Raw genomic sequence first — 43615 nt, forward strand, 5'->3', positions numbered from 1 at the left:
CGGATGAGTTGCCCAGCGTTGAGTTTGAAAGCATCGCGATTAACACCTTCAGGCTTTCACACCGGGCGCCGTCCTACGCTTATGGATTTACGGAGACAAAGGTCGACGCTGCCTTGAACGTGGATAAGCTAGCGCAAAAGGGCATTCCGAGAGGGCCGCTGTGGGGGCAGTTGAAGCAAGGGTTTGATGTTGTGTTTGAGGGTGAGCTTTTAAAAAGCCATGACTACCTGATCTTTAAGCACAAGCCGAGCAAAGTCGTGATCGCTGGGGACAATGACCAGCCTGACTTGTTGTTCGAGGCGTGTGCGGGGGCGCAGGTGCTGGTGCATGAAGCCACCTACACCGAAGAGATGGCCCAGAAGGCCGGTGATGTAGGGCATAGTTACGCCAAGCTTGTCGCCGCGTTTGCCGAAACGGTAAAGCTTCCCAACCTGGTGCTGACGCATTTTAGCCCCCGTTACCAGCTCCACCCTCTTGCCTCGCCTTCCATTGAGGAGATCCGCCAAGAGGCCCTCCGCACCTATTCGGGTTCGCTTTATCTGGCGCGGGATTTTAGCGAATACACCCTGGATAAAGCGGGCCGCTTTTCTGAGATAGAGAGCGAGTAGATTTTTAGTTACTTGTCATGAGCGATTAGATGCCTCAGAGAGGGGGCATGTTGAAAAAATGCTCGGCCATACTTGAGCAACGCCTTGTCTTTGATACCTGATACGTTGCAGGGTACATTTTAGAGATGAGCCGGAGCTTCTAGCACAAAGGTTTGGCAAAGCTCTTCAAGTCCGGTAGCACTGCAGGTATTCAGGCCGCGCATACAAAGAGGCTTCGGCTTATTCTTGGTCGACTCAATGCCGCGTCAGATGCCAAAGATATGGACTTACCAGGGCTTCGGTTGCACGAACTCTCAGGTAATCGCTCTGGAACCTGGTCAGTCACAGTTAGTGGTAACTGGCGAGTGACGTTTCGGTTCGAGGACGGAGATGCCGAGATAGTGAATTATGAAGATTACCACTGAGGTAGCCCCAATGTTGATGCACAATCCTCCCCACCCTGGTGAAGTATTACGCGAGCTTTGCTTGGAGCCCCTGGGTCTGACTGTGACAGCCGCTGCAGAAGCGCTCGGAGTAAGCCGTAAAACGCTCAGTGCTGTGCTGAACGGCAAGGCCGGTATTAGCCCTGAAATGGCGGTGCGGCTCTCTATCGCGTTTGATACCTCTGCGGAAAGCTGGCTGAACCAGCAGTCCCAATACGAACTCTGGCACGCCGAACAGCACCGTAAAGAGCTTAAAGTAAAAAGGCTGGTTGCCGCTTAAAGCAGCGGTGGTTTAAGTACACCCTGGATAAAGCGGGCCGCTTTTCTGAACTGGCGGGCGAATAGCCGATTTCATCCCGCCGTTCCTTGAGTGCTTTCCGTTCAGGTCAGTCGCGCAGATCAGTCGCGGCAATAGCCTTCACCTGTTGCGACTATTAAGCAATCTTCCTTTTCCAACAGCCACTTCATGCCGGTGGCTTCGCCGTCGCCAGCGCGAAGCAGGTGTTGACCGTCCTCGCGGCTGAAGCTAATACCCTCGGCTGTGGCTTGGCCTTCAAATGTTCCACTTTGATCGGCATCCAGGCCGTACTGCATTTCAAGCAGATAGTGGCCGGGGCCTGCAGGCTCGTTCTTGCTGATGTCCAGAAATAGCCCTTCTACGCCTGTCCAATGGCCAATCCATTGATCGGTCACCTGATGGTGGGGCTGGTTTTGCTCGGTTGCCGTATCCGGAGCAGGCGCGTTAGATGAAGTGGCGTTGCTGTTGCTGCATCCGCTTATCAGCAGCATGACGATTAGTGCTAATGCTGTTTTGATCATGGGCAGTGGCATCTCTTATGGATGAATGACGTACTAAATCCAATCTTCTACTCTAAGCCCAGGTACGCGACTGAACTCACGTAGGTTGTTGGTTACCAGAATCAGCCCTTTTGAGCGAGCATGCCCAGCTATCATCTGATCATATGGCCCGATGGGTGTCCCCGATTTTGCCAGCTCGCTACGTAGCTGGCCACTGTGATAGGCGGCGCTGGGGTCGTAATCGAGAACTTCCAGCCGCGCTGCAAATCCTTCTATCACACTCAAGTTTTTCTCGGGAGAAGCGGACTTCTCAGCACCATACACCAACTCCATGAGTGTCACGGTGCTGATGCAGAGCTGGTCGCTATGCTGGTTAAAGGTCTCACGAACATGGGGAGGTTTATGTTTGATGGTGAAAATGCAGATATTGGTATCAAGCATGTACTTAAGCATCAAAACGCCTCGCGCTCCTGTTCGTTTGGCTGTTCACGTTCACTCATAAAGTCTGCAGTGACACTTTGGCCATCAAACCAGCTATCCCACGCTTCACCTACGGGGGTAATTAAGCGCGCGCGACCCAAGGCAATAACATCAACACGTGTAACGTTCTCAGGCAGCGCGAGGGATTTCGGCATACGCACCGCTTGACTGCGGTTACTTTTAAACACTGCTGCTTTTTCCATGGCGGTCTCCTTATCAGTACTGCCGTTACTCACTATATGCACGTAATATACCTTGTTTAGTGTGATCGAATTTTGGGATATGTCAATGGGATATACAAAATGCAAAAGGTAAGAATCGACCTAGTGTCCGATGTAGCCTGCCCGTGGTGCGCGATCGGCTATCGGCGCTTGGAACAAGCGCTAGAAATCCTTGATGGCGAGATCGATGTTGAGCTCTTCTGGCAGCCCTTTGAGCTGAACCGCGATATGCCGCCCGAGGGCGAGCCGATTTTGGAGCACTTATGCCGCAAGTACGGCAAGGACGCGGCCAGCATGGAGCAGTCCCAGCGGGAGATTATGGCCGCCGCCGAAGCGCTTGGGCTGAATTTCCGGGGTGCCCTGGAGCGCCGGGCGAACAATACCTTCGCTGCCCACCGCGTGCTGGCGTGGGCCGGAACGCAAAACCAAGAGACAGCCCTGCAGTTGGCACTCTTCGAGGCCTACTTCGGTGAGGCGAAAAACCCCGCCGACCCAGAGGTTTTGCGGGAGAAGGCCATTGAGGTTGGGCTGGACGGCGACGCCGCCGAGGCCATCGCCCGGTCGGATCAGTATGCAGATGAAGTGCGAGCGGCAGAACAGCGGTTTATGGAGGCAGGAGTAAACGCTGTACCGGCATTTATTCTCGATGGACGTTACCTAATTTCTGGCGCTCAGCCTGCCGATGTGCTGGTCGATGCACTTCGTCAGGTGGCTGAGGAAAATGCCAACCGGTAACGTCCTATACCGATATTGCTGCTGTTGACGAGAGGCATCAATCAGATGCTTATCAGCAACTTATTCCGCTGCGCACCCAGGCAGCGGATGTCGATTTGATCAGCTATGAATCCGCTCCTTAGGAGCTGCCCCACGCTTCACTATGTCTGCGTTTTAACACTGTAGTGTTTACTTTTATGCGTTCCTGCCATGCAAATCGTGTGATGATGAGCTGACACGCGTCACGTGACGAAATACATTTTAAAGCATGATCAAATCTTTCGCTGACAAACGAACCCAAGCGCTTTATGCCAAAGGGACGTCGAAGAAATTCCCTGCGGATGTTGCTTCAAGAGCGGCTTGAAAACTGGAATACGTGAATCTAGCTGGACAGTTGGAGGATTTGAAAGTGCCGCCGGGTAATCGCCTGCATCCACTTTCTGGAAACAGGCAAGGTTAGCACTCGATTTCAATAAATGATCAGTGGCGTATCTGTTTTCGTTTTGAAGATGGCGATGCGTATGACGTTGAAGTTTGTGACTACCACTGAATGAGGTGATGACAATGGCTATTCTTAACACAACGGGTATGCAGCGCAAGCCGACCCATCCTGGTGAAATGTTGAGAGAGGATTTTATACCGGACTATGGTCTGACGGTGGCAGGACTGGCTGAAGCGTTGGGCGTTTCTCGTCAGTCGGTCAATGAGCTGTTGCGTGAGCGGCGTGCTGTCAGCCCTGAAATGGCTCTTCGGCTTGCTCGTTTGTTTGGCAACTCTCCAGAGTTTTGGCTGAATGCACAACGCGCTGTTGATCTATGGACGGCAGCTCAATCGATCAAAGAGGAAGTGGATCGAATTAAACCGCTGAACGCTGCATAGCCAAGCTCAGTAATGGCCTAACCATTTAAAGGAGAGAGACATTGGGGCCTTTTATGGAGTCGGAGGATGAGGTTTTTCTGAAAACAATCATTCCGAGCCGGAAAGCAACCAAAGCCTATTTGGGGGCAAAATGAGTAGGTTAAATAAAGAAGAGCAAGATATTCTGGATGCCTTTGATGCGGGAGAGTTGCGGCGAGCGACAGATATTGAGGACAGAAATGCGAGGCATCAGCAGTATGCTGATGCGATGTTCAAGAAAGATGCACGCATCAATATCAGGCTTTCTTCCAAAGATCTTCGCGGTCTACAGAAAAAAGCCCTGGCGGAAGGCATTCCCTACCAAACGTTTGTTGCCAGCATCCTGCATAAATATGTAGAAGGTCGCTTAAATGAGAATCGGTAGCTAATCCGCCGATCTCTTGAGTGAGCGCGCTGGCTCCCAGAGAGGCCAGCGCTTCCACTCTTACTGCAAAAATGCCCGCAACGTATCACTCGCTTGGTCGATAGAAACAACGCCATCCAAGTGGCCTCGATTGCCATCCAGGGTTTCAAGCGTCACTTCAGTGCCGTCTGCTTCAATCAACTCCGCAGTGCGGCGAACACCTTCGGGGGCGAAGACGAGATCGTTTTCGCTGTAGAGCATTAGCGTGGGCGCCTCGATAGCGGCAAGTCCTTCCTCTAACGAATCACCGTGGCCCGTCATAAATGTCTGGTTGGCGCGCACCAGGTAGAGCAGATGGTTGGCATCGGAGGTGGCGGCGCGTGCGGCGGCGATATCATCTAGCGTTTGCTCGATCGCGTAACGAGCGTTGATATCCTGAGCGGGATCGCGCTCTTCATCGGCCCAATCGCGATTAAAAGTCTCGTTGGCCCACTGCCAGTGGTTGGCGTTGAGGGTGACCAGCTTAAGTGCTTCTTTTAAACCATCGGTGGGTGGTTCGCCGTCGTAGTAGTTACCCTCGTTCCAGTTGGCATCCAATCGAATTGGCGCTGCCCAAGCGCTGAGCGTCGCTAGCAGCCAGGGGTCGGCAACGCCGCTGCCGATAACGGGGATCAGGCGCTCGACTCGGTCAGGGTAGGCGCTGGCCCACTCAATGGCTTGTAGCGCGCCCATAGAGGCGCCCATCACTGCATGCAGCGTTTCAATGCCTTGGCTTTCAAGTAGCTCGCGCTGTACCTCGACAAAGTCACGGATAGTCACCACAGGAAAGTCCATTCCCCAGGGTTCGCCGGTGTCAGGGTTGATAGAAGCAGGCCCGGTGGTGGTGACGTTGGGATCATTGGCACCCAGGTTGACCAGGGTGTCCGAGGAGATGATGTAGTACTCATCGGTATCGAGTGGTTTGCCGGGGCCAATAATCGCGTCCCAGTAGCCGGTGGGCTGCCCCTCTGCTTCATAGCGGCCCGCCGCATGGCTGGTGCCGGAGAAAAAGTGGGTAATTAAAATAACGTTATCACGGGCGTCGTTGAGTTCTCCGTAGGCTTCCCAGCCCACCGTCACGTTGGGAATGGTCTCGCCGCCCTGGGTAGTGAAGCTGTCCATTTCGAAGGTTTGTTTCTCGACGACGCCATCCCACGCCCAGAGAGGAGTGGCCAAGAGCAGGCCAAGGCTGGAACATAGCGTCGCCGTGATCACCATTTGTCGTGTGAAGGTCATAGAGTCGCCTTATACGAGGGTTAATTGTGGTTGTTATTGGCCACAGCCAGTGGCCTCCCTCTCAGCATAGTCAGTTCTTGAATCTAGTCAGTTTTTGAACATAGTCAGCCCTAGCGCATTTTAAACGGATTCAACCCATTGGCTTGCTGCATCATCATGCGCTTGGCGAACGGAAAGCGCTCGGCGAGCTGCAGGCTTAAATCGCCTAACTGGCGAAGCGGTTTGGCGCCGGTAAACAGATGGTGGAAGCTGTCGGTGGCGGCAATCATCGCCTGGTTAGCCGCGCGGCGCTGACACTCAAAGCGCAGTAGGTTGAGGTAGTCGCCGGGGTCGCGGCCTTGAATGATAATCTCGGCCAGGGTGTCGGCGTCGTGTAGGCCGATATTTAATCCCTGGCCAGCCAGCGGGTGCACCACATGGGCAGCATCACCAATCAGCGCCAGACGTTTGCCGATATAGCGCTGGGCGTGCTGGCGTTTGATGGGGAAGCTGGCCCGGGCGACGATGCGGATGAGGTTACCCAGGCGTTTGGGGAAGGCCATTTCAATCGCTGCTTTCAGTGCTTCATCGTCCAGCTGTTCACGGTCTTGGGTGGCTTGCTCGGTGTCGTACCACACCAGGGAAGCGCGGTGGCCAGGCAGGGGCAGCATGGCGATGGGGCCCGTGGGGGTGAAAACCTGCCAACTGACATCCTGCTGGGGCAGTTCGGTTTCCACATTAATGATCATCGCCCGCTGGTGGTAGTCGTAGCTGCTAACGCTGATACCCGCTAGCTCACGCAGGGTCGATTTTGCGCCGTCGGCGCCGACGATTAAGCGAGCACTGAGGGTTTTGCCGTTATCCAGCTCCAGCAGGCGGCCAGTGCTCGAGGTGATCGTGCTTAATGGCGCGCACTGGGTGTAGCAGGTGACGCTGGGCAGCTGTTCCAAGCGCTGCCATAGCGCATACTGCAGCGTGCGGTTTTCAATAAAGATGCCGAAATCCTCCATGCCGCTTTCTTCAGCGGAAAACAGCGAGTGGCCGGTGCCGTCCTGGTTGGAGACATCAATATGCCGAAACGGGCAGCTACGCTCTTCCGGCAGCGCTGTGCCGCTGGCTTTAACAAAGGCTAACGAGCGCGCGTTCAGCGATGAAATGCGCAGGTCATAGTCACCGCTAGGTTCAGCAGGGGCGTCGCCTTGCTCCACCAGCCCGACGGAGAAGCCCGCATGACCCACGCGAGCCGCCAGGGCGGCGCCCACCATGCCGCCGCCGACAATAATAATGTCATGATCGTGCTGCATAAGAGTATCTCCTGGGTGCACAATAAGCGTTGAAGGGCGCGTTGTTTGGCCCGCTGTTGCACTACAGTATCGTTGAGTTTGAACCACATTGCCTAGAGGTGAACGATTGACGCAGGCCGTGGAAATTGCAAATAGCGTTGCCCAGGCGGGTGAGGAGCTGGCAGCGTTTATTCAGCAGCACCCCAAACTGTGGGTGATTACCGGCGCCGGTGTGAGTACCGACAGCGGTATTCCGGACTATCGCGATGCAGATGGTCAATGGAAGCGGCCGCCCCCTGTTCAGCATGGCGACTTTATGAGCTCTCACCACGTTCGCCAGCGCTACTGGGCGCGGGCACTGATCGGCTTTAGCGCCATGCGCGAAGCCCAGACGGGCGGCGCGCACCGGGCGTTAGCCGCGTTGGAGTCCCAGGGCTATATCCAGCAGTTGGTGACTCAGAACGTTGACCGTTTACATCAGCGCGCCGGTTCGCGCCGGGTGATCGACCTGCATGGCCGAGCGGACATGGTGAAGTGCATGGTGTGCGACTATCAAATGATGCGCCACGCCATGCATGCCGAAATGGCGCGTATGAATCCGAGCTTTGCAGGTTTGCAGGCGGGGCACGCCCCAGATGGCGACGCCGACCTGGAAACCGACTTCAGCTCCTTTCGCATTTTCGACTGCCCGCGCTGTAGCGGCATTTTAAAACCCGATGTAGTGTTTTACGGCGATGTGGTGCCCGCCGAACGGCGTTTGGCAGCCCAGGTAGCGCTGGCTGAGTCGGATGCAGTGCTCGCAGTAGGCACTTCATTAATGGTGTTTTCCGGCTACCGCTTCTGCCGCGCCGCCCATGATCGGGGCATACCGCTAGCATCGCTCTCCCTCGGCGTGACTCGGGCCGATGCGCTGTTAACCCACCAGTGGCGGGCGCCGTTAACACCGGTGCTGGAGCAGGCTGTTCGTAGCTTAAAGGGCGCTGAGCCAATTCTTCCGCGCTAGCGGGCTTTGGATACCCACGGATTATCTTCTAGCCAGAGTCGCCATGGCGCGTCGCGGTGCTCTGGCTGGGCGTAATCGATACCCACGCGTGGGCCACTGGCGATCTTGGCGTCGTGCGTTGCTGTGCTAATCCACAGCTTGTCGGCCTGGGTCATATCATGGCCATACAGCGCTTTATCAATGGTTAAAGCACGCGTGAGCTTGCCGGGGCCATTGCTGAGTTGTTTCCCCGCGGCTTGACGGGTGGCGCGCATGGCGGCTTCGTTGGCGGTGGGCTCAACCGCACGAATCAGCACCGCGCAGGGCGAATCCTCTGGCTCGGTGACTACGTTCAAGAGCCAGTGCATGCCGTAAACGAGATAGACATAGGCGTGGCCCGCAGGCACGAACATTGCTTCTGTTCGCGGAGAGCGGCGGCGGTGGGCATGGCAAGCGGAGTCCTCAGCGCCGCAATAGGCCTCTGTCTCAACAATCCTTGCCGCCATCTGCTCGCCGTTATGGTCGCGCACCAGCCAGCAGCCGAGCATGTCTCTAGCTACCTTAAGGGTGTCGCGATTATAAAAATCCCGTGAGAGGGGAGGTAGCATGCTGTCTTTAACATTTGGCATGTTTGGTAACATCGCCTCGGCGTTTAGTTGAGTAGAATGCTAGGGTATTAGATAGTCATTGCCACTAAAAGCGGAGCCTATCGTGCTGCAATTTGAACATCGCTACTCCACATTGCCGGAACCCCTTTGGGTCGCCACCCAAGCAACGCCCGTGGCGCAGCCCGAGCTGATTGCCTTTAATGCCACGCTTGCCGAAGAGCTGGGCGCCAAAGAGATACCTGACTCAACAACGCTGGCCGAGTGGTTTAGCGGCAACCAGCCCATGCCGGATGCCAAGCCGGGCGCATTAGGTTATGCAGGCCACCAGTTCGGCAACTTTGTACCGCAGTTGGGCGACGGCCGGGCGCTGCTGCTGGGTGAAGTGATCGACCAGAACGGCGTGCGCCGCGATGTGCAGCTAAAGGGCAGCGGCCGCACGCCGTTCTCCCGCGGTGGCGATGGCCGCTCGCCACTTGGGCCGGTGCTGCGTGAATATTTGGTCAGTGAGTTTATGGCCGCCATGGGCATTCCCACTACCCGCGCTCTGGCAGCGGTGTCTAGCGGCGAGCGAGTGGTACGCCAAATGGCAGAACCTGGCGCAGTGTTTACCCGCGTGGCTAGCAGCCATATCCGCGTTGGCACGTTCCAGTTCGCCGCCGCACGCCGAGATGAGGCACTGCTAAAAGCGCTGGCGGATCATGTCATTGAGCGCCACTATCCCGATGCCGCCAACGCCGAAGATCCTTACTTAGCGCTGCTGGAGGCGGTTGTGGCCCGCCAGGCAGTGCTGATTGCCCGCTGGATGAGCACTGGCTTTATCCATGGCGTGATGAATACCGATAACTGCAGCATTGCCGGGGAAACCATTGATTACGGCCCCTGTGCCTTTATGGAGCAGTTTGATCCCCAGAAGGTGTACAGCTCCATCGACCAGGGCAAGCGCTACGCGTTTGATAACCAACCGGCGATTGCCCAGTGGAACCTGGCGCGCTTTGCCGAAACGCTGCTGCCGTTAATGAATAAAGAGGGAGAGGCGTTGGTGGAGCAGGCCACCGATGTCATTCGCCGCTTTGAGCCATTGTTCAGCGCCGAACAGCGTCGCCTGCACGCCGATAAACTCGGCCTGGCAACAGAAAGCGACCAAGCCGTGCCACTGATGGAAGCGTTGGAAAGTCAGATGCATCAGGGCCGGATGGACATGACCGCGACCTTTGATGCGCTCACCCAATACGCCTTTTCGCTGAGTGATGAGCATCGCGAGGCGCTGCTGGCGCTGACGACACAGCCCGATGAATTATCAACTTGGCTGGATACCTGGCAGCAAGAGCAAGTGGCCAGTCAAGATGGCGAACGGTTCACGGCCATGCGTCACGCCAACCCAGTGATTATTCCCCGCAACCACCGGGTTCAGGATGTCATTGATGCCGCTTACGACGGTGATTTTTCGCCTTTCCATACCCTTCTAGCCGTGGTGACCAAGCCGTTCGATGAGTCGGTTGAAGCGCGCCGTTTGGCAGCGCCTGCCACGGAAAATGAGCAGGTGCTAAGAACCTTCTGTGGTACATAGCGCCTATGCTAGACTGTGTTTTTTTACAGTTGGGCGGGTAGCCGGTGCGCAAAATCATTCACTGCGACTGTGACTGCTTTTATGCAGCCGTGGAAATGCGCGATAACCCCGCGTTGCGAGATATACCGATTGCCATTGGCGGTAGCGTTGAGCAGCGCGGGGTGGTCGCCACCTGTAACTATCCTGCCCGCGAGTTTGGCATCCATTCGGCGATGCCCATGGGCCAAGCGCTCAAGCGCTGCCCACATCTCACCGTGATTCGCGGTGAGATGGCCAAATATAAAGAGGTCGCCCGCCAGGTCTTTGCCATTTATCGTGATGTGACTGAGCTGATCGAGCCGCTCTCCCTGGATGAAGCCTTTTTGGATGTTTCTGAGGTGACGCTGCATCACGGCAGCGCGACACTCATGGCCGAAGCAATCCGTGAGCGGGTGAGTCGCGAAGTGGGGATTACCGTTTCAGCAGGCGTGGCGCCCAATAAGTTTTTGGCCAAAATCGCCAGCGACTGGAATAAGCCCAACGGCCTCTGTGTGATTACGCCGGACAAAGTCGACAGCTTTGTGCAGCAGCTACCGGTGAAAAAAATCCATGGCGTTGGCCCGCGCACCGCTGAAAAGTTGGCGGGATTGGATATCCACACCTGCGCCGATTTGCGTAGCCGCCAGCTAACGGAACTGGTCGAACATTTTGGCCGCTTTGGGCGGCGGCTGCACGAGCTAAGCTGGGGCCGCGATGAGCGCCCGGTGAAAACCCACCGTGAGCGTAAGTCGATTAGCACCGAGCAAACCTATTCTCAGGATTTACCCAACCTGGATGCCTGCCGTAATGAGCTACCGGCGCTGATCGAGGATTTAGAGCGCCGCTATGCCCGGCTAGACCCACCCCTGGCAGTGCGCGGGCTGATCGTCAAAGTGAAATTTAATGACTTCACCCAAACCACCGTCGAACACGCCGACCCAGCGCCCAACCTTGAACAGTTTGAAAGCCTGCTGAAGGTTGGCTGGGCCAGAGGCGAACGGCCCGTGCGTCTGCTGGGTGTGGGCTACCGGCTGGCGGAAAACAGCCAAGAGCATCAGCTGTCGCTGTTTTAATTAGCCTGTTAACACTTCTAGTCATTGACGCTCATACAGGAGCGCGTTAAAACAGATGTATGATAGGCGGCGTAAATAAATAAGTTTCACATGAGCCGTCTTCCTGCCTTTTTTAACGCGCGAGCCTTGCCATGTCTGCTAATGCTGCCCAACGCCCCCGTTTAGTGTTTGCCCACGCCAATGGTTTTCCAGGGCTAAGCTATCGCAGCCTGCTGAATCCACTGGCTGAAACCTTTGACCTGCACCCTTTGGATCGCTTGGGTCACCATCCTGATTACCCGGTTAATCACAACTGGGGCAATCTGGTCGATGAGTTGCTGAGCTACCTACCCGAAAGCGATACGCCGTTGCTGGGGGTAGGGCATTCGCTGGGTGGCACATTGATGGCCATGGCCGCCGATAAGCAGCCTGAGCGCTTCTGCGGGGTGATCATGCTCGACCCGCCGTTGATGCTGGGCACCGATGCCTGGGCGATGAAAGCCGCCAAGCGGTTTGGTTTTGTTGATCGGGTCACACCTGCGGGTAAAACCTTGGGGCGGCGCACTGTTTGGCCGAGCCGCGAAGCGATGGCGAGTTCGCTGGGAAGGAGGGGGTTATTTCGCCGCTTTACCCCCGAGGCGCTCAACGACTACATTGAAGCAGGGACGCGCTTGTTAGATGACGGTAGTGCTGAACTGACCTTTGATCCAGGTGTAGAGGTGGAAATTTTCCGTCATTTACCCGATCACCTCTCGCGTTTGCCTCAGAGGTTGGGCGTGCCCTTAGAACTAGTGGCAGGCAAAGAGTCCCACTTACTGACCGCTTCGCGCATCAAGCGTTTGAAGCGAAAGGGCCTAACGGTAAGCGAAGTTCCGGGCACGCATATGTTCCCAATGGAGCATCCGGATGAAACCCGTGCCGCTATTATGGCTGCCTGGCTGCGCTTAGAAAGCAGTAACAGGCCATCAAACACAGCGTAAGGAGGCGTTATGTATCTTTCCGTACAGCTTAGCTATTACCCGCTGGCTGATGACTTCAAGCCGGTAGTCAAAGAGGTGGTGAAACGTCTTGAAGCGACGGGGTTGGAAGTACACCCCAACCGTATGAGCACCCAGGTTTTTGGTGAGTTCAACGCCGTGATGGCGGCGTTAAGCGAGGTGATGAAGTGGTCGTTTGAAACCCATGGCAAAGCGGTATTTACGGCCAACTTTCTGGAAGGCGACCGTAGGCCTCGTTAAACCAAAACGCCGCCCGATTGGGCGGCGTTTTACTCACATATGCACTAACGTCAGTTAGCTTGGCGTTACACCAGCGAGTCTAAGCAGGACTCAATAATATCCAAGCCTTCATTGAGCACGTCGTCTTGAATGGTGACGGGCATCAAAAAGCGGATGGTGTTGCCGTACATGCCGCAGGAGAGCAGGATCAAGCCCTCTTCGCGTGCTTTCTTGCACAGCGCAGCCGCGAGCTCAGGGTTAGGCGTGTGGTCGGCTTTGTTCGACACCAGCTCAAACGCCGCCATGGCGCCCATGTTGCGCACGTGGTCGATGCAATCAAACTTGTCGGCCCACACATTGAAGCGCTTGGCCAGTTTGTCGCCCAGGGCCTGGCTTTTCTCCAGAATATTCTCTTCTTCAAATACGTCCATCACCGCCAACGCTGCGGCACAGGCGGTGGGGCTGCCGGTGTAGGTGCCGCCCAGTGAGTTGGGGCCAGAGGCATCCATCACCTTGTCAGTGCCTACGATGGCAGAGATCGGCATGCCGTCGGCCATACTCTTGGCCATGGTCATAATGTCCGGCTCAACGCCGCTATGCTCGATGGCAAACATTTTGCCGGTACGACCAAAGCCCGACTGCACTTCATCGATGATCATCAAAATACCGTGTTCATCGCAGATCTCGCGGATCTTGGTCAGGAAGCTAGTAGAGGCTGGGTAGAAACCGCCTTCACCCAGTACCGGTTCAAGCACAATGGCTGCGGTATCTTTGGGGTTGGCATCAGTTTTAAGCGTCATCTTCAGGCCGCGAATGGCTTCGTCTTCGCTAACGCCATGGTAGGGCACCGGGTAGGGCGCACGGAACACGGTGCCCGGCATCGGGCCGAAGTCGCTCTGGTAAGGCGCCACCTTGCCGTTCATCGCCATGGTGAAGAAGGTACGGCCGTGGTAACCACCATCAAAGCAGATCACATTGGAACGGCCGGTGGCGGCGCGGGCAATCTTGACCGCGTTTTCCAGCGCTTCAGCGCCAGAGTTGGCCAGCATTACCTTGGCGTGACCACGCACCGGTACGATCTGGCTGAGCTTTTCAGCGACTTTTACGTAGCCCTCGTAAGGCATGACCGTTTGGCAGGTGTGCATCAGCTTATCGAGCTGGGCTTTGACCGCGGCGACCACTTTGGGGTGGCGGTGACCTACGTTGAGTACGCCAATGCCGCCCGCGAAGTCGATAAAGCGGTTGCCGTCCGCGTCCCAGATTTCAGCGTTTTCAGCGTGGTCGGCGAAGGCCGTCGCGGGGCTAGCAGCGCCAGCAGCGACGTATTTATGTTTGAGCTCGTTCAGTTCGGCATTGCTGCTCATGGCTTACTTCCTAATTGATGATGGATGTTCTTTCAGCATGGTACTTATCAGCACAGTACCTATCAGCATAGTGCTTAATAGCGTTGCTTACATGGATGACGAGGCAATGACAACACGATTACGCCCCGTCTGTTTAGCTTGATACATAGCTTTGTCGGCACGATCAAGTAGCCGTGTGCCCGAAGCTTCAACGTAGCTGGCAATTCCCGATGAGAGCGTCACCGTTAATTGATGCTCGCTAAAGGTTTGTTGCGCGACGCTTTTGCGCACACGTTCCATACCCTGATAGGCCTCTTCGGCGTTCACGCCGGGCATAATGATCAAAAACTCTTCACCGCCCAGGCGGATGTGTAAATCGGTGTCGCGCAGTACGCTGCTCACTAAGGTAGTGATCTGCTGTAGAACGCTATCGCCCGTGCTGTGTCCATAGGTATCGTTAATCGCTTTAAAGTCGTCCAGATCATACATGGCGATGCTGAAGGTGGTGCTATATCGCTCGCAGCGCTTGATCTCTTCATCCAAACGCTGCAAACCCGCACGACGATTGTACAATTCAGTGAGTTCATCGTGGTGGGCAAGATGATCCAGGCGCTCATTGGCCAGCTTCAGCCGCTCTTCGAGCTGCTTGCGCTGGGTAATGTCGATAATAAAAGTGACTTTACGCGGTTCGCCATCGTCAGCTTCAATGCGTGCTGCTTCGGCAATAATAGTGCGTAATTCGCCGTTTCTGTTGACCACATCCCACTCTTGGCGCAGCTCGTGGTTTTCATGGCCTCGAATAAAGTCTTCGTGTAATGCCGACAAAATAGCCCGGTTCGCTTCTGGCACCATCATGGTGAAGTGCTGGCCCAATAGCTCATCGGGCCGATAACCATAGAACTCACAGTAGGCGGGGTTGACCATTTCAAAGTGGCCAGAGGGCGTAGTGATACAGATGCCTATGGGGGAAGCTTTGATAACGTTTTCAGTATTGCGCTTTGAGCGGTTAAAAAGCTGGTAGAGCTTATCGGGACTAATCTCTTTCATTCACCGCTCCTGAACTGCTTTCTGCTTCACGTTTTAAATCCACTAATAGCGGAGTAATGTCGGCGCCCAAAGAGTTAATCGCGGGTTTGGCGAAATAGAAACCCTGCTGACGAACTATCCCCGCGCGGGCCAGCCATAACGCTTCGGCGCGGGTTTCTACCCCTTCGGCGATAAGGGTCATTTTGAGCTCTTGGGCGAGTGAAATGATCGCGTTTAATAGCGCCTGGCGGCGAAAATCGCTGTCGCAATGCATCACCAGTTCACGGTCGATTTTAAGCTTATCAGGGGTCAATTCGGTAAGTAAGTCCAGGTTGGCGTACCCATTACCAAAGTCGTCAAGCGCTGTTTTGAAGCCCATGGAGCGGTACGCATCAATAATATTGCATAGATGTTGCCGGTCGCGGACGCGCTCGGTTTCGGTGATTTCAAAAATAAGCCGATGGGTGGGCCAGCCCACGCGTTTGGAAACGTCTAACGTTGCCTGGATACACGCTTCTGGCTCATAAACGGCGTTGGGCAGGAAGTTGATCGAGAGATCGGTTGGCATATCCAGTGCGCTGGCCATCTCTATTGCCTTCACCCGGCAGGCCTGATCAAAACGGTAGAGCAGCTCGTCGGTGACTTGGGCAATCACACTCCCGGCGGATTCGCCTTGCGTCCCACGCACCAATGCTTCGTAGGTGACGATTCGAGCCAACGATAAATCCACTATTGGCTGAAAGGCCATGGTGAACTCAAAGGGCAAATCGCCTTCACAGCGTTTGCAGTGGCCATTGACGCGTGCGCACTGGCTCATAGCGGCTCCTACGGGGTGGGTGGGATGAGGTTGTTAATGCCATAAGCTTAAAAAGCTTAATGCCTACAGCCTACACTGAAGCATTCAACGGTACTCAGTTTAGAGCGTAATATATGCTTTGTATAGGTTTTGTATAGCTGTCTATTATGAACCACTAGCCGGTCGCTCTCTGCCTTTTGGTTCGCAATGTCCTGCGGTTCTGATGGTTCAAAAAAAAGCGCCAGGTGAGGCGCCTAAGAGGGGAAAACATAAACCGTCGGTGCTAATTAAATGATGCCCGCTGTGCGAAGCGCAGCGCGCTGTTCTGCACTGATACCGAGCTCATCCAACACACTTTCCGTATGCTGGCCTAAGTGGGGTGGCGCCGTGGTGGCACTCATCTGGGCGCCGTTAAGACGGATGGGATTAGCGACCAGATCCACTTGGCCCGCTTGATCATGGGGAAGGGTCTGCTTAAGTCCGCGGGCTTTCACATGGGGGTCGTCGAATACCCGATCCAGCGTATTGATCGGCCCACAGGGCACACCAACCGCCTCAAAGGCTGCCAGCCAATGGTCGGTGCTGCGCTGCGCCAATGCCGCTTCCAGCTGCGGTACCAGCAGGGCGCGGTGGTTGACCCGGGCACCGTTGGTGGCAAAGCGGGGGTCTTCAGCCAAGGTTGGCAATGAAAGTACCGTGCAAAAACGCTTGAACTGCTCGTCGTTACCAACGGCCATAATCATATGGCCATCTTGGGTGGCAAACGCCTGGTAAGGTACGATATTAGGATGAGCGTTACCTAACCGCTGGGGCACATTGCCGGAGGTTAGGTAGTTGAGCGCCTGATTGGCGAGCACGCCCACCTGAACATCCATTAGCGCCATATCAATATGGCAGCCCTCACCGCTATCACGGCGCTGATAAAGCGCGGCTAACACCGCATTGGCGGCATACAGGCCGGTGAATATATCGGTAAACGCGACGCCGCTTTTTACCGGGCCGCCGCCGGGCTCGTCGTCAGGCTTGCCGGTCAAACTCATGATCCCACCCATGGCTTGGATCATAAAGTCGTAACCAGCGCGATGGGCGTAGGGGCTCTCCTGGCCAAAGCCGGTGATGGAGCAGTAAATCAGCCTGGGGTTTAACGCCTTTAAACTGGCGTAATCCAGGCCGTAGCGCTTCAGGCCACCGACTTTAAAGTTCTCTATCAGCACGTCTGATTGAGCGACCAACTGTTTAATCAACGCCTGGCCTTCGGGCTTGGCCATATCGACGGTGACCGAGCGTTTGCCCCGATTAGCGCACAGGTAATACGCTGATTCTTCGCTGCCCGCGAGCCACGGAGGCCCCCAGTGGCGAGTGTCATCGCCACTACCGGGGCGCTCGACCTTAATCACATCCGCCCCCATGTCCGCAAGCATTTGTCCGCACCAAGGCCCGGCCAGCACCCGGGAAATATCGAGTACTTTAATACCGGCCAGTGGTTTGGTTAGCTCGCTCATAGAGGCTCCGTTAATAAGTGACAAGTGGTCAAGATGCGGTGATTAAAAGAACGACTGAATACCGGTCTGCGCGCGACCCAGAATCAGCGCGTGCACGTCGTGGGTGCCTTCGTAGGTATTCACCGACTCCAGATTGACCATATGGCGAATCACGCCGTACTCGTCGGATACACCGTTTCCGCCGTGCATGTCGCGAGACTGACGGGCGACATCCAGCGCTTTACCGCAGTTGTTGCGCTTGATCAGCGAAACCATTTCCGGTGCCCAGTTGCCGCTATCCATCAGGCGGCCCACCTGCAATGCGGCCTGCAGGCCAAGGGTGATCTCGGTCTGCATATCGGCAAGCTTTTTCTGGATCAACTGATTGGCAGCCAGAGGACGGCCAAACTGCTTGCGGTCCAGGGTGTATTGACGCGCCGCGTGCCAGCAGAACTCCGCGGTGCCCATCACGCCCCAGGCGATGCCGTAGCGCGCCTTATTTAAGCAGCCAAACGGGCCTTTCAGACCGCTGACGTTGGGCAGCAGGTTCTCTTCGGGAACGAAGGCGTTGTCCAGCACGATTTCGCCGGTAATCGACGCGCGTAGCGAGACCTTGCCTTCGATTTTTGGCGTGGTGAAGCCTTCAGTGCCGCGCTCAACAATAAAGCCTTTGATCTGGTTGTCGTGGGCCGCTGACTTCGCCCAAACTACCGCGATATCGGCAATCGGACTGTTGGTGATCCACATCTTGGCGCCGGTCAGGCGGTAGCCGCCGTCGACTTTTTCCGCCCGGGTAATCATGTTGCCGGGGTCTGAGCCGTGATCCGGCTCGGTCAAACCGAAGCAGCCGACCATTTCGCCGCTAGCAAGCTTGGGCAGGAATTTCTGCTTCTGCTCTTCAGAACCGTAGGTCTCGATGGGGTACATCACCAGCGACGACTGTACGCTCATGGCCGAACGGTAGCCGGAGTCAACGCGCTCTACTTCGCGGGCAATCAATCCGTAGGCTACGTGGTTAACGCCTGCGCCGCCGTACTCGGGGGAAACGGTGGCGCCGAGCAGGCCAAGCTCACCCATTTCGGTCATGATCTCGCGGTCAAAGCGCTCTTCGCGGAAGGCGGTTAGCACGCGGGGCTGAAGGTTTTCCTGGCAGTAGTCGTAGGCCGCATCGCGAATCTGGCGCTCTTCATCGGTGAGTTGCTGTTCCAGCAGTAGCGGGTCGTCCCAGTTAAAGTGTGTCATGGCGTGGAGTCCTCGATTTATTTGTTCGATCGGTTGTATAGAGAACCGATAGCAATGGATTGGTTGCAAAGTAGCCTACGGCCAATGTATCGCCGTTTTTTTAAAATATCTACATTTTTTTAAAACGCAGAATTTAATTTGCGCGACGCAGCGCTTAACTGATGCCACGATCCTTAAGGACGCGGGTAATAATCGGCACCGGGGTCATCAAGTGGTCGCGCATCAGCGTGTCGGCTTCAGCGGTGTCGCGAGCCAGAATGACATCGACCAGCGCGGCGTGCTCCTGACGCTTGAGCTCCAACGCCTGGGGCGACATTACGGTTTCCTGCAGCCATAGGTGGCGGTAACGCTCTACCTGATCAAACAGGGTGTTGCGCATTTGTAGCAGGTGAGGGGAGTTGCAGCCGCTGGCGATGGCGGTATGGAAGGCTTTATGGCGCTGATCCCAAAGGTCGAGCAGGTCGTCCGGGGTGTTGATGTCGGTCACTTTGGCTAGCCGATGGGCAGTGGCCAGCACCGTGGCTTCCCAGTCGTCATCGCCGCGCTCTATGGCAAGGCGCAGAATCAACCCTTCAAGCTGGGCACGGGCATCGTAAATGTCGTTGAGCTCTGCCAGTGACATGGGAGCTACACGGTAGCCACGCTGGCTGATCGCCACGACTAAACGGTCAGCGACCAGCTGTGAGAGCGCTTCCCGGAGCGGCCCGGTGCTGGCGCCGTACTGCTCTTTCAGGTGGCTCATTAGCAGCTTTTGTTCAGGGGCGTAGCGGCCACGAATAATGTCATGTTTGAGTTGGCGGTAAGCGCTGATGGCGAGATTTTGCCGCGGTGCGTCTTTCTCCCTACTGTTTTCCTCTTTAAAACCGGGCTCCATAGCAGTGTGGCTCCTATCCTGAATCAATAATAAAGGTGGGGTGGGGGGAAATTAACGGCCATTATCAATAAATATTAACAATTTGGCATAGAGTAAGACATTTATGTGGGGTTTCGTTATTTTAAACCGCTTAGGAAGCTAGCTCGGCCTTACCGGTTATACCGCTAAAGTTGAACACACACAGGGGCCGCTGCGCTGATAACGCCTATTAGCATCTAACGCATTAGCCGTGCTAACTTCTCTTCCACCGCTTCTGGTTGCCTGTTGATGGCAAGCAGAAGCTGGGGACTCAACACTTCCGTTATCGTCAACCATACCTATAAGTCCAAGCAGGACGGAGGAAACGCTCATGCGAACTCTACGCTCTCTATACGCCACAGCCGCTGCTGCATCTATGCTCGCGGTTGCGCTCCCCGCAAGCGCCCAACAGCTCTCTATCGCCACCGGTGGTACTGGCGGCGTTTACTATCCGATCGGCGGCGGTTTTGCCGAAATGATCAACAACCATATCGAAGGCGCCCAGGCGACCGCCGAAGTCACCGGTGCCTCAGTTGAGAACATGGGCCTGATCATGCGCGGCGACGCGGATCTTGCCCTGGCACTGGCCGACACGGTCTATCAAGCCTACAACGGCACCGATGATTTTGAAGGTCGTCAGGTTGAAAACATCCGCGCACTCGCCTCGGTTTATCCCAACGCGGTCCAGCTGGTAACGTTGGCCGAGTCGGATATTGAATCGATTGCTGACTTGGCAGGTAAGCGGGTCTCTGTTGGTGCACCGGGTAGCGGTACCGAGCTCAACGTCCGTGCCTTACTGGAAGCCAATGGCGTCAGCTATGAGGACTTCACTCCCCAGCGCCTTAACTTCAACGAAACCGCCGATGCGATTCGCGATGGCGATATCGACGCCGGGTTCTGGAGCGTTGGGCCGCCAACCAGTTCGATTCTCAACCTGGCCGCGACCCGCGATATTCGCCTGATCGGCTTGTCTGATGAAGAAGTGGCCAATGCTCGGGCAGAAGAGGAAGTCTTCGCCCCCTACGAGCTTGCTGCTGGCATGTATGAGGGTATGGACGAAGCCGTACAGACTATTGGTATTCCCAACGTTCTCGTCGTTAACTCTGAGATGGACGAAGATCTGGCTTACCAGTTGACTCAACTGCTATTCGAAAACACTGACGAGCTGATTGCGGTTCACCCGGCGGCGAACGACACTACCGTGAAGTTCACCATGGACTCTACTCCGGTACCGTTACACCCCGGCGCACTGCGTTATTTTGAAGAAGTCGGTGCTGATATCCCGGATCGTCTACGTCCGTAACCGCTAAAGAACATTGAAGGATATTGCCATGCAGTGGCAGCTACGACTGATGGTGCTGCTGATTGCATGTTGTCCATTCGCCGAAGTGGGGGCTTCCCCCGCTTCGGCGTCGGCGTTTATGCGCTTAGCCGTGGTGACCGAACAGGGCGACACCCTGGTGGATGAAGCGGTGCCCGAGGGTGGTCGCTGGTGTATTAAGTGGCAGCACTCCGTTGAGCACTTCACGGTGTTGGACTGTTATCGCAATGCAGCGGGTATCATGCAACTGGAGCGTAGCCATCAACCCGACTTTGCCGCCGGGCTTGGGCATATCTTTGGCCGTGGTGAACAGGTCTCCGACGGTGAGGGCGGCTACTGGATTAATGCGATTAACGAGCCTGTCGCCAATAACCGTTATGTGTTGAGGGTCGGTTCTCCTGCCGTCAACCATCGCGTAGTGTGGCCAGACGGTGAGCATGCGCCGGCGAGCCTAAGTGAACACGCCGCTGGGCAACGCGTGACAATTCAGCTAATAGCCCCTCACGCACCCCTGCGTGAATAAAAACGACATTAGTTAACGCTTCCGAGGACTTCATGAGCGAATCCAATCAACCGTCGAGCGTGGTGCCCGGCGGTAATGCGGTTCAACCCCGCATGGTGCTGTGGTCGATCACCATTGTGGCGGTGGGTCTTTCCCTGTTCCAACTCTATTCAGCCGGTATTCAGCCCTTAGGGCTTTTTTATCAGCGCAGTATTCACCTGGCACTGATCATGGTGCTGGCGTTTTTAATGTTTCCAGCCTTCGGTCCCACCCGTAAGCGCGGTGTATTGGGCTGGGGACTTGATCTGGTGTTTTTTGCCGGTGCCATGCTCACCGGTGGTTACTTAGTCCTCAACCTGGATGCAATTTTTAGCCGTGCGGGGTTCTGGAATGAGACCGATATTCTGGTTGCCTGTATTGCCACCGTGACCGTACTGGAAGCCAGCCGCCGCGCGGTGGGTTTTGGCATGACCGTGATCGGCCTGCTGGCGATTGTCTATGCGTTTGCCGGGCCGCGCGGTGAGCTGCCGTGGCTGGGTGAATGGATGCCGGGCATTCTGGAGCACCGCGGCTATACCATTGACCGGGTTGCCGGTCAGCTCTACCTGGGGCAAGAGGGCATCTTCGGCCTGCCGCTAGGCGTTGCGGCCACCTATATCTTTATTTTTGTGCTGTTTGGCGCTTTTTTGGAGTGCACCGGGGCGGGTAAATTCTTTATCGATATGGCCTATGCGGCGACTGGCCGTCAGCGCGGCGGGCCCGCCAAAGCGGCGGTATTGGCCTCGGCGGGTATGGGCTCGATTTCCGGCAGTGCGATTGCCAATGTGGTCACCACCGGTGCCTTTACCATTCCGTTGATGAAAAAACTTGGCTACAAAGCCAAGCAGGCAGGTGGCATCGAAGCCGCGGCCTCGACCGGCGGGCAGATTATGCCGCCGCTGATGGGCGCCGGGGCGTTCTTGATCGCTGAGTACACCAACACCCCGTACCTGGATATTGTCAAAGTCAGCATCCTGCCAGCGATTATGTACTTCGCCACGGTCTACCTGTTTGTGCATATCATTGCGCTTAAGCAAGGCATGCAGGGCCTGCCCAAAGACGAGTTGCCACAGATGCGCCAGGTCATGAAAGATGGCTGGCACTTCCTGTTGCCGCTGGCGGTGCTGGTGTGGCTGTTGGCGATGAGTATGTCGCCGATGCGTGTAGGCTACTACGCAGTGATTACCATTTTGGCGGTAGCGGTATTGCGCTATGTGCTGTGGTTCTTCTTTGTGGCGCCAAGACAGGGCCAGCCAGTGACCGCAACAGCCGTTAAAGACGTGGTACGTACAGGCTTTGCCAAGCTGATCGAGGGCTTGGAACTCGGTGCGCGCAACGCGGTAGCGGTTTCCATGGCCTGTGCGGTCGCTGGGATTATTGTTGGCGTGGTGGGGTTGACTGGCCTGGGGCTGAAGTTCTCTTCCATGATGTTGGCTTTCTCAGGCGGCAACCTGGTGTTGGCGCTGGTGATGGTGCTGTTGGCAAGCCTGGTGCTGGGGATGGGGCTTCCCGTTACCGCCAGCTATATCGTGCTTATCGTACTCGTGGGGCCTGCGCTTACCGCTGAATTCGGTGTGCCGCTACTGGTCGCGCACCTAGTGGTGTTCTGGTACTCCCAGGACTCGAACGTGACGCCGCCCATCGCCTTGGCAGGCTTTGCCGGGGCGGCGATTGCGGGTAGTAAGCCGATGGAAACCAGCTTTCAGGCGTGGAAGTTTGCGAAAGGCCTCTACTTAATTCCGCTGTTTATGGTCTTCAACCCCGAGATCATCATTGGCGGCCCGGTGCCGGTGGTCATCTGGAACGCGGTGATTGCCATTCTGGCATTAGGTGCCTTTGCTGCGGCGCTGGAGGGCTATTTGTTTACCAAAATGTCGTGGCTACCGCGCATCGCGATTACCGCCGCAATTTTTGGCGTGTTCTATCCCAATCTGATGACCGAAATTGCCGGGGTGGTGGTCATGGTCGTTGCCATTGGCGCCAACTGGCTGGCTAGCAAGCGCGAAGCGCCTGCGTCACCCGTTAGTGGTTAACCGTTAGGCGACCCTACATACCGACCCAAAGGTAGCCAGTAACAGAAAAGGCCCGGAGATAATCTCCGGGCCTTTTGCTTGGTGGGTATTTTTTCGGTGTGTTACGGGATTGGCTGATTTTAGCAGATCGAGTTAGAAGATCGACTCAGCGGTGCCTGACCCCTGGGAGCCGCTAGCTTCCTCCAGCTCGCGACTAATCCGGCGCTGCTGGTAATCCGGCAAGTGATCCTGATGGAACAGCTCGATAATCCCGCCCGACTGGCCGTCCGCTAAGCGTTGACCGGTGTCCGGGTCTACGCGCGCGGTGACCACCGTCGCTGGACGTTCAGGCACGGCGCTCGGCGTACCTTCCAGGGCATCGCCCATAAACGCTACCCAAATGGGTAGTGCGGCCTGAGCGCCATACTCAGAGATGGTTTCGTTGCTGTCCTTACCGACCCAGACCGTGGTCACCAGATCGCTATTAAAGCCCGCAAACCAGGCGTCACGCTGACTGTTGGTAGTGCCGGTCTTGCCGACGATATCCTCACGGTTAAGGCTTAATGCACCGCGGCCGGTGCCCGAGGTGATAACGTCGCGCAGCATATCACGCAGAATGTAGACAGCCGCCGGGTCTGCCACCCGTTTGGCGATGGGGTATTCGCGGCCATCAATTTCCACCGTCTCTTGGTCTTCGGCACAGCTGGGGCATGCCACCTGTGGTGTGGCTTCATCAATCACTTCATTGTCATCGTCACGGGTTACCCGCTCAATAAACCAAGGCGACACCTGGAAGCCGCCATTGGCGAGTACCGCATAGGCGTTGGTCATCTCCAGCGGCGTTAAGCTCGCACTGCCTAACGCTAATGATAAGCCACGAGGGAGTTGAGCAGGAGAGAAGCCGAAGCCTTTCAAAAAGTTAATCGTGTAATCCAGCCCCATGGTCTGTAGCACACGGATAGTGACCAGGTTGCGCGAACGGGCCAGGGCCGGGCGTAAGCGCATAGGGCCTTGGAAATCGCGGCTAGAGTTCACCGGCCGCCACAACGAATTGCTGCCATCGTCGAGTACCACGGGCGAATCGTTAACCACGCTGGCGGCGTTCATCTCACCCTCTGCAAGGGCTGCTAAGTAAATAAACGGTTTGAAGATTGAGCCCGATTGACGGCGTGCCTGCACCGCGCGGTTGAACTTACTGGCGTTAAAGTCGAAGCCGCCCTGGAGTGCCAGGATAGCGCCGGTTTGCGGATCTTGAGCGACTAGCGAGCCTTCCGCATCTGGCTGTTGAGACAGGCGTAGCGAGCCATCTTCATTCTCAATGACGCGCACCATATCGCCGCGTACGGCAATCTCTTCCGCCGAACTGGGCTCGGCACCACGGCTACGCGGGCTCAGGTAAGGGCGTGCCCAGCTCAAGCCTTCCCAGCCAATCGTCTGTAGACCACCGTCACGGGTCAGTACCTGCATTTCACGGCCACTGCTCTCTACCACGATAGCGGGCTGAAGCAGGCCGTAGTTGGGCGTGCGCTCAAGCACCTGAACCCAGTTGCTAACATCGCCATCAATGCCTTCGACTTCCGTCTGGCTACGCTGAGCGGCTTGGCGGGCGGTCTGACGAATCTCGGGAGACTCGGAAAGTTCCTCTTCAAGGCCTTGGATTGCGGTTTGCTCCTGGGCTTCGACAAGGCTTGCGGCAATCTCACGCTGCTCAGGCCCCCGCCAGCCATGGCGCAGATCGTAGTCAGTCAGCCCATTAGACAGCGCTTGGCGGGCAAGGGGCTGTAGTTGGCTATTGATGGTGGTGTAAATGCGATAGCCACCGGTGTAGGCATCATCGCCAAAGCGCTCCACCGCATACTGACGCGTCATTTCGGAAACGTAGGCGGCATCGACTTCCGCTTGAGTGTAGTGACGACGGGCGGTGACAGGCTCTTGAACAGCAGCCTGATAGGTGGTGTCGTCGATATGCCCCAGCTCGCGCATACGGAATAGGATCCAGTTACGGCGAATCAGTGAACGCTCGGAGTTAGCCAGCGGGTTAAAGGCAGAGGGTGCCTTGGGCAGGCCGGCAATCATGGCTGTTTGCGCCAGGCTAAGCTCGGCGAGTGGTTTGTCGTAGTAGGTTTCGGCGGCAGCAGCGATACCGTAGGCGCGATTGCCCAGGAAAATCTTGTTGACGTATAGCTCGAAGATTTCCTCTTTATTGAGTATCTGCTCCATTTGCAGCGCCAGCAGGATTTCACGAATTTTACGCGTAAACGTCTGATCCAGCGTCAGCATATAGTTACGCGCGACCTGCATGGTGATCGTTGAGCCGCCGGATTGGATATCGCCACTCATCGTCAGTTGAACCACCGCCCGCGCCAAACCACGTGGGTCGACACCGGCATGGTCGAAATAGCTGGCATCCTCGGCGGCGGTCAAGGCGTTGATCATATCCTGCGGAATTTCATCAAAGTCGATCGCCACGCGGCGCTCTTCACCAAACTCACCAATCAATTTACCGTCCTGGGTAAAAATGCGCAGCGGGGTGCTTAGTTCGAAATCCTGCAATTGGCGTACGTCGGGCAGCCCTGGGGCAAAGTAAATGGCGGCGCCAATCACGGCTAACGCACTTGCACCGACCAATGACACAATGAGGAAAAACAGCGACACAATAAGGGTTCGAAGAAACGTCATGTACGAAGAGCACCCTGGGAAGAATAAAAAAGATCGGCATCTAAAACGGCCGTATCATGTAATTGGCAGCCATTATATGAACCTGAGGCGGCGGCCACCAGTGTTGATATGCGCTAAGTTGGTTCGCGTGTGACGAAACTAAAAATCATGTAACCTCAAACCATAGGTAATAAACGGGCGACAAGCAGGCGGAGCCAAACCCCAATATGCGCTTTCTAAAATCTGGTAAAGGGTTGATCGGCGTCGATATTACCTCGGCGACCGTCAAACTGCTTGAGCTCAAACAGTGCCACGATAATTACCAAGTAGAAAGCTACGCGGTGCGCCCCCTGCGCGAAGGGGCGGTCGTGGAACGGCGTATCCGCGATATTGATGACGTCGCCAGTGTGCTTAGCCGTGCGGTGGAGCACGCCAAACCCTCGACCCGTAAAGCGGCGGTGGCTGTTCCCGCCAGCGCTGCGATTACCAAAACGCTGAGCTTCCCCATCGGATTAAGTGAAGAGGAGATAGAAGAGCGTATCGTGGCCGAGTCAGACCGCCATATTCCGTTTCCGTTCAATGAAGTGGCGTTTGATTTTGAGTGTCTGGGCCCAGCGCCCTTTGACGATGAGCAGCAGCAGGTCGTGTTGGTTGCCTGTCGGCAGCAGGATGTGACCCAGCTCACCGACACGCTGGAGCGGGCGGGCTTAGAACCCGCGGCAGTGGACGTGGAAACCTTTGCTATGGAGCGCTCTCTGGCCGAGCTGCGGCGCCAGCTAAAGGTGGAAAATGATCCCACCGCCTGCGTTGGTTTGGTGGATATTGGTGCCAATATGAATGCCTTTCACGTCGTTCGTGGTGGGCATATTGTCTATACCCGCGACACGGTGTTTGGCGGCCGCCAGCTCACCGATGCCATTCGTGACCGCTACGACCTGAGTATGGAGGAGGCGGGCTTCGCCAAAAAACGCGGTGGGCTACCCGATGATTACCATGAGCGGGTGCTCAACCCTTTTCTGGAAACCGTGGTGCAGCAGGTGGGGCGCTCGTTGCAGCTCTACTACACCGCCGGGCGTCAGCAAGAGGTAAAACACATTGTGCTGGCGGGCGGGTCAAGCGTGATTCCAGGGCTTGCCGAGCGCATTGCTGAAGATAGCGGTATGTCGGTAACCATTGCCAACCCCTTCCAGCGCATGCAAGTTAATAAGCGCTTAAACCTTCAGGCTTTGACCAACGATGCCCCGGCAATGCTCACCGCGGGTGGATTGGCTATGAGGGTGAGTCAATGAGAGTTAGCCAATGAGCTTGAATATTAACCTGCTGCCCTGGCGGGAAGCGCAGCGTGAGCGGCGAACCCGCAAGTTCTATGTCATCGTGGCGGCCATGTTGGTATTGGGTGTAGTGCTTGGTCTGCTGATCTCTCAGCTCTACCAGTTTAAATTAGCGGCCCAGCAGCAGCGTAATGCCTACATCGGCGACCATATTGAGCGTCTTAATGCCGATATTGCCGGTGTTTCACGTTACGCCAGCGATGCCGAGCGTTTAGGCGAGCAGATCGCCGTCTTCCAGGCGTTGCAGTCTGAACGAACGGATGCCGTACAGCTATTTAACGACGTGGCAGAGAGCGTGGCTAATGGCGTTATTTATCAACGCTTGGCGAAAAACGGTAACAGCGTGAGCGTCACCGCGGTGGCGGGCAGCGAACGTCAAGTCTCCGAACAGCTGCGCCGGATTGCTGCGCTGCCGGGGTTAGGCGTGCCCTCGCTCTCGGCGGTCGAGAGCGAGCAAAACGGCTCAGGCCGAGTGTTTCGTTTTGATGTAGAACAGACCACTGCAGCGCTGGAGAAAGGCGTAAAGGAGGCGCTTCCATGACGCTTAACCGCGAACAATGGGCTATCGAGTGGCAGCGCCTGCGCGATGTTGACTGGCGGGATTTGGATGTTAAAGAGGCCGGTAGCTGGCCGTGGTTATTAAAAGTATTGAGCTGCTGCCTGGCACTGCTGGCTGCACTGAGTGTAATGACGTGGTTTGTGGTTAACGAGCAGCGTGAAGCCTTGATGGACGCCCAGCGGCAAGAAGTCAGGCTGCTAAGTGAGTACCGCAGTAAAGCCTCGCAGGCGGCCTTTCTGCCGGAAATGCGCGAGCAATTGGCGACCCTGGAAGGCCAGCTGGGGCGTTTGCGCACCATGCTGCCCACTGATGCGGAAATTCCCTCGCTACTCGATAGCATTAGCGATGCCGCCGTTGATAATCGCCTGACCATTGAAACGATTCGGCTGCGTCCAACGCAAACCCAGGCCCATTATGTCGAGCAGCCGCTGGATATACAGGTGCGCGGCGGCTATCACCAATTGGCGCGTTTTAGTGCCGATATTGCCGCGCTGCCGCGCATGGTGACTCAGCACGATTTTACCTTGGCGCCCGTTGATGGTCGTGGCGACACGCTGCGCCTTTCGTTACTCGCGCGCACCTACCGCTATGTGGAGGAGGACGACCAACCCACCACCGAGGGGACAGACGCGCCATGAGGGCTAAACCAACGGCACTACTGGCGGTAAGGATAACGTCGGTTATCACGCTAGCGGCCTCAGTGGCGCTACTGACGGCCTGTGCGGACGCCGACTTGGCGCAGCTTGAAAGCACGCTGGGCGATATTCGTCAGTCCCCAGGCGGACAGCCGCCGGTCATGGCTATCGCGCTGCCCGAAAGCCAGGATTTGGCCTACTTATATAGCGACGGGCGGAGCCCCTTTTTGCCCCCCGACGCGATTGCTCAGAGTGGCGTTAATCGAAGCGAGGGGCCCCTTGCGCCTGACCCGCAGCGCACCCCGGAGCCGCTAGAGCGCTTCTCACTGCAAGAGCTGCGATTGGTCGGTACCATGCGTATGGGGGGGCGGCAGGTAGCATTGATTGCCTCACCGGATGGCAATGTGACCAGCGTTAAAGAGGGCAACTATATGGGCAGCGACTATGGGCGTATCGCCGAGATCAACGCCCAAGAAATACGTGTTACCGAACGAGTGTTCACTCAGCGGGACGGTTGGCAGGAGCGGCAGGTGTCGCTCGTCATTAACGAAAACAACCAGTAAGCGGGAATAGCTCATGGTAGTTACAGCTTGGCGAATGACTCTTTTTATGGCCAAGGCCGCACTATGTCTACTGTTGCCTTCACTGGCGGCAGCCGCGGTGCTGACGGACATTGACGTCCAGCCCGCCGAGAACGGTGGAACCTACCTTGACCTACGTTTTAGCGGCAACGTGCCCGCGATGCGCAGCTATCGCCTGGACTCCCCGCCGCGGGTGACGTTGGATTTAGCAGAGACCCAAAGTGGGCTCGATAACCGACGCATTAACGTAAACCGTCTTGGCATTGAGCAGATTACCGCCCTGGAGGGCAATGGCCGTACCCGCCTGGTAGTCAATCTCAGCGCATCTCAAGCGTTTACATCTAGCGTGCTGGAGGACCGTCTACGTATTACCTTTGCTGCAGACGCCAGCCGCTCGCCCAGCCCGTCGCCCGGCATCGCTTCAGCGGGGCTGGAAATCGACGCAGGGCCGCAGATTGAAAATATTGATTTTCGTCGTGGCGCAGACGGCGCTGGTCGATTGCTGGTCACCTTTGACCGCGAAGGGGTCGAAGCTAACGTGCGGGAAGGCGGGCCCGATCAGGTGCTGGTGGATCTGCGCGATGTGGCCATTCCTGACTCGCTTAACCAGGTCTACGATGTCACCGACTTTGCGACCCCCATCACGCGGATTACGCCCCGTGCCAATCAGGGTGACACCCAGTTAGCGATTGCCACCCAGGGCGGCTATGCGATGATCTCCTCGCAAAGCGGCCGCACGCTGACCGTGGAAGTGCAGCCCGCCAGCGAGGAATCACGACCCTCTGCAGCGACAGGTGAGCGCTTCACCGGCGAGCGCTTGAGCCTCAACTTTCAGGATATCGAAGTCCGCTCGGTGCTGGCCACGCTGGCTGAGTTTACCGGGCTAAACTTAGTCGCCAGCGATAGCGTAACGGGGCGTGTAACGCTCAACTTAAATGATGTTCCCTGGGACCAGGCGCTGGCGCTGATTCTGCAAAGCCAGGGGCTATCAAGCCGTGAGCAGGGCAATGTGATTGTGGTGGCGCCCGCCAGTGAGCTAGCTGATTTAGAGCGCCAGGAGTTAGAGGCGCGTAACCAGCGTGAAACCTTATCACCATTAGTCACCGAATTTATCGAGATCAAGTATGCCCGGGCCGAAGATTTAGCCCAGTTGCTGCGCGGCGGCGATGAGGATGGTTTTGGGCTTCTCACTGAGCGCGGTCGCGTTAGCGTTGATAACCGCACCAATACGTTGCTGGTGCAGGATACCGCCGACCAGGTGCGCGATATTGTGCGTACCATTGACCGTTTGGATGTCGCCGTCCGCCAAGTACAAATAGAAGCCCGCATTGTGATCGCTCGAGACACCGCTTCCCGCGAACTGGGCATTAACTGGGGCATATCGAGTACCCGCGGCTTTCAAGAGGGGGATGACGGCACCTTCAGCCGACGCGATATCAATCCTAATGGTATCAATCGCGCCCAGGGCGGCTTAGCCGTAGATTTAGGGGAGGCCACAGGGCCGGGCACCGGTTTTAGCTTTGGCTATTTATCCGGCGATATTTTGCTGGATTTAGAGCTGCGCGCGCTAGAGAGTGAAGGTAAAAGCCAGACCATTTCACAGCCCCGAATTATCACCGCTAATCAGCGTACGGCGCGCATTAGTCAGGGCGAGGAGCGCGCCTTCCAGAGTGTGGATGGCAACGACAACCCGGATACCGAGTTCAAAGAAGCCGAGCTCTCGCTGGAAGTCACCCCGCAGATCACTCCGGATAACCGCATTATTATGGATCTGGTGATCAAAAATGACAGTTTTCGAGAATCGGAGTTTGGCGGCGAGCCGCCAATTGATACCAACCAGATAGAGACCCAAGTACTCGTGGATAACGGCCAAACAGTGGTGTTAGGCGGTATTTTGACCACCGAAGAGCTGCGCCAAATCGCCAAAACACCGCTATTGGGTGATATTCCTTTGCTCGGTAGACTGTTTCGCTATACCGAAGAGAGCAATGAAAAGGTAGAGTTGTTAGTCTTTATTACTCCACGACTCCTAGACGATGGCTTAACGGTTCGCTGATGCAGGATTTACCCAATTTATTTCTCATAGGCCCCATGGGGGCTGGCAAAAGCACCATTGGTCGCCTATTGGCGGCCGAGCTTGCGCGCCCGTTTTACGACAGTGACCACGCCATCCAAGACCGCTGCGGGGCTGATATCCCGTGGATTTTTGATGTGGAGGGCGAGCAGGGCTTTCGCCTGCGGGAAATTCATATGATCGATGAGTTAACCCAGCTCTCTCCGGTGGTGGTCGCCACCGGCGGCGGCGCAGTGCTGCGCGAAGAGAACCGCCGCGCGCTGCGCGAGCGGGGCACGGTGGTCTATCTGCTGACCACCGTCGACCAGCAGCTCAAACGGACGGCGAAAGATCGTAACCGGCCGCTACTGCAGTGCGCCAACCGCGAGCAGGTGCTCAACGATATGTTCGCCCAGCGCGATCCACTTTATCGCGCTACGTCGGATATTGCCGTACGCACCGACCGGCGCAGCCCAAGGGCGGTGGTCAATGAAATCCTGCGCCGGGTGCGTCGGCTGGTGGATCCGCTTGAATCTCCATCACCGTCGGCTGGAACGTTTAATCATAAGGTATCCCCATGACCTCGACCGCCAGCGCGCAACGCACGCTCAACGTTGCCCTAGAAGAGCGCAGCTACCCGATTCATATTGGCACCGGCCTGATAGGACGTGCCGATATGTTGACCCCCTACCTGGCCGGACAGCAGGTGATGGTGGTGACCAACGAGACCATCGCGCCGCTCTACCTGGAAAAGCTCTGCACCAGCCTGCCGGATCACTTGGATGTTCGCACCGTGGTGCTCCCCGATGGCGAACAGTATAAAACCATTGAGCAGGTCAGCCGCATTTGGGATGCGCTGCTGGAGGCCGGTTTTAACCGCCGCTGCACCCTGATCGCCTTGGGCGGCGGGGTGATTGGCGATATGGTCGGCTACGCCGCCGCCTCTTATCAGCGTGGCGTGGCCTTTATCCAGGTGCCCACCACGCTGCTTTCCCAGGTAGATTCCTCCGTGGGCGGTAAAACCGGTGTTAACCATCCGCTGGGTAAAAACATGATCGGCGCTTTCTGGCAGCCCAAAGCCGTGCTGGTGGATATCGACACCCTTAAGAGCCTGCCCCGCCGTGAGCTCGCTGCGGGGATGGCCGAGGTGATCAAGTACGGCTTGATTCGTGATGAAGCGTTTTTAAGCTGGTTAGAAGCCAATATGGCCGCGCTGCTGGATGTGGTGCCGGAGATTGTCGCCGACGCCATAGCGCGCAGTTGCCAAATCAAAGCGGACATTGTCGCCGAAGATGAAACCGAGCAGGGCGTACGTGCGCTGCTCAATCTGGGCCACACCTTTGGCCACGCCATCGAGGCCCACCAGGGCTACGGTAATTGGCTACACGGTGAAGCAGTGGGCGCGGGCATGGCCATGGCGGCCACGCTCTCTAACCGCTTAGGCTGGATCGACAATGCGGCTCTGGCACGGAGCTTGGCGGTGATCGAGAGCGCCGAGCTGCCCCTAGCGGCCCCAGCGAATATGACCAGCGATGACTTTTTAGCCCGTATGCGGCTGGATAAGAAAAATATCGATACCCGCCTGCGCCTGGTGCTGCTTAACGCCCTGGGCGATGCCTGCGTTAGCGATGCCACGCCCGTAGACGTTCTACGCAAGCTGCTGGATGACTATCCACGCCGTTGAGCAACGACAGTCGCCAAGCCAGCTAAGCGCGTTCTAGTTAAGAGAGAGTCCAAGCCCTCATTAGCCGCCGTGTAAAACAAGGCGCGTTAATGAGGGCGATTTTTGCATGCGCGCAGCGTTATTTTTCAGCCAAGGAGTAGAACAGTGTTTTTATATAATCCGTATGCCTTATGCGCTATCGGCATGGGTGTGTGAACCCTATTTAGACTAAAGTTTAATGGAAGATAAAAAGCGTTAAAATAGCGTTTTGTATGACTACAAGTGTTTGAAGTATATGTATTTTTTTCTTGAATGAGAATGCAAATAACGGATTTGAAAAGAGTTTCTCTAACGTTGTAGGTGCCAAGAGATTGCGCAAAGTGGCTACCAATCGCTATGCTGACCGGCCATTTTGTTGCGGCAGCGAACGTGGGAAGCACCCCATTCTGGGCAGGTTATAAGCACCATAAAAAAAGCGAAACCGTCCTTTATACCATAAGCACGCTGCTAAAAAAATACGCTGACTAGTAGAGGCACGCCCATGAATAGAGGTCTTCACCAGCCTGGCGAGTTTCGCGATAACTGTGGTTTTGGCCTGATTGCCCATATGGAAGGCCAGGCTAGCCACGACTTGCTGAAAACTGCCATTGAATCCCTGACCTGCATGACCCACCGGGGCGGTATCGCTGCCGACGGAAAGACCGGCGACGGCTGTGGTTTGCTACTTAAAATGCCCACGCCTTTCATGCAGGAACTGGCCAAAGAGGCGTTTGATGCCGAGCTGGGCGAACGCTTTGCAGTGGGCGTCGTTTTTCTACCCAACGATGACGCCCGTGAAGCGCATGCCCGTGACACCCTGACCCGCGAGCTTGAAGCGCGCGGGCTCAATGTGCTGGGCTGGCGCGATGTGCCCACAGACCCGAGCGTTTGTGGGCCCATGGCGCTGGATTGCCTGCCGCGCATTCGCCAGCTGTTTGTGCAACCAGGCCAAGGCGAGCACTTCGATGTTGACCTCTTTATGGCTCGCCGCCGCGCGGAGCAGGCGCTGCGTGACGAAGAGGACTTCTACGTCGCTTCCCTGTCGTCAGAAGTGGTCTCCTATAAAGGCTTGGTGATGCCGGAAGATCTACCGGCGTTCTATCAGGATTTGAACGACCCGCGTCTGGAAACCGCCATCTGCGTTTTTCACCAGCGCTTCTCGACCAATACCGCACCGCGCTGGCCATTGGCGCAGCCATTCCGCCTGCTGGCCCACAATGGTGAGATCAACACCATTGAAGCCAACCGCGGTTGGGCGAACTCGCGTAAGGCGAATTTCGTCAATGAGCGCCTGCCGGATATCGCCGAACTGGACGAGATCGTCAATACCACCGGCTCTGACTCCTCAAGCATGGATAACATGCTGGAAGTGCTGCTCACCGGCGGTATGGAGCTGCACCGTGCGGTGCGCATGATGGTGCCGCCTGCCTGGCAGAACGTCGAAACCATGGACGCCGAGCTGCGTGCCTTCTACGAATACAACTCCATGCATATGGAGCCGTGGGACGGCCCTGCGGGCGTGGTGATGACCGATGGCCGCCAAGCGGTGTGTATGCTCGACCGTAACGGCTTACGTCCGGCGCGCTGGGTGATTACCAAAAATGGCTATATCACCCTGGCCTCGGAAACGGGCACCTACGGTTATAAGCCGGAAGACGTGGTGGCTAAAGGCCGTGTTGGCCCCGGCCAGATGCTGGCGGTGGATACCCAAACCGGCGAAGTGTTGCACACGACTGATATTGATGAGCGACTGAAGTCCGCCTACCCCTATAAGCGTTGGCTAAAGCAGGAAGCCAACTATCTGGAGTCGGCGCTGACCGAACTGGCGCGCTTCCAGACCATGGATGCCGATTCGCTCAACGTGCAGCAGAAAATGTTCCAGGTCAGCTTTGAAGAGCGCGACCAGGTGCTCCGCCCGCTGGCGGAGAGCGGCCAGGAAGCCGTGGGCTCCATGGGCGACGATACACCCATGGCGGTGCTGTCGAGCCGTCCCCGCCTGCTGACGGATTTCTTCCGTCAGAAGTTTGCCCAGGTCACCAACCCGCCGATTGACCCGCTGCGCGAAGCAATCGTCATGTCGCTGGAAACCTGCTGTGGCGCCGAGCTTAACGTCTTTAAAGCGACGCCTGAACACGCCCATCGCTTGATTCTGACCACGCCAGTGCTGTCGCCGCGTAAATTTACCGCGCTGGTCAGTCAGGACGACCCAGCCTTCGCCAGCTATACGCTGTCGCTGGGCTACGACCCTGAGCAACAGAGCCTGCATCAGGCGCTCAAAGCGCTGTGTAAAGAAGCTGAAGCCCAAGTGCGCGCCGGTAAAGTGATCCTGGTGCTCACCGATGCCGAGCTGGCGAAAGGGCTGATTCCGATTCAGGCTGCCCTGGCGGTGGGTGCCGTGCACTCTCACTTAGGCCGTCTGGCGCTGCGCCCCAATGCCAATATCGTAGTGGAAACCGGTTACGCCCGCGATGCTCACCAAATGGCGGTGCTGTTTGGGGTAGGTGCTACGGCGGTGTATCCGTGGCTTGCCTACCAGGTGATGGCGGATATGCACCGTACCGGCGAGCTGACCGGTAACCCGGCGGATGGCCGTGAGAACTACCGTAAAGGTCTGCAGAAAGGCCTGTTCAAGATCCTGTCTAAAATGGGTATCTCGACGCTGGCCTCCTACCGTGGCTCGATGTTGTTTGAAGCCGTGGGGCTGGCGGATGAAGTCATGGATATGTGCTTTGTCGGCATGGCATCGCGCATCCAAGGCACCGGCTTCGCCGAGCTGCAGATGCAGCAGGCGCTGCTGGCCAAAGATGCCTGGATTCCCCGCAAAGGAATCTCCCAGGGCGGCATGTTCAAATATGTCCACGGCCACGAGTACCATGCCTACAACCCCGATGTGGTGATGTCGCTTCAGGCCGCGGTTCAAGAGGGCAGCTACACCAAGTGGAAGAAGTTCGCCCAGTTGGTGAACGAGCGCCCGGTGGCCACCATTCGTGATCTGCTCAAGCTTAAGCCGGTTGAAACGCCGTTGCCGCTCGACGAGGTTGAGCCGGTTGAAGCGCTGCTGCCACGCTTTGACAGCGCGGGCATGTCGCTGGGTGCGCTGTCGCCTGAAGCCCACGAAGCGTTGGCCCAGGCCATGAACGAAGCGGGCGGTCGCTCCAATTCAGGTGAAGGCGGCGAAGACCCGGCACGCTACGGCACGGTGCGTAGCTCGAAGATCAAGCAAATCGCCTCCGGCCGTTTTGGCGTGACGCCACATTACCTGGTCAATGCGGAAGTGCTGCAGATCAAAGTCGCCCAGGGCGCCAAGCCCGGCGAAGGTGGTCAGCTACCCGGCGGTAAAGTGAACGAACTGATTGCCCGGCTGCGCTATGCGGTGCCCGGCGTGACGCTGATTTCGCCGCCGCCCCACCACGATATTTACTCTATCGAGGACTTGGCTCAGCTGATTTTTGACCTTAAGCAGGTTAACCCTGAGGCCCAGGTGTCGGTGAAGCTGGTTTCTGAGCCGGGTATCGGCACTATCGCGACCGGCGTTGCCAAAGCCTACGCTGACCTGATTACCGTCTCCGGTTACGACGGTGGCACGGCGGCGAGTCCGTTGACCTCCATCAAGCACGCTGGTTCGCCCTGGGAACTGGGGCTGCCGGAAGTGCATCAGGCGCTGCGGATCAACGGCCTGCGTGACAAGATTCGCCTGCAGACCGACGGCGGCCTGAAAACCGGCTTAGACGTTGTTAAAGCAGCGATTCTGGGTGCTGAAAGCTTCGGTTTTGGTACCGCACCAATGGTCGCGCTGGGCTGTAAGTATCTGCGCATCTGTCACCTCAACAACTGCGCCACCGGTGTGGCCACCCAGGATGATTTTCTGCGCGGCGAACATTTCCGCGGCACCGTGGATATGGTCAAAAACTACTTCCGCTTTATCGCTGAAGAAGTGCGCGAGCTGATGGCAGCGCTGGGTGTGCGCAAGCTGACCGATCTAATTGGACGTACTGACCTGCTGGAAGTGTTGGAAGGTAATACGCCTTCTCAGCGTAAGCTCGACTTAACGCCGCTGCTGGCCAATGATTTTGTACCTAAAGATGCGCCCCAGTTCTGCAAGGTCAGCCGTAACGTGCCTCACGATCCAGGTGCCAAAAACCAGGAAGTGTTGGCGGCGCTGAAAGACGCCATTGAAAGCCAGTCGGGTGGCGAGTTTGATTTCACCATCACCAACTGTGACCGCAGCGTGGCAGCGTTAACGTCCGGGGCCATCGCCAAGCGCTACGGTGAAGAAGGCCTTGAAAACGCGCCTATCACCGCACGCTTTACCGGCGTCGCCGGGCAGAGCTTCGGGGTGTGGAACGCCCGTGGCCTGAACCTCTACCTGGAAGGTGACGCCAACGACTATGTCGGCAAGGGCATGAACGGCGGCAGTATCGTGATTGTGCCGCCTAAAGTCAGCCAGTTTGAGAGCCATAAAACCGCCATTATCGGCAACACCTGCCTGTACGGCGCCACCGGCGGCACGCTGTTTGCAGCCGGTACTGCAGGCGAGCGTTTTGGGGTGCGTAACTCGGGTGCTGCCGCGGTCATTGAAGGTGCGGGGGACCACTGCTGCGAATATATGACCGGCGGCTTGGTCTGCGTACTCGGTGAAACCGGTGTGAACTTCGGCGCGGGGATGACCGGCGGGTTTGCCTATGTGTTGGATGAAGAGCGCACCTTCGTGGACAAGTACAACCATGAGCTGGTCGAAATTCATCGTGTTAACACAGAAGCGATGGAGGCGTATCGTCGCCACCTGCGTGAAATGATCGAAGCCTATGTGGCCGCGACGGGTTCGGCGCGTGGGGCGGCTATTTTGGAAGACTTCAGCGACTATGCGCGTCACTTCTGGCTGGTGAAGCCAAAAGCGGCAAGCCTGGGTAGTTTGCTGGACCAGTCTCGGCGTCAGCCGCAATAACCCGCTTATGCCCCTCACGCTGACAGGAGAGAGATCATGGCTAACCGTTTAAATAACGATTTTCAGTTTGTTGATGTGGGTCGTAAAGACCCGGAAAAGAAAGACGCCCGCGCCCGTGCCAAAGAGTTTGCGGAAATTTATGAGCCGTACAAACCTTCTGACGCGGCCAGCCAGGCGCACCGCTGCCTGCACTGCGGTAACCCCTACTGCGAGTGGAAGTGCCCGGTACACAATTACATTCCCAACTGGCTACAGCTGGTGGTGGAAGGCAACATTATTGAAGCCGCTGAGCTGTCCCACAAAACCAACTCGCTGCCCGAAGTGTGTGGCCGCGTGTGCCCCCAGGATCGCCTGTGCGAAGGCGACTGCACGCTGAATGACGGCTTTGGCGCGGTGACCATCGGTTCGGTGGAGAAGTACATCACCGATACCGCATTTGCCATGGGCTGGCGTCCAGATATGTCACACGTCACCTGGACAGATAAAAAAGTCGCCATCATTGGCGCAGGCCCGGCGGGCTTGGGGTGTGCCGATATTCTGGCGCGTAACGGCGTTAAGCCGGTGGTATTCGATAAGTACCCGGAAATTGGCGGCCTGCTGACCTTTGGTATTCCTGAGTTCAAGCTGGAAAAAAGCGTGATGGAACGCCGCCGCGCGGTGTTTGAAGAGATGGGCGTCGAGTTCCGTCTTAATACCGAAATCGGCTCCGATATCGAATTTGAGACCCTGATGCAGGAGTACGACGCGGTCTTCCTGGGCATGGGTACCTATAAGTACATGGAAGGCGGCTTCCCTGGTGAAGATCTGCCGGGCGTGTACAAAGCCCTCGACTTCCTGATTGCCAACGTCAATCGCTGCTTAGGCTTCGAGAAGGATCCCAACGACTATATCTCCATGGAAGGCAAGCGCGTGGTGGTGCTGGGCGGCGGCGACACGGCGATGGACTGTAACCGTACCTCTATCCGTCAAAATGCGGCCAGCGTGACCTGTGCGTATCGTCGTGACGAGGGCAACATGCCGGGGTCGCGCCGTGAGGTCTCCAATGCCCGTGAAGAGGGCGTTGAGTTTCTGTTCAACCGTCAGCCGGTGGCGGTCGTCGGTGAAGAGAAGGTCGAAGGCGTGAAGGTTGTGCGCACCCGCTTGGGTGAGCCGGACGAAAATGGCCGTCAGCGGCCTGAAGTAGTGCCCGGCTCTGAAGAGATCATTGCCGCGGATGCCGTGGTCATCGCCTTCGGTTTCCAGGCCAGCCCAGCGCCCTGGTTCGATAGCGCCAATATTCAGGTGGACGAGCGCGACCGCGTCACCGCGCCGGAGCACGGCCAGTACGCCTTCCAAACCAGCAACGAAAAAATCTTTGCCGGTGGCGATATGGTGCGCGGCTCTGATTTGGTGGTCACGGCGATTTACGAAGGCCGTCAGGCAGCGGAAGGTATTTTGGATTACCTGGGCGTTTAATGCAGATTCCAGTACCGATCTTGTAGGAGCTCGACTTGTCGAGCGATCAGTCTATCTACCGGTTATTACTATCGGCGTTTCGATGATTGCTGATCGCCCAATGAATTGGGCTCCTACGACCCCGTCTTGCATCAGGCTATCTATGGGGCATCGCCCGCGGCGCCTCGGCCCGTGTTTCCGTCGTAATTGAGCCTTAGGTCGTAATCTGCTAGTCTGTCGACCCATCCTGGCGTGGCTTTCTGCCGTGCCTTCTGATCACGTTTCGACAGGTTATCCATGACACGATATATCTTCGTGACCGGCGGCGTTGTGTCCTCTCTTGGTAAGGGCATCGCCTCCGCCTCGCTTGCGGCGATTTTAGAGGCCCGCGGCCTTAAGGTCACCATGCTCAAGCTCGACCCGTACATCAACGTGGATCCGGGCACCATGAGCCCTTTCCAGCACGGTGAGGTGTTCGTCACCGAAGATGGCGCCGAAACCGACCTTGATCTCGGGCATTACGAGCGCTTTATTCGCACCAAAATGACCCAGCGCAATAACTTTACGACCGGCCGTGTTTACGAGCACGTACTGCGTAAAGAGCGCCGTGGCGACTACCTTGGTGGCACCGTTCAGGTTATTCCGCATATCACTGATGAGATTAAAGAGCGCGTGTACGCGGGCGGTGAAGGCTTTGATGTGGCGCTGGTGGAAATTGGTGGCACGGTCGGTGACATCGAATCGCTACCTTTCCTGGAATCGATCCGCCAAATTCGTAGTGAGCAGGGTGCCAATCGCGCCATATTCATGCACCTAACGCTGGTGCCCTACATCAAAACGGCCGGTGAGACCAAAACCAAGCCCACCCAGCACAGCGTTAAAGAGCTGCGTTCCATCGGTATCCAACCGGATATTCTGATTTGCCGCAGCGAAGTGGAGCTGGAAGAGAGCGAGCGCCGCAAAATTGCCCTGTTCACCAACGTCGAAGAGCGTGCGGTGGTGCCATTGCAGGATGCCGATACCATCTATCGCATTCCGTTGATGCTTCACGAACACGGCCTCGACGAGATCGTGTGCGATAAGCTACGTTTGGAAGCGCCTGAAGCCGATCTCTCTGAATGGGTGAAAGTGCTGGATGCCAAACTCAATCCGCTCAAGTCGGTCAGCATCGCCATGGTGGGTAAATACATGGAGTTGCTGGATGCCTATAAGTCGCTCAACGAAGCGCTGATTCACGCTGGCATCCAAGGTCGCATCAAGGTCAACGTCGACTATATTGACTCTGAAGATATCGAGCGCCACGGCACCGAACGACTGGCGGGTAAAGACGCCATTCTGGTGCCTGGCGGCTTTGGTGAACGCGGCGTAGAAGGCAAGATCATGACCGCTCAGTTCGCCCGCGAAAACAAGGTGCCGTATCTAGGCATCTGCCTGGGTATGCAAGTGGCGGTGATTGAGTTTGCCCGTAACGTGGCGGGTTGGAAAGACGCCAACTCTACCGAGTTCACCCACGATACTCAGCACCCGGTTGTGGGGTTGATCACCGAGTGGCTGAATCCGGAAGGCAAAATCGAGCTACGCGATGCGGCGTCCGATTTAGGCGGCACCATGCGCTTAGGTGGTCAGGTGTGCCACTTGGCATCGGGCTCTAAAGCACGTGAGGCCTATGGCTCCGACGAGATTGTGGAGCGCCATCGCCATCGCTTTGAGGTCAATAACCAGTTTATCGATGAGCTTGAAAAAGCCGGGCTGGTTATCTCGGGTAAAAGCGTTGATCAGTCGCTGGTGGAAATGGTCGAGTTGGCGGATCACCCCTGGTATGTGGCCTGTCAGTTCCATCCGGAGTTCACGTCGACTCCCCGTGATGGACACCCGCTGTTCTCGGGCTTTGTGAACGCCGCGTTGGATCACAAAACAGCGCGCAGTCGCGCCCATGCGCATTCTCAGGAATAAGAGGGCAAAAGCATGGCTTCGCAAGATGGATCGCAAGAGCGTCATATTAACGTTGCCGGCTTAACTGCCGGTAATTCCTTACCGCTAATGCTGTTGGGCGGCATGAACGTGCTGGAGTCTGCCGAGCTTGCCGACGAAGTCGCTCAAGCTTACGTTACGGTGACCCAAAAGCTGGGGTTGCCTTACGTGTTCAAGGCCAGCTTCGATAAAGCCAACCGCAGCTCAATCAACTCCTATCGCGGCCCGGGTATCGAGAAAGGGCTGCAGATTCTGGCGGATATCAAAGCCCGCCACAATGTACCCATTATTACCGATGTGCATGAGCCCTGGCAGGCGGAAGCGGCGGCTGAAGTTGCTGATATTATCCAACTGCCCGCCTTTTTGGCCCGCCAGACTGATTTGGTGGTCGCCATGGCCAAAACCGGCGCCGTCATCAATATCAAAAAGCCGCAGTTTTTGGCCCCCCATGAAATGCGCCATATCCTCAGCAAGTTCCAGGAAGCGGGTAACGACCAACTGATGCTCTGTGAGCGTGGCTCAAGCTTTGGTTACAACAATCTAATTGTTGATATGCTTGGCTTTGGTGATATGAAGCAAACCGGCTACCCGGTATTTTTCGATGTCACCCATGCGCTGCAGCGCCCCGGCGGGCGTGCTGACAGCGCAGACGGTCGTCGGGCGCAGGTGGCTGAATTGGCTCGGGCGGGTGTGGCTGTCGGCCTTGCAGGGCTGTTTTTAGAGGCCCATCCTGACCCTGATAACGCTAAGTGCGATGGCCCCTGTGCGCTGCCGCTGGATCAGCTAGAACCGTTCTTAACCCAGCTGGCCCAGTTGGATGCGCTGGTTAAAGGATTTGAGCCGCTGACGATTCGCTAAGCAGGACGTTATATTAATAATTTTATCCGACCTACCGTAAAGGAAACTGCCATGACCAAAATTGTTGCTATCAGTGCGTTGGAAGTGCTGGATTCGCGTGGAAACCCGACCGTGCAGGCGCACGTACGCCTTGCCAGTGGCGCCGTCGGCGAAGCCTGTGCCCCAAGCGGTGCCTCAACCGGCTCCCGGGAAGCGTTAGAGCTGCGCGACGGCGATAAGTCGCGCTACCTGGGCAAGGGCGTGCTGAAAGCAGTCGAAGCGGTCAACGGCAAGATTCGTGATGCGTTGATGGGGATGGATGCGCGTGACCAGCGCGGCCTGGACGATGCCATGCTGGCGTTAGACGGCACTGAGAACAAAGCGAATCTGGGGGCTAATGCGATTCTAGCGGTTTCCCTGGCCGCCGCTAAAGCCGCCGCTAACGCCAAAGGCGTGCCGCTGTATGCCCACATTGCCGAGCTCTACGGTCAGCCGGGTCAGTACAGCATGCCGGTACCGATGATGAACATTATCAACGGCGGCGAGCACGCGGATAACAACGTCGATATCCAAGAGTTTATGGTCCAGCCAGTAGGTGCGCCCAATTTCCGCGAAGGGCTGCGCATGGGCGCAGAAATTTTCCACGCGCTGAAAAAAGTGCTCTCTGCTAAAGGGCTCTCTACGTCCGTCGGTGACGAGGGCGGCTTTGCGCCTAACCTAGCATCTAACGCTGATGCGCTAGCGGTGATTAAACAAGCCGTTGCTGATGCCGGTTACTCCTTGGGTAAAGACGTTACCTTGGCGCTGGATTGTGCTTCGTCTGAGTTCTATAAAGACGGCCAGTACAACCTTTCCGGTGAAGGCAAAAGCTACGACGCACAAGGCTTTACCGATTACCTGGCAGGCCTGTGCGCCGATTATCCGATCGTGTCTATCGAAGACGGCATGGATGAATCGGACTGGGCGGGTTGGAAAGCGCTGACCGACAAGCTGGGCGATAAAGTGCAGCTGGTGGGCGATGATCTATTTGTGACCAATACCAAGATTCTCAAGCGCGGTATCGATGAGCAGATCGGTAACTCTATCTTGATCAAGTTCAACCAGATCGGCTCGCTTTCCGAGACGCTGGATGCCATCAAGATGGCCCAGGATGCGGGCTTTACCGCGGTTATTTCACACCGCTCTGGTGAAACCGAAGACACCACCATTGCCGATTTGGCAGTGGGCACCTGTGCCGGGCAGATCAAAACGGGTTCACTGTGCCGCTCTGATCGGGTTGCCAAATACAACCGTTTACTGGTGATTGAAGCGGAACTGGGTGATGTGACTTACCCAGGTCTGAAAGCTATTAAGGGGCAGTAAAAGCCAATTTCGAGCGAATTTTGAGAGGCGTTTGTAAGAGATGTCTCAAGATTTTGTAAGAGATATCTTACAAATACCGACGAGAATCGCTCGATTTGGGTAAGAAACAACGTGATTTTCCATTAATTTAAATTAAAGTTGTTGTTTTTAAAGGTTTTTAAAAAAAAGGGCGAGTCGCTGCGACTCGCCCTTTTACATTTTGGCTTTGTTGAGAAGCTGCCGTGATCTGACACAATATACACAGGACAAGGGGAGGCAAGGACGCTTCAGTCAGGATGCAGCGGGATGTAGGTCAGATGCGCCGGGTGATACAGTGAAGTGAGCCCCGGCAAGGAAGTCATCTGAGGAGGTTGATCCAGGGAGTGGTCAGAGGAAGTGCTTGGAGCGGGCGGCCTACGGGCCGCCTTT

39 protein-coding genes (1 of these 39 only partly in view) are annotated in these 43615 nt (G+C 56.5%); 26 read left to right on the top strand and 13 right to left on the bottom strand.

Going from position 1 to position 43615, the window contains the following annotated elements; translation table 11 throughout:
* The 3 genes from ACT3UM_RS17045 to ACT3UM_RS17055 form a co-directional block, all read left to right on the top strand.
* On the top strand, window positions 1-608 hold the 3' portion of the coding sequence (locus ACT3UM_RS17045) for a ribonuclease Z (RefSeq protein WP_498900726.1). 355 nt of this gene lie to the left of the window's left edge; the window shows 608 of its 963 coding nt (coding positions 356-963); its start codon lies beyond the left edge, outside the window; the stop codon is at window positions 606-608.
* Window positions 609-760: 152 nt separating this feature from the next.
* The gene (locus ACT3UM_RS17050; RefSeq protein ID WP_498900728.1) at window positions 761-1012 is read left to right on the top strand and encodes a type II toxin-antitoxin system RelE/ParE family toxin; all 252 of its coding nucleotides are present in this window, start codon (window positions 761-763) and stop codon (window positions 1010-1012) included.
* 10 nt (window positions 1013-1022) lie between these two features.
* Window positions 1023-1310: a HigA family addiction module antitoxin gene (locus ACT3UM_RS17055; protein ID WP_022520034.1), complete on the top strand. Its 288-nt coding sequence runs from the start codon at window positions 1023-1025 to the stop codon at window positions 1308-1310.
* A 119-nt stretch (window positions 1311-1429) separates the two neighbouring features.
* On the opposite strand, the gene ACT3UM_RS17060 is transcribed toward ACT3UM_RS17055, so the two are convergent.
* Genes ACT3UM_RS17060 through vapB form a run of 3 tightly spaced genes read right to left on the bottom strand, consistent with a single transcriptional unit; the run spans window position 1430 to window position 2511 of the window.
* Window positions 1430-1849, bottom strand: coding sequence for a hypothetical protein (locus ACT3UM_RS17060; protein ID WP_498900730.1), 420 nt, complete (start codon window positions 1847-1849; stop codon window positions 1430-1432).
* A 33-nt stretch (window positions 1850-1882) separates the two neighbouring features.
* On the bottom strand, window positions 1883-2281 hold the full coding sequence (vapC, locus tag ACT3UM_RS17065; protein ID WP_498900732.1) for a type II toxin-antitoxin system tRNA(fMet)-specific endonuclease VapC: 399 nt from the start codon (window positions 2279-2281) through the stop codon (window positions 1883-1885).
* Window positions 2281-2511 (bottom strand): type II toxin-antitoxin system VapB family antitoxin, encoded by a 231-nt coding sequence (gene vapB, locus ACT3UM_RS17070; RefSeq protein ID WP_498900734.1) that lies wholly within the window; start codon window positions 2509-2511, stop codon window positions 2281-2283. The genes vapC and vapB overlap by 1 nt, the downstream gene beginning before the upstream one ends.
* 99 nt (window positions 2512-2610) lie before the next feature.
* Here vapB and ACT3UM_RS17075 point away from each other — a divergent pair, with 99 nt between their 5' ends.
* The 3 genes from ACT3UM_RS17075 to ACT3UM_RS17085 all read left to right on the top strand — a co-directional run bounded on the left by ACT3UM_RS17075 (window position 2611) and on the right by ACT3UM_RS17085 (window position 4525).
* Window positions 2611-3264 carry a DsbA family oxidoreductase gene (locus ACT3UM_RS17075; protein WP_498900736.1) on the top strand — a complete coding sequence of 218 codons (654 nt, stop codon included), beginning with the start codon at window positions 2611-2613 and terminating at the stop codon, window positions 3262-3264.
* Between the two features lie 543 nt (window positions 3265-3807).
* On the top strand, window positions 3808-4122 hold the full coding sequence (locus tag ACT3UM_RS17080; RefSeq protein ID WP_498900738.1) for a HigA family addiction module antitoxin: 315 nt from the start codon (window positions 3808-3810) through the stop codon (window positions 4120-4122).
* Between the two features lie 130 nt (window positions 4123-4252).
* On the top strand, window positions 4253-4525 hold the full coding sequence (locus ACT3UM_RS17085) for an antitoxin (protein ID WP_498900740.1): 273 nt from the start codon (window positions 4253-4255) through the stop codon (window positions 4523-4525).
* A gap of 60 nt (window positions 4526-4585) precedes the next feature.
* On the opposite strand, the gene ACT3UM_RS17090 is transcribed toward ACT3UM_RS17085, so the two are convergent.
* Both ACT3UM_RS17090 and ACT3UM_RS17095 read right to left on the bottom strand, forming a co-directional pair.
* Window positions 4586-5779: an E22 family MetX-like putative esterase gene (locus ACT3UM_RS17090; RefSeq protein WP_498900742.1), complete on the bottom strand. Its 1194-nt coding sequence runs from the start codon at window positions 5777-5779 to the stop codon at window positions 4586-4588.
* 110 nt (window positions 5780-5889) lie between these two features.
* The gene (locus tag ACT3UM_RS17095) at window positions 5890-7062 is read right to left on the bottom strand and encodes a UbiH/UbiF/VisC/COQ6 family ubiquinone biosynthesis hydroxylase (RefSeq protein ID WP_498900744.1); all 1173 of its coding nucleotides are present in this window, start codon (window positions 7060-7062) and stop codon (window positions 5890-5892) included.
* A 106-nt stretch (window positions 7063-7168) separates the two neighbouring features.
* Between ACT3UM_RS17095 and ACT3UM_RS17100 the strand changes: the two genes are divergently transcribed.
* A complete protein-coding gene (locus tag ACT3UM_RS17100; RefSeq protein ID WP_498900746.1) occupies window positions 7169-8044 on the top strand; it encodes an NAD-dependent protein deacetylase in 876 nt (291 codons plus the stop codon).
* On the opposite strand, the gene ACT3UM_RS17105 is transcribed toward ACT3UM_RS17100, so the two are convergent.
* Window positions 8041-8652 carry a DNA-3-methyladenine glycosylase gene (locus tag ACT3UM_RS17105; RefSeq protein WP_498900748.1) on the bottom strand — a complete coding sequence of 204 codons (612 nt, stop codon included), beginning with the start codon at window positions 8650-8652 and terminating at the stop codon, window positions 8041-8043. The two genes, ACT3UM_RS17100 and ACT3UM_RS17105, sit on opposite strands and share 4 nt — an antisense overlap.
* Before the next feature lie 82 nt (window positions 8653-8734).
* Here ACT3UM_RS17105 and ACT3UM_RS17110 point away from each other — a divergent pair, with 82 nt between their 5' ends.
* The 4 genes from ACT3UM_RS17110 (at window position 8735) to ACT3UM_RS17125 (ending at window position 12506) form a co-directional block, all read left to right on the top strand.
* On the top strand, window positions 8735-10198 hold the full coding sequence (locus tag ACT3UM_RS17110) for a protein adenylyltransferase SelO (protein WP_498900750.1): 1464 nt from the start codon (window positions 8735-8737) through the stop codon (window positions 10196-10198).
* Between the two features lie 44 nt (window positions 10199-10242).
* Complete coding sequence (gene dinB / locus ACT3UM_RS17115) at window positions 10243-11289, top strand: DNA polymerase IV (RefSeq protein WP_498900752.1); 1047 nt, start codon at window positions 10243-10245, stop codon at window positions 11287-11289.
* A gap of 131 nt (window positions 11290-11420) precedes the next feature.
* Window positions 11421-12248 (top strand): alpha/beta fold hydrolase, encoded by an 828-nt coding sequence (locus tag ACT3UM_RS17120; RefSeq protein ID WP_498900754.1) that lies wholly within the window; start codon window positions 11421-11423, stop codon window positions 12246-12248.
* A 9-nt stretch (window positions 12249-12257) separates the two neighbouring features.
* A complete protein-coding gene (locus tag ACT3UM_RS17125) occupies window positions 12258-12506 on the top strand; it encodes a YkoF family thiamine/hydroxymethylpyrimidine-binding protein (protein ID WP_498900756.1) in 249 nt (82 codons plus the stop codon).
* Between the two features lie 65 nt (window positions 12507-12571).
* Here the strand turns inward: ACT3UM_RS17125 and gabT are convergent, their stop codons facing one another.
* The 6 genes from gabT to csiR form a co-directional block, all read right to left on the bottom strand.
* Window positions 12572-13849: a 4-aminobutyrate--2-oxoglutarate transaminase gene (gene gabT, locus ACT3UM_RS17130; RefSeq protein ID WP_498900758.1), complete on the bottom strand. Its 1278-nt coding sequence runs from the start codon at window positions 13847-13849 to the stop codon at window positions 12572-12574.
* Between the two features lie 87 nt (window positions 13850-13936).
* Window positions 13937-14875 carry a sensor domain-containing diguanylate cyclase gene (locus ACT3UM_RS17135; protein WP_498900760.1) on the bottom strand — a complete coding sequence of 313 codons (939 nt, stop codon included), beginning with the start codon at window positions 14873-14875 and terminating at the stop codon, window positions 13937-13939.
* Complete coding sequence (locus tag ACT3UM_RS17140) at window positions 14862-15671, bottom strand: EAL domain-containing protein (RefSeq protein ID WP_498900762.1); 810 nt, start codon at window positions 15669-15671, stop codon at window positions 14862-14864. The genes ACT3UM_RS17135 and ACT3UM_RS17140 overlap by 14 nt, the downstream gene beginning before the upstream one ends.
* 266 nt (window positions 15672-15937) lie before the next feature.
* Window positions 15938-17152 (bottom strand): CaiB/BaiF CoA transferase family protein, encoded by a 1215-nt coding sequence (locus ACT3UM_RS17145; protein ID WP_498900763.1) that lies wholly within the window; start codon window positions 17150-17152, stop codon window positions 15938-15940.
* Between the two features lie 42 nt (window positions 17153-17194).
* The gene (locus tag ACT3UM_RS17150) at window positions 17195-18373 is read right to left on the bottom strand and encodes an acyl-CoA dehydrogenase (protein ID WP_498900765.1); all 1179 of its coding nucleotides are present in this window, start codon (window positions 18371-18373) and stop codon (window positions 17195-17197) included.
* Window positions 18374-18527: 154 nt separating this feature from the next.
* On the bottom strand, window positions 18528-19247 hold the full coding sequence (gene csiR, locus ACT3UM_RS17155; protein WP_045812169.1) for a DNA-binding transcriptional regulator CsiR: 720 nt from the start codon (window positions 19245-19247) through the stop codon (window positions 18528-18530).
* 349 nt (window positions 19248-19596) lie between these two features.
* Here csiR and ACT3UM_RS17160 point away from each other — a divergent pair, with 349 nt between their 5' ends.
* From ACT3UM_RS17160 to ACT3UM_RS17170, 3 genes are read left to right on the top strand one after another with little or no spacing between them, the layout of a single operon-like run.
* Window positions 19597-20568 carry a TAXI family TRAP transporter solute-binding subunit gene (locus ACT3UM_RS17160; protein ID WP_498900767.1) on the top strand — a complete coding sequence of 324 codons (972 nt, stop codon included), beginning with the start codon at window positions 19597-19599 and terminating at the stop codon, window positions 20566-20568.
* Window positions 20569-20596: 28 nt separating this feature from the next.
* Window positions 20597-21109: a DUF1850 domain-containing protein gene (locus ACT3UM_RS17165; RefSeq protein ID WP_498900769.1), complete on the top strand. Its 513-nt coding sequence runs from the start codon at window positions 20597-20599 to the stop codon at window positions 21107-21109.
* Window positions 21110-21141: 32 nt separating this feature from the next.
* A complete protein-coding gene (locus tag ACT3UM_RS17170; RefSeq protein WP_498900771.1) occupies window positions 21142-23160 on the top strand; it encodes a TRAP transporter permease in 2019 nt (672 codons plus the stop codon).
* A gap of 132 nt (window positions 23161-23292) precedes the next feature.
* Here ACT3UM_RS17170 and ACT3UM_RS17175 read toward each other — a convergent pair whose 3' ends face one another.
* Entirely contained in the window at window positions 23293-25818 is a 2526-nt protein-coding gene (locus tag ACT3UM_RS17175; protein WP_498900773.1) for a penicillin-binding protein 1A, read from the bottom strand.
* A 206-nt stretch (window positions 25819-26024) separates the two neighbouring features.
* On the opposite strand from ACT3UM_RS17175, the gene pilM reads away from it, so the two are divergent.
* The 12 genes from pilM (at window position 26025) to eno (ending at window position 43207) form a co-directional block, all read left to right on the top strand.
* A complete protein-coding gene (gene pilM / locus ACT3UM_RS17180) occupies window positions 26025-27086 on the top strand; it encodes a type IV pilus assembly protein PilM (RefSeq protein WP_498900775.1) in 1062 nt (353 codons plus the stop codon).
* Window positions 27087-27096: 10 nt separating this feature from the next.
* Window positions 27097-27669, top strand: a complete 573-nt coding sequence (locus tag ACT3UM_RS17185) for a PilN domain-containing protein (RefSeq protein ID WP_498900777.1) — start codon at window positions 27097-27099, stop codon at window positions 27667-27669.
* Window positions 27666-28325, top strand: coding sequence for a type IV pilus inner membrane component PilO (locus tag ACT3UM_RS17190; protein WP_498900779.1), 660 nt, complete (start codon window positions 27666-27668; stop codon window positions 28323-28325). Before ACT3UM_RS17185 ends, ACT3UM_RS17190 begins: the two co-directional genes overlap by 4 nt.
* Window positions 28322-28885: a pilus assembly protein PilP gene (locus ACT3UM_RS17195; RefSeq protein WP_498900781.1), complete on the top strand. Its 564-nt coding sequence runs from the start codon at window positions 28322-28324 to the stop codon at window positions 28883-28885. The genes ACT3UM_RS17190 and ACT3UM_RS17195 overlap by 4 nt, the downstream gene beginning before the upstream one ends.
* Before the next feature lie 13 nt (window positions 28886-28898).
* On the top strand, window positions 28899-30959 hold the full coding sequence (locus tag ACT3UM_RS17200; protein ID WP_498900783.1) for a type IV pilus secretin PilQ: 2061 nt from the start codon (window positions 28899-28901) through the stop codon (window positions 30957-30959).
* On the top strand, window positions 30959-31537 hold the full coding sequence (gene aroK / locus ACT3UM_RS17205; protein WP_498900785.1) for a shikimate kinase AroK: 579 nt from the start codon (window positions 30959-30961) through the stop codon (window positions 31535-31537). Before ACT3UM_RS17200 ends, aroK begins: the two co-directional genes overlap by 1 nt.
* Complete coding sequence (gene aroB, locus ACT3UM_RS17210; RefSeq protein ID WP_498900787.1) at window positions 31534-32640, top strand: 3-dehydroquinate synthase; 1107 nt, start codon at window positions 31534-31536, stop codon at window positions 32638-32640. The genes aroK and aroB overlap by 4 nt, the downstream gene beginning before the upstream one ends.
* 520 nt (window positions 32641-33160) lie before the next feature.
* The gene (gltB, locus tag ACT3UM_RS17215) at window positions 33161-37603 is read left to right on the top strand and encodes a glutamate synthase large subunit (protein ID WP_498900788.1); all 4443 of its coding nucleotides are present in this window, start codon (window positions 33161-33163) and stop codon (window positions 37601-37603) included.
* A 36-nt stretch (window positions 37604-37639) separates the two neighbouring features.
* Complete coding sequence (locus ACT3UM_RS17220; protein ID WP_498900790.1) at window positions 37640-39058, top strand: FAD-dependent oxidoreductase; 1419 nt, start codon at window positions 37640-37642, stop codon at window positions 39056-39058.
* A gap of 276 nt (window positions 39059-39334) precedes the next feature.
* Window positions 39335-40990 carry a CTP synthase gene (pyrG, locus tag ACT3UM_RS17225; protein ID WP_498900792.1) on the top strand — a complete coding sequence of 552 codons (1656 nt, stop codon included), beginning with the start codon at window positions 39335-39337 and terminating at the stop codon, window positions 40988-40990.
* Between the two features lie 12 nt (window positions 40991-41002).
* Window positions 41003-41866 (top strand): 3-deoxy-8-phosphooctulonate synthase, encoded by an 864-nt coding sequence (gene kdsA / locus ACT3UM_RS17230; protein WP_498900794.1) that lies wholly within the window; start codon window positions 41003-41005, stop codon window positions 41864-41866.
* Between the two features lie 51 nt (window positions 41867-41917).
* The gene (gene eno, locus ACT3UM_RS17235) at window positions 41918-43207 is read left to right on the top strand and encodes a phosphopyruvate hydratase (protein WP_498900796.1); all 1290 of its coding nucleotides are present in this window, start codon (window positions 41918-41920) and stop codon (window positions 43205-43207) included.
* Window positions 43208-43615: the final 408 nt, after the last annotated feature.

The sequence above is a fragment of the Halomonas sp. AOP13-D3-9 genome, from assembly GCF_052379125.1.
Lineage (GTDB): Bacteria > Pseudomonadota > Gammaproteobacteria > Pseudomonadales > Halomonadaceae > Vreelandella.

Coding starts and splice junctions, on each gene's coding strand:
- ACT3UM_RS17055 (WP_022520034.1), top strand. CDS start 1,023: ATGTTGATGCACAATCCTCCCCACCCTGGTGAAGTATTACGCGAGCTT.
- ACT3UM_RS17060 (WP_498900730.1), bottom strand. CDS start 1,849: ATGATCAAAACAGCATTAGCACTAATCGTCATGCTGCTGATAAGCGGA.
- vapC (WP_498900732.1), bottom strand. CDS start 2,281: ATGCTTAAGTACATGCTTGATACCAATATCTGCATTTTCACCATCAAA.
- vapB (WP_498900734.1), bottom strand. CDS start 2,511: ATGGAAAAAGCAGCAGTGTTTAAAAGTAACCGCAGTCAAGCGGTGCGT.
- ACT3UM_RS17075 (WP_498900736.1), top strand. CDS start 2,611: ATGCAAAAGGTAAGAATCGACCTAGTGTCCGATGTAGCCTGCCCGTGG.
- ACT3UM_RS17080 (WP_498900738.1), top strand. CDS start 3,808: ATGGCTATTCTTAACACAACGGGTATGCAGCGCAAGCCGACCCATCCT.
- ACT3UM_RS17085 (WP_498900740.1), top strand. CDS start 4,253: ATGAGTAGGTTAAATAAAGAAGAGCAAGATATTCTGGATGCCTTTGAT.
- ACT3UM_RS17090 (WP_498900742.1), bottom strand. CDS start 5,779: ATGACCTTCACACGACAAATGGTGATCACGGCGACGCTATGTTCCAGC.
- ACT3UM_RS17095 (WP_498900744.1), bottom strand. CDS start 7,062: ATGCAGCACGATCATGACATTATTATTGTCGGCGGCGGCATGGTGGGC.
- ACT3UM_RS17105 (WP_498900748.1), bottom strand. CDS start 8,652: ATGCCAAATGTTAAAGACAGCATGCTACCTCCCCTCTCACGGGATTTT.
- ACT3UM_RS17120 (WP_498900754.1), top strand. CDS start 11,421: ATGTCTGCTAATGCTGCCCAACGCCCCCGTTTAGTGTTTGCCCACGCC.
- ACT3UM_RS17125 (WP_498900756.1), top strand. CDS start 12,258: ATGTATCTTTCCGTACAGCTTAGCTATTACCCGCTGGCTGATGACTTC.
- gabT (WP_498900758.1), bottom strand. CDS start 13,849: ATGAGCAGCAATGCCGAACTGAACGAGCTCAAACATAAATACGTCGCT.
- ACT3UM_RS17135 (WP_498900760.1), bottom strand. CDS start 14,875: ATGAAAGAGATTAGTCCCGATAAGCTCTACCAGCTTTTTAACCGCTCA.
- ACT3UM_RS17140 (WP_498900762.1), bottom strand. CDS start 15,671: ATGAGCCAGTGCGCACGCGTCAATGGCCACTGCAAACGCTGTGAAGGC.
- ACT3UM_RS17145 (WP_498900763.1), bottom strand. CDS start 17,152: ATGAGCGAGCTAACCAAACCACTGGCCGGTATTAAAGTACTCGATATT.
- ACT3UM_RS17150 (WP_498900765.1), bottom strand. CDS start 18,373: ATGACACACTTTAACTGGGACGACCCGCTACTGCTGGAACAGCAACTC.
- csiR (WP_045812169.1), bottom strand. CDS start 19,247: ATGGAGCCCGGTTTTAAAGAGGAAAACAGTAGGGAGAAAGACGCACCG.
- ACT3UM_RS17160 (WP_498900767.1), top strand. CDS start 19,597: ATGCGAACTCTACGCTCTCTATACGCCACAGCCGCTGCTGCATCTATG.
- ACT3UM_RS17165 (WP_498900769.1), top strand. CDS start 20,597: ATGCAGTGGCAGCTACGACTGATGGTGCTGCTGATTGCATGTTGTCCA.
- ACT3UM_RS17170 (WP_498900771.1), top strand. CDS start 21,142: ATGAGCGAATCCAATCAACCGTCGAGCGTGGTGCCCGGCGGTAATGCG.
- ACT3UM_RS17175 (WP_498900773.1), bottom strand. CDS start 25,818: ATGACGTTTCTTCGAACCCTTATTGTGTCGCTGTTTTTCCTCATTGTG.
- pilM (WP_498900775.1), top strand. CDS start 26,025: ATGCGCTTTCTAAAATCTGGTAAAGGGTTGATCGGCGTCGATATTACC.
- ACT3UM_RS17185 (WP_498900777.1), top strand. CDS start 27,097: ATGAGCTTGAATATTAACCTGCTGCCCTGGCGGGAAGCGCAGCGTGAG.
- ACT3UM_RS17190 (WP_498900779.1), top strand. CDS start 27,666: ATGACGCTTAACCGCGAACAATGGGCTATCGAGTGGCAGCGCCTGCGC.
- ACT3UM_RS17195 (WP_498900781.1), top strand. CDS start 28,322: ATGAGGGCTAAACCAACGGCACTACTGGCGGTAAGGATAACGTCGGTT.
- ACT3UM_RS17200 (WP_498900783.1), top strand. CDS start 28,899: ATGGTAGTTACAGCTTGGCGAATGACTCTTTTTATGGCCAAGGCCGCA.
- aroK (WP_498900785.1), top strand. CDS start 30,959: ATGCAGGATTTACCCAATTTATTTCTCATAGGCCCCATGGGGGCTGGC.
- aroB (WP_498900787.1), top strand. CDS start 31,534: ATGACCTCGACCGCCAGCGCGCAACGCACGCTCAACGTTGCCCTAGAA.
- gltB (WP_498900788.1), top strand. CDS start 33,161: ATGAATAGAGGTCTTCACCAGCCTGGCGAGTTTCGCGATAACTGTGGT.
- ACT3UM_RS17220 (WP_498900790.1), top strand. CDS start 37,640: ATGGCTAACCGTTTAAATAACGATTTTCAGTTTGTTGATGTGGGTCGT.
- pyrG (WP_498900792.1), top strand. CDS start 39,335: ATGACACGATATATCTTCGTGACCGGCGGCGTTGTGTCCTCTCTTGGT.
- kdsA (WP_498900794.1), top strand. CDS start 41,003: ATGGCTTCGCAAGATGGATCGCAAGAGCGTCATATTAACGTTGCCGGC.
- eno (WP_498900796.1), top strand. CDS start 41,918: ATGACCAAAATTGTTGCTATCAGTGCGTTGGAAGTGCTGGATTCGCGT.